This is a genomic window from uncultured Nisaea sp. (assembly GCF_963974195.1).
GTDB lineage: Bacteria > Pseudomonadota > Alphaproteobacteria > Thalassobaculales > Thalassobaculaceae > Nisaea.
Map to the genome: position 1 here is coordinate 1 of NZ_CAXBDC010000035.1, position 40409 is coordinate 40409.

Below are 40409 nucleotides of genomic sequence, written 5' to 3' on the forward strand. Positions count from 1 at the left end.
AGTTCATCACTTCCCAGTAGCGGTCGCTGTAGAAGATGTCGCGGAACCGTTCCTCAGTGATATTGCCGATGTGGAACTTCTTGTAGCGCTCGTTGAACAGCATGCCGCAGGGCGCGACCAGGCCGGAGCCGGACATCTGCAGCATGAAGGGCGCGCCGTAGCAGCGCTGATAGCTGCGCGTTCCCTCGGTATCGATTTTCGACCACTTGACCGTCACCTGGTAGGTGTCGTCGGACAGCGCCTCGGCCGCGTGCAGGGTCTCATACAGGTCGGCATAGCCGCTATAGTCGACGCCGAGGGAGCCGTCTTCGTCGTCGCTGCAATGCTTGATCACCAGATAGTCCGGCCGCAGCTCCTTGCCGAGTTGGGCCAGAGGCATGATCTGGTCGTGATATTCCGGCATCAGCACCATCTGCATGCCGATGGTCACACCGAGATTCTGCTCCCGCTTGATTTCGCCCATGGCCTTGATGTTTTCCGCGACCCGGTCGAACCAATGCTCCTTCACACCCATGATCTCGGCATAGCGCTTGCGCTCGCCGGCCGAGATATTAACGCGGAGATAGGTCAGGGACGGCAGCACTTCCTCCAGCTTACGCCGGTTCAGCACGAAGCCGTTTGTGCCGACGGCCATCGAGAGGCCGAGTTCGTGTCCGTATTTGCAGGCATCGACGAAGACAGGTGAGATCGTGCTCTCGCCGTCGGAAACCAGGCTGATGCCTTTGACACCGATCTCGGCACAATCCTCGAGGAATTCGAAGATGGCCTTCTTGTCGATCACCTTGCGCTCGTTCTCCTGCAACATGGCATAGCAGAAATGGCAGGCGAAATTGCAGGCGCGGGTCAGCGACATGTCGATGGTGATCGGCGCGATCCGCTCACCGCGCTCCCAGGCGTCGATACGGTCCTGATGCCAGGCGATCTTGGTGCCGTCCAGGATCAGTTCAACGTGATCTGTCATTCCGGTCATGGCTTCGTTCCTTGGACTGTTGGTCCCGGTTTCTAGAGGCGCCGGATACGGTTCGCGTCCTTCACCACCTCGGTGAAGAGTTCAATGCGTTCGCCGGTCTGCTCGCGCAGCCAGCGTTCCATCTTCATGAGCAGGACAGGTTTGTCCCAGACGGCTATCTCGTCGGTGAAAACGAGGAACAGACGATCATATTGGTCGATTTCCACCAATTCGAAGGCGCTGTCCGAAATTCCGTTATCGGCCTTGAAGCGTGCGATATGCGGCAGGAGCAGATCGCGCTTGCCTGCCTTGTCGAGTTTCTTCCAGGCATCGCTGTATGGCCGGTCGAAGAAATTCGTGTCCGCGTGGCGGCCAAACCGGGCCTCGGCCTCGCGCCGGACGGCGGCAACGAGACGCAGTGGAATGGCGAAGCAGGCTCCCGCATTGCGCGGCGTCACGATTCCGGCAACCGGTGCAGGGGCATCCGGATCGCGCAGCGCCTGAAGGGCGAATACCAGCCCATGCTCCACGACCTCGCGCACAGGGGCACCAAGCGCGTGAGCGCAAAGCAGATCCAGGACAGCGCTTTCAGGCGCTTCCGGCGGTGCACTGAAATGCGCTTGAGCAACGGTCTCCGAGGCATTTTCAAGCGTCAGCGTCAGGCTCATGCCATCCGCTTCCACAATGATGCTCGGTGCGTCCGATGCCGGCGCAGTTCCCGCATGGGCGAGGTGACCGAGCCGATCCGCGATCGGTCGGGCGAACGCCTCGGGAATGTCCGCGCGGCTGCTCACCGGCGCCTCACGCTGTAATGCTGCTGATATGGACAAGGCAATAATCCTCGTGGTCCTCGATCGAGACGTCGGAGATCGGGGTGAGCGCGTTCTTCAGGTCGTCAGTCCGGCCAGCCGGCAGGGTGTCGCGATTGACCCGGACGGTGAAACTCTGGACGCCGAATGCGCCGGCTGCTTCGGCCATGTTCAGGATGCTTGAGACCGTGTCCTCGTCCGGGACCCACATCTCCAGAAAATCCAGATCCACACCGTGGCTGCGCAACTGGTTCAGCAAGCGGTTCTCATAGGATTCGACAAGCTGTTCGTAGTTGATGGCTTGCTCGCTCATCTGTCTCTCTCCGGCATCACGCGGCCGCTGCAAGGAAGGCGTTGACCGCGTCCGCCACCCGGCGAATTTCGTCTTCGGTCAGGTTCTGATGGATCGGCAGGGTGATGATCCGTTCCGACTGCAATTCAGTGACCGGGAAATCTCCTGCCTTGTGACCCAGATAGGCCGCGGCCGGTTGCAGATGGATCGGCACCGGATAGTGGATTGCCGTTCCGATCCCGAGACTGGAAAGGTGCGCCTGCAAGGCATCCCGGTGGTCAACCTGAATGACGAAGGTGTGGAAACTGTTGAACTCGATGTCACGGCAGGGCGGTGAGAAAGCCAATGCGGGATTGAGTAGGGCCCGATAGAGCGCGGCATTGTTCCGCCGCCGCTCGATCAAATCGTCCATTTTGCCGAGCCGGTAATGCAGGATCGCCGCCTGGATCTGGTCCATGCGTGAGACCGACCCGAACCGCGCGACCGTGTTGCGGTCGACCAGCCCGTGATTGCGGTAGAGCCGGGCATATTCCGCAATATCGTCACGGTCGGTGGTCAGGAACCCGGCATCGCCACAGGCATTCAGGTTCTTCAGCGGGTGGGCGGAGAAGCACCCGGCGTCGCCAAGAGCGCCGCTTGGTTTGCCGTCATAGAGCGAGCCGATGGACTGCGCCGCATCTTCGATAACCGCAAGCCCGTGCCGCTCGGCAATGTCCCGGATCGGCCCCATATCGGCGACCCGTCCGGTCAGATGCACCGGCATGATCGCCTTGGTTTTAGACGTGATTTTTTTCTCGATTTCCGCCGGATCGATATTCTGATCGGGCAGCACATCGGCGAAGACCGGCGTGGCCCCGACATGGGCTATCACTGCCGTCGACGCAACGAATGAGTTGGGCGGCGTGATCACTTCATCGCCCGCACCGATACCGAGCGCGGCGAGAGAGAGGATGAGCGCATCCGTTCCGGAATTCAGAGCAACGGCGTGTTTCGTGCCGCAACGCTCTGCCAGAGCAGCTTCCAGCTTGTCGTTCCATGGCCCGCCGACATACATGCCACTGGCAAGAATTTCCTCGATGATCGGCATCAGATCGTCCCGTTCCTGGGCGAACTGGGTGCCTATATCGACATAGGGGATCGGAGATTGTGTCACGATCGTATCCGGCATCTTCTTCCTGTCCATGCCAACGTCACCTGCGGGTAAAATCAGTTCCGCAGGCGCGCTGTTACTTCAAAAGCGCGGTCAATGCCTTGACCACACTGATCTTGTCGACCGAGTCACGATGCCCGACGATGCCAACCTTGATGGCCCCGGCGATATTCCCGATCAGTCCGATATTAGCAATATCCGTTCCAACCTTGGCCAGCGGTGATGTAATGGAGAAAAAAGCATCGCCCGCACCCATCGTATCGACCACCCGACGGGTGAAGGCGGGAATCTGTGTTACAGGCCCTCCGGCGTCGTAGGCGACGCAGCCATGACGGCCATGGGTCAGGATCATGCGGCGGCAATCAATCTGCTTCGGCAGGATCTCCTGGGCGATTTTCCCGAGATCGCTGAACCGGTCACCGACCGCGAGCCGGGCTTCGGGCGAGTCGATACAGAGGTAATCCGCCCGCGGATATTTCGTGATCAGATTGTAGCCGCGGTTGGCACTGTTGGTCTGGGCGTTGACGGCCAGAAATGGCGCCTTCTCGCAAATCAGATCGACGGTTGGGCCGGAGATCAGCCCGTGTCCGAAATCGGCAGCCATGACCAGATCGTACCCCGGGGCGAGTTCGGCGATCTTGGCGTTCAGGTCGGCCATCTGCTCCGGAGGCAGCGGTGAATCCTCTATGAACTGAACCTCGAAGAGTTTCCGCACATAGCTGTTGTCGACGAACCGGACTTTCCGCGTGGTCGGGGCATTCGGCCGGTAGACGGGAATGATATTCACATTCTCGCGCGACTGCTTCTTGATGAAGTTTTCGCGCGGGTCGTCCTCGCCAAGACAGGTGATGATATCGACCTGTTTGCAGAAACTGGCGACATGATTTGCGGCCGCGATGGCACCGCCTGCGAAAATCTCGATGTCCTGATAGCGGGTGGACATGATGTTTTCCTTGGACGGCTGACCCGAGGGCGAGACGTACTGGTATTCGTCCAGGATCGTATCGCCGATAAGCAGGATCTTCATGTCCTTGATGCTGTCGACCATATCGAGCAATTGCTGCAGGCCGACACGGCTCCGGACCTGATCCAGATAGTTCCGGACTTCGGGTTCGAAGACATCGACATGCCTGTTGATCAACTCGCTGGAGCTGAAGGTGATGTCGCTTGTGAAGACGATCCGGCCGCCGTGGCTTTCAACGGCGTTGCGCTCATCGACAATCTTGCCGGTGACATCCTGCTCCGCATCGACATAGTCGGAGCCCTTGATATAGGCATCAGGCTTGATCGCGTGGATCACCTGCTCCGCCGATGCCTCGTGATTGACCCCGACCCAGCTGACATATTCGAGGGCCGCGAGCATCTCGGCCCGGAGCTGATCGGTGAAGACGGGACGGCCCGGTCCCTTGTGCACATGCTCGTCGGCAGTCACGGTCACGATCAGCACATCGCCTTCCCGGCGCGCCTGCTCCAGATGCCGGACATGCCCCATATGCAGCAGATCGAAGGTGCCGTGGGCATGAGCGATCTTTTTACCTGAAGATCGAATTTTTTCCGCTATCTCAGAGAGTTCCGAGATGGGTTTGATCTTATCTCTCGCTGATGCCTGCATCCGCTTGATTCAACTGTTTAAAGACGCGTAAAGCGTATCACAGTTCCATCGCGTGCCGGGAAAAACAAATTAAGCATTAAACGCGCACACTCTTTCGCGCGGGCCTTGGTGGGAGAGACTTGCTTCGGGCCTACGAGGCGGGGTGCTTTAGGGCGCCACTCAGCAGGAACAGATTGAGGCGGCGAACCTGATCCTGGCCGATTGGCACCTCCACGGGATCGAGCCGCTGGACCCCTCCGAACCGCTCCAGGATCGGGAACGGATTATCCCATTTTGCTACCAGCAACACCGTATCACCGGGCTTGGGAAGATAACGTTCCGTCAGTTCGTAATGATGGTCCGGGTGACCGTCATAATCCCACATCTTCGGCTGGCGCTTCAGGTCGCGCAGGGCGTAGAGCAGGGAGGCCATGGTCTTGCGGTCTTCGGTCAGCCAGACGGCGTCGGGATGGGCAGCGAGGACAGGGCGGAGCTGGTCGGCCACCTGGTCCCAGGCGCGGAGCCGGCGCAGCGGATCGTTTTTCAACGGAACATCAACGCCCGGCAGATCGAGGAAGAAGAAGCCGAGCACGGCGGCAGCGGTGAGGTTGATACCGATACCGGCAACGACCAGTTTCAGGCGGTCGCGCTGGAGCAGCCAGCACACAACGAGTATCGTTGCGGCGACATAGGCCGTGGCCGCCCAGTTTGCATTCGCCCGGCTGAGGAAGGCCTGGCCGGTGATGATCAGCAGCACCGGCAGGGAAAAGCACAGCAACAGTTTTTCGATTTGTGCCGCCGGATCCCGGCGCAGCACGGCAAGCCGCCAGATCAGGGCGGCGAAGAGCACCGGGCCGAAGACACCGGCCTGGCTGCCGATGAATTCCAGCATCTTGCCGACATGGAACAGGTCGCCCTTCAGGTTGGTGTTGTCCTTCACATGGGTGAAAGTCACCCAGCCGGACTCGAAATTCCAGAACAGGTTTGGAGCGAACACGGCAAGCATGACGACCAGCGCGATCAGCGGCTTCCGGCTAACCAGCCATGACCGGTATGCGGGGGTGATCAGGGTGAACAGCACCAGACCGAGGATAAAATAGGCCATGGCGTATTTCGCGAGGAACCCGGCGCCGAGAGCGAGACCAAGCAGCAGCGGCCATCCGGGCGCATCGCTTTTCAGGCTGCGGACGAAAGCCAGCATGGCCACTGCCCAGAGGAAGAGAAGCGGCACGTCGGTGGAAATCAGCAGGCTGGAGAGGGAGACCGCCGGAAGTGTCGCGAAACTCAGTCCGGACCAGAACCCGGCTTTCCTGCTTTCGGTCAGGGTCTCGGCAATGCCGTATATGACGAGCGCCGTTCCCGCATGCAGCAAGGGCGAGGGCGCGCGGATACAGGCGGTGCCATCGCCGCAGAGCGATTGCGCGCCGGCGATGATGAAGGCGATCAGGGGAGGCTTTGTGTAGTAGCCCCACTCCAGATCGCGGCTCCAGGACCAGTATTGTGCCTCGTCGCCATGCAGGCCGAGCCCGCTGCCTGCAAGCACCGCCAGCCGCAAGGCCGTTAATACGGCAACGGCGAGGAGGAGCCACAGGAAGTAAGGGCGGCTGTCATCTTTGGTCACGGTTGGCATGCGTCGATGCTTTCCTTACGTGCCGGGCTTGCGCACCGGAGATGCCCCGCCTTAGCCGAGGCGCGCCTCCGAAACAATCGGGAATCGGTGCGGTGCGGTAAATTGACCTCGATCAGGACCGGCCGAACCCGCAGCCGGAGTTTCTTGCCGAAGTCTTCGCAACCCAGTAGGACAAATGCGATAGCGTGACAAAGAGGCGACCATGGCGATGAAGACCCTGGATGAAAAAACCTTGATGACGCTCGTGGAGGAATTTCCCGAAACGTCTCGCGAAGCCTGGATGAGTGCCGTCGGCACGGTCCTGAAGGGCGCGTCCTTTGACAAGGTTTTGACCCGTCAGACCTATGAAGGCCTGACGCTGCAGCCGATCTATACCGGCGAGGATGTGCCGTCCGGCAGAATGGCGCCTGTTCCGGCCGGCGACCGGACCGAGACCGGTTGGGACGTGCGGCAGATGCAGGCGCATGGTGATCCGGCGGAAGTTGCCAAGACGACAAAGCAGGATCTGGAGCGCGGCGCGACCTCGGTTCTGCTCCGGGTCGACCGGCCTGGCGTGGATGGTATTGTCATCGCCTCGGCTGACGATCTGGACAGGGCGCTTGCCGGCATTCACCTGAATATGGCGCCGATTGCGCTCGACGCTGGCGCTTATGCGCCGGCTGTCTCCGCCATGCTCGAAGAGCTTTGGACCCGCCGCGGCTGCGATGCGGGCGAGGTCTCCGGCAGTTTCCGGATCGATCCGCTCGGCACGCTGGCCCGGGAAGGCTGGCTGCCGAAGAAAGCGGAAGAGGCTCTCGCGGAAATGGCGGATATAGCCAAGCGAACCGCCGCTCGTTACAGAAAGGTGCGATCCGTCGCGGTTGATACCGCGCCTTATTACGAGGCGGGTGCCAACGAAGTTCAGGATCTGGCCTTCGCGATGGCAACGGGCATTGCCTATCTGCGTGCGCTGACCGCTGCGGGGCTCGGTGTTGCGGAAGCGGCGAAGCAGGTGGAATTCACCTTTGCGCTCGGTGTCGATGTCTTTCAGGGCATCGCCAAATTGCGTGCGGCGCGGCGGCTTTGGGCGCGGGTGCTGGAAGCGTCCGGCGCCGATCCCGTGGAAGCACCGATGAGCCTGCATGTGGTGACGGCGGAGCGGGCGATTGCCGGGCGGGATGTCTGGATCAACATGCTGCGTGCCACTGTCTCGACCTTCGCTGCCGGTGTCGGCGGCGCGGACAGCCTGACGGTGCTGCCCTACGATCATGCGGTTGGTCTGCCGGATGGATTTGCCCGCCGCATTGCCCGCAACACCCAGATCATTCTGATGGAAGAGTCCGGCCTGCACCGGGTAACCGATCCGGCGGGCGGGTCCTGGTATGTGGAGCATCTGAGCGGCGAATATGCTGTCCGGGCCTGGGATATCCTGCAATCCATTGAGGCCGATGGCGGCATGGCGGCTGCGCTCTCCTCGGGGAGGGTCGCGTCCATGGTTGCCGATGGCTGGGCCGAGCGGGAACGGAACCTCGCCCGTCGCAAGGACGAGGTCACCGGCGTCAGCACCTTCCCGAACTTGAACGAGGAAACGGCAACAGGACTTGCCTGTGACCGGGACGCGCTGCGCGCGGCTCTTGAGCAAGGTGCTCTGCCGGATCATGCCAAGGCTGGTGTGGAGATGGCGCCGCTTGCCCGGCACAAACTCGGCGAAGGGTTCGAAGCATTGCGGGCTGCGAGCGATGCGGCGCTTGAGAAATCAGGTGCCCGGCCTCGGATCTTCCAGGTCAATCTCGGCACGCCGGCGGATTACACGGCGCGGGGAACCTTCGCGCAGAACTATTTCGCGGCGGGCGGTATCGAAAGCGTTCCGGCGGAAACTGGCGGCAATGATGTCGGAGCTGCATTCGAAAAGAGCGGCTGCCGTTTTGCGGTTCTCTGCTCCTCTGATAAAATCTATGGCGACGCTGCGGTGGAAACTGCGGCGGCTCTGAAAAAATCCGGCGCGGAACGCATTCTTCTGGCGGGCCGCCCTGGCGAGAATGAAGAAGCCTGGCGGGCTGCGGGGATCGACGGTTTCATCTATGTCGGAGACCAGACCCTCGCGACGCTTCGTGAGTTGGCAGCTGGATTGGGAGTGATCGAACAATGAGCGCGATACCCGATTTCTCAACAGTCTCACTTGGCGATCCTGCGGGCGGTAGCTCTGCTGCGGACGGTGCCGTCTGGGAGACCCCGGAACGGATCGAGGTCAAGCCGCTCTACACGGCAGAGGACATCGAAGGCCTCGATTTCCTGAAGACCTGGCCGGGCCTGCCGCCGTTCCTGCGCGGCCCCTATCCGACCATGTATGTGAACAAGCCCTGGACGGTCCGGCAATATGCCGGTTTCTCCACGGCGGAGCAGTCAAACGCCTTCTACCGGCGCAATCTCGCGGCGGGTCAAAAAGGGCTCTCGGTAGCTTTCGATCTGGCCACGCACCGGGGCTATGACAGCGATCATCCGCGCGTCGTCGGCGATGTCGGCATGGCCGGGGTCGCAATCGACAGCATTCTCGATATGCGCCAGCTGTTCGACGGCATCCCGCTCGACCAGATGAGTGTGTCGATGACCATGAACGGCGCCGTGCTGCCGGTCATGGCGCTCTATATCCTCGCAGCGGAAGAACAGGGCGTTTCGCCGGAGAAGCTCAGCGGCACCATTCAGAACGACATTCTGAAGGAGTTCATGGTCCGCAATACCTACATCTATCCGCCATCACCCTCGATGCGGATTATCTCCGATATCTTCGGCTATACCTCGACGAAGATGCCGCGTTTCAATTCGATCAGCATCTCCGGCTATCACATGCAGGAAGCTGGTGCGACGGCGGACCTGGAGCTGGCCTATACGCTGGCGGACGGGGTGCAATATGCCCGCGCGGGCATGGAAGCAGGGCTCGGTATCGATTCATTCGCGCCGCGTCTGTCCTTCTTCTGGGCCATCGGCATGAACTTCTTCATGGAAGTCGCCAAGATGCGGGCCGCGCGCCTGCTCTGGGCCCGGCTGATGAAGCAGTTCGACCCGAAGAGCCCGAAAAGCCTCAGCTTGCGGACGCATTGCCAGACTTCGGGCTGGTCGCTGACCGCGCAGGACGTGTTCAACAATTCGGTCCGGACCTGTGTCGAGGCGCTGGCCGCGACGCACGGCCATACCCAGTCCCTGCACACCAATGCACTGGATGAGGCGCTGGCCCTGCCGACGGATTTCTCCGCCCGCATCGCCCGCAACACCCAGCTGCTGATCCAGCAGGAAACCGGCACTTGCAACGTCATCGATCCATGGGGCGGCAGTTATTATGTCGAACGGCTGACACACGACCTGGCGCAGCGGGCCTGGACCCATATCGAGGAAGTCGAGAGCTTCGGCGGTATGGCTAAGGCGATCGAGGCCGGTATCCCGAAAATGCGGATCGAGGAAGCCGCCGCCCGCACCCAGGCGCGGATCGACAGCGGCCGGCAGACCATCGTCGGCGTCAACAAGTACCGCACGGACGAGCTGGATAATGTCGAGGTGCTGCGGGTCGATAACCAGTCGGTGCGCCGCCAGCAGCTCGAGAAGCTGGAGCGCCTGCGGGCCGAGCGCGACGAAAGCGAGACGCGGCGTCAACTGGACCGGCTGACGGAATCAGCCGGCTCCGGCGAAGGCAACCTGCTTGAGATCGCGGTCGACGCGGCCCGGGCCCGGGCGACCGTCGGGGAGATTTCCGATGCGCTGGAGAAAGTCTACGGGCGGCATGTCGCGGAGGTGAAGACCGTGTCAGGTGTATATGCGAGTGAAGTCGGCAAGGGTGCCGAGTCCGTCGAACGGGTGCTGAAGGCGGTCGATGGTTTCGAAACGGTTGAAGGCCGGCGCCCCCGTATCCTGATCGCCAAGATGGGCCAGGACGGCCATGACCGGGGCCAGAAGGTGATCGCCTCGGCTTTCGCCGATCTCGGGTTCGACGTCGATATCGGCCCTCTGTTCCAGACCCCTGAAGAAGCGGCGCGGCAGGCGGTGGAGAACGACGTGCATGTGATCGGCGCCAGCTCGCTTGCCGCCGGTCACCTGACGCTGGTTCCGGCGCTGAAGGCGGAGCTGGAAAAGCTGGGACGCGGGGATATCCTGATCGTGGTCGGTGGTGTGGTGCCGCCGCAGGATTACGACGCGCTCTATGCCGCTGGCGCCAAGGCGATTTTCCCGCCGGGCACGGTGATCAGTGACGCCGCGGTGGATTTGATTGCCAAGATCGGCGAAGTGCTCGGCCACTCAGTCGAGGCGGCGTGAGCCTTCACCCTGTTCGCGTGGAATAGATGACCTCTCAGCAAACCGGCGCTGTGGTAAAGCGGCGCCAGATGAGCGTTGATGATTACGTCTCCGGTGTCCGTGCGGGCGATCGCGCTATCCTGGCGCGTGCCATTACCCTGATCGAAAGCCGCAATCCGGTGCATCGAAGCCAGGCGCAGGAAGTTTTGCAGGCATTATTGCCTTTCTCGGGTGAAGCGCGCCGAGTTGGCATCACCGGCGTGCCGGGTGTGGGCAAAAGCACCTTCATCGAGGCGTTCGGCAAGATGCTCACCGGAGCCGGGCACAAGGTTGCGGTGCTGGCGGTGGATCCGTCGAGCAACCGGACCGGCGGCTCGATCCTTGGCGACAAGACGCGGATGCAGGAACTCGGGCGCGATCCTGATGCCTATATCCGGCCCAGCCCGTCCGCGGGCACGCTCGGCGGCGTAGCGCGGGCAACGCGGGAAACCATGGTGATCTGCGAGGCGGCCGGGTTCGACCATGTGCTGGTGGAGACGGTGGGCGTTGGTCAGTCGGAGACGGTTGTCGCCGAGATGGTGGATTTCTTTCTCGTCCTGATGCTGCCGGGCGCCGGGGATGAGTTGCAGGGTATCAAGAAAGGCGTGCTGGAGATCGCGGACATGATTGCGGTCAACAAGGCGGACGGAGACAACAAGTCCCGTGCCCGCCGGGCCGCCTCCGAATATCGCCGGGCGCTGGAGATCATGAAACCGGCCAGCCCGAACTGGCAGCCGCCGGTGACGACCTGCAGCGCACTTGGCGGGGAAGGGCTCGCCGATATTCTGGCCGAAATCGTCCGGCACCGCGAGACGCTCAGCGCCACTGGGGAGTTTCAGGCAAAACGCCAGAGCCAGCAGGTGCGCTGGATGTGGTCCATGGTCCGGGAACGGCTGATGGCACGCTTTGAGGAAGATGAGGCGGTGCGTGCACTCGTGGCCGGCCTTGAAGCTGATGTCGCGGGCAGTCGCCAAACCGCGAGTGCTGCCGCCGACCGGTTGTTGCAGACTTTCGGCCTGTCGCCGTCTCCTGAAGCCGGATGACGGATTTCGATTTCCTGAAGTGACCGCACCCCCTATTCTCGCGGGCTTCGTCAAAGAGGCACTTGTTCGATGACCACGCTCAACTCCATTTTGCTTTCCCCGGATGCGCTCGTCCGTGAAGCGTTGGTGCAAATCGATGTCGGGGCATCCCAGCTTGCCATCATCGTGGACGGTGATCGCCGCGTCATCGGTGTGGTGACGGACGGGGATGTTCGCCGGGGGCTGTTGGCCGGCGTGACACTCGACGATACGGTCGAGAAGATCATGAACCGGAATCCCAAACTCGTTCCGGTGGACGCGTCAGATGATGAAATTCAGGCTCTGATGCGCCGGGAAGTAATCCATCAGGTGCCGATCGTCGATAGCGAGGGGCGGATCGTCGCCTTACGCACTATCGATACCTTCGTTGCCGCCGAACGGCTGGAGAACAAGGTTGTGCTGATGGCGGGCGGCCTTGGTAAGCGGCTTCGTCCCCTGACGGAAACAGTGCCCAAGCCGATGTTGCCGGTTGGCGGGCGTCCGTTGCTGGAAACCCTGGTCCAGTCCTTTGTCGATCAGGGGTTCTATCGTTTTGAGTTTTCGGTGAACTATCGGGCTGAGGCCATCGAGGCGCATTTTGGTGACGGCTACAGGTTCGGCGCTGAGATCGGCTATCTGAGAGAGACGGATGCCCTTGGCACGGCGGGCTCTCTCTCTTTGATGAAGAATCGTCCAGACTCGCCGTTCTTTGTCATGAACGGGGACATCCTCACCTCCATAAATTTCCGGCATATGCTCGACTTTCACAGGGAAAGCGAGGCCTCCGCGACCATGGCGGTATTCGAAAAAGGGTTCGATATCCCCTACGGGGTCGTGGACCTGGATGGGGATCGTCTGGTTGCAATCAGAGAAAAGCCCACCCACAATTTCTTCATCAGCGCGGGGATTTATGTTCTCGAACCCAGTGTGCTGGACCGGATTGAAGCGGGTAAAATACTGGATATGCCGGATCTGTTTTCCCGTATGATCGAGGGCGGTGAAACCATCAGCGCTTTCCCGATCCGGGAATATTGGCGCGATATCGGCCAGCATCAGGATCTCGACCGGGCCGAAGAGGACTTCCCGCAGGTCTTCGCCGGTAAGTAGGGCTTTCTCAGGCCCTGACGTTGACAAGAGCCCGGTTCCAAGCCAAGTCAGAGCCAGATCGAGAATACAGGAAGAGACATGGTTGCTGAGACCGAGATGCAGGCTCCGGAGCGGACGATAGCGGAGGAGCAAGAAGAGCTGATTTCCGAGTTCGCTTTCTTCGACGACTGGATGGACCGCTATCAGTATCTGATCGATCTCGGGCGCAAGTTGCCGCCGCTGGATGAGGCGTTCCAGCGGGACGAGTTCAAGCTGAAAGGCTGTCAGAGCCAGGTCTGGCTTGTCGGCGAGCGGCATGGCGAGCGGCTGGTTTTCAAGGCCATCAGCGACGCGGCCATCGTCTCCGGTCTGATTGCCATCATCCTGCGGATTTACAGCAACAGGACGGCGGAGGAAATTCTGGCGACCGAGCCTGATTTCATCCGCGAGGTGGGTCTCGAGGAGCACCTGAGCCCGACCCGCAAGAACGGTCTCGGCGCCATGCTGAGCAAGATCAAGGCCGAGGCGCGCGCCGCCAGCGGCGGATAGGGGCGTCCCCGTGAGCGGTATCGACGCGATCTATCAGGACAAGATCCTGGCCTACGCGGCCGACATCCCGCGGCTCGGCAAGCTGCCGGACGCGACACACAAGGGTGAGGCGGTCAGCCGGGCCTGCGGCAGTGAAATCAGTGTCTACCTGAAACTCGAAGACGGGCTGATCACCGATTATGCGCAGAAAGTCGATGCCTGTGCGCTTGGTTCAGCCGCTGCATCCATCGTGGCGCGCTCGATTGTTGGCGCCACACCCGCAGAAGTCGAGCAGGCCCGAGATGAAATGCGCGCCATGCTGAAGCAGGATGGCCCTGTTCCCGGTGGAAATTTTGCGGAACTTGGCTTATTGCAGTCCGCGCGGTCTCTGACCAACCGGCACAGCTCCATGCTGCTGGCACTGGACGCTTCGGTCAGGGCTTTGAAGTCTAAATAATCAGCCGCGCAAACGCGGTGTTCTGGGATGAGATATGGCGATTGCACTCGTAACCGGATCGGCGGGCCTGATCGGCGCTGAAGCTGTTCGCTTTCTGGCTGGAAAAGGCCTTGATGTCGTCGGTATCGACAATGACATGCGGGCTTATTTCTTTGGCGCGGAAGCCAGCACGGACTGGAGCCGGGCGCAGCTCGAAACCGGTCTGAAGGGCCAGTACCGGCATTTCACGGCCGATATCCGCGCGCTGGACGCTCTGGAGCCGGTGTTCCGGGAATATGGCGCAGACATCGCCCTGGTATTGCACACGGCCGCGCAGCCGTCCCATGACTGGGCCGCGCGGGAGCCGATCACAGACTTCACCGTGAATGCCAACGGCACGCTGAACCTGCTGGAACTCACCCGCAGACATTGCCCCGAGGCCGCCTTCATCTTCACCAGCACGAACAAGGTTTATGGCGATACGCCGAACCGGCTGCCGCTGGTCGAGCTGGAGAGCCGTTGGGAGATTGACCCGTCCCATGCTTTTCATGCCGATGGCATCGACGAAAGCATGAGCATTGATGCCACCCTACATTCCCTGTTCGGCGCCTCGAAGGTGGCCGCTGACGTGCTGGTGCAGGAATATGGCCGCTATTTCGGGCTGAAGACCGGTGTGTTCCGGGGCGGCTGCCTGACCGGTCCGGGCCATTCAGGCGCGGAGCTGCACGGCTTCCTCGCCTATCTCGCCAAATGCGCTCTCACGGGGCGGGCCTATACGGTGTTCGGCTACAAGGGCAAGCAGGTCCGGGACAATATCCATTCCCACGATCTGGTGAATGCTTTCTGGCACTTCTTCCAGGCGCCGCGTACGGGCGAGGTCTACAATATCGGCGGCGGCAGGCATGCGAACTGCTCGATGCTGGAGGCCATCGCCATGGCGGAGGAGATCTCCGGAAAGGCCTTCAACTGGTCCTATTCGGAGGAGAATCGCGTCGGCGATCATATCTGGTGGATCGGCGATATCTCCAAGTTCAAGCAACATTACCCAGACTGGAGCCTGCAATACGATATGCGGGGGATCATGGAACAGGTGATCGACGGACAACGCGCGCGATTGGTAACTGCAGTATAATTCATTGAAATAAGACCATTTTAGGCCTCTATCGGGTTTTCAACTTCACAGATTGATTCTTAGAATCGTTCTAGTTTGTTGAAAGGAAAAAGATTTTCCTTGCGTTCCGGGGGCGGAATCATATCCTGCCGGTGTATTCGAACGGTGGTTTTTGGTGGAACAGATCATGAGTTCATGTGACGAAGAACTGGGCTGCGGGCCGACGGACACCTGCTACAGGGCCGTGAAGACCGCCTATAGCCAAATGAAAATGCTGGGGCAGAAGGAGCAGATTTGCTTCAATTCCGCCGTTGCCGTTTATCGCCACCATCACCCGGAAGTTCCGGTTGATCGCGCACCCTACGTGATCGCCGACTGGCTCGACTGAGCCGGGCGCCGCACGGGCCAAGCACACCAAGATTTGAAAAGGACGCTTTCGAGCGTCCTTTTTGCTTTCAGGCTCCGATTTCACCCCGTTTGAGTGACGCATGACGTGTCAGCAGCATCCGCCGCACGAATGCGATCACGAACAGCCCGCTCAGGATCAGGATGATGGTCGGGGCGGGAGCGCTGTCGATGAAGAAGCTGAGATAGGTGCCGAGCAGCATGGAGAGCATGCAGACGCCGATTGCGACCATCAGCATGGCGCCGAACCGGCGCACCAGGAGGAAAGCGATGGCGCCGGGGGAGATCAGCAGCCCGATGGCCAGGATCAGGCCCGCGGCGGACAGTGTGGCGACGATGGTGAGGGACAGCGCCGCGAGCAGGCCATAATGCAGCCAGGCAACCGGCAGGCCGATGGCCTGGGCCTGCGCCGGATCGAAGCTGTGCAGCAGCAGGTCTTTCCATTTCAGGGCGATGGCGCCGGAAACGGCGAGCGAGATCAGACCGGCTGTCCAGAGCTCATCCGTATCGACCCCGAGCATGTTGCCGAACAGGATATGGTCGAGATGCACGTTCGTCTTGATCGAGACATAGAGCACGATGCCGATCCCGAACATGCCGGAGAACACCACGCCCATCACCGTGTCCTGCTTCACCCGGCTGTTGTGCGAGAGGTAGCCGGAGGCAAGTGAGCAGGTCATTCCAGCAAGGAAAGCGCCGATAATCAGCGGCCAGCCGAGAATATAGGCGAGCACGATGCCCGGCAGTACCGCATGGCTGACCGCATCGCCCATCAGGGCCCAGCCCTTGAGCACGAGAAAGCAGGAGAGCAGCGCCGTCGACACAGCAACCAGCAGGGAGATGTAGAAGGCGTTCAGCATGAAGCCGAACTGGAACGGCATCAGCAGGGTGTCGAGGGAGAAATCCATCAGGCGCTGTCTCCCGCTGATCGGCCATGGCGGCTTTTCAATGCGGCGGCGGCTTTTCGTTTGGCGGCGAGCAGCCCGTGCTTGGGGGCGAGGACGAAGACCACCAGGAAGATCAGGGTCTGCAATGTGACGATGATGCCGCCCGTCGCACCGTCCAGAAAGTAGCTGGCATAGGCGCCAAAGAAGCTGGTCAGCGTACCGATGGCGACGGAGGTCATGATCAGCCGGGGAAACCGGTCGCAGAGCAGATAGGCGGTCGCGCCCGGCGTCACCACCATGGCAATCACCAGGAAGGCGCCAACCGTCTGCATCGCGGCGACCACGCAGGCGGACAGCAGCACGAAAAAGACGGCTTTCAGCAGGCCGGGGCGGAGGCCGATGGAGCGGGCATGGTTCTCATCGAAGAAGGTGACCATCAGGTCCTTCCATTTCGCCAGCAGGATGGCCAGCGAGATGAACCCGATCAGGGCGAGCTGTAGCGTGTCCTCCGGCGTGATGGCGAGGATATTGCCCATGGTGATGGTCTGGATACTGACCGCCATCGGATTGATCGAAACCATGAACAGGCCGAGGCCGAAGAAGGAGGTGAAGATCAGGCCGATAATGACGTCGATCTTCAGGCCCGACCGTTCGGAAAGGAACAGCATGGCTCCGGCAGCGAGCCCGCCCGCGATGAAGGCGCCGAGGGCGAAGGGCAGGCCGAGCATGTAGGCCCCGGCCACGCCGGGCACGACGGAATGGGACAGCGCATCGCCGATCAGCGACCAGCCCTTGAGCATGAGGTAGGAAGACAGAAAGGCGCAGACCCCGCCGACCAGGGCGGAGACCCACATGGCGTTGGTCATGTAGCTGTAGGAGAAGGGCTCGAGGAGATACGCGATCACGGCTTGTTTCCGCCACGCCCGGGTTCGTTCTCGGAGCCGCGCTCCGGCAGCTCGCCGAAATGAACGAAGGGGCGCTCGTCGTCGGTAAAGATGGTGACTTCGCGCGGATCGCCATCCTCGTGCATCACTTCGCCGCCGAGGGTGAAATGACGCAGCACGCCGCCGAAGGCCCGCTCCAGATTCTTCCGGGTGAAAGTCGTCTCGGTCGGCCCGTAAGCCAGCACGGTGCCTTTCACCAGTACGGTGCGGTCGCAGAATTCCGGAACCGATCCGAGATTGTGGGTCGAGACCAGCATGACCCGGCCCTCGTCCCGCAGCTCCCGCAGCAGCTCCACGATCTGATCCTCGGTCTTCACGTCGACGCCGGTGAAGGGCTCATCCAGCAGGATAACCTGGCCGTCCTGGGCCAGGGCGCGGGCGAGAAAGACGCGCTTGCGCTGACCGCCAGAAAGCTCGCCGATCTGGCGTTTCCGGTAATCCAGCATATTGACCCGGGACAGGGCCTGCTCGACCGCTTCATGGTCGGCGGCGGAAGGGCGGCGCAGGAAGCCCATATGGCCGTAGCGCCCCATCATCACCACATCCTCGACCAGCACCGGGAAGCCCCAGTCGACATCCTCGGATTGCGGCACATAGGCGACCAGGCTCTCGCGCATGGCTTCCCTGACGGTCCGGCCGAGCAGCCTGATCTCGCCCTTGGCCGTGGGCACGAAGCCCATGATGGCCTTGAACAGGGTGGATTTCCCGGCGCCATTGACTCCGACCAGCGCTGTGACCGTGCCGCGCGGGATCTCGAAGCTGGCGTCATGGAGAGCCGTCTGGCCGTTGCGGTAAGTCACGGTCACGTCATGGGCAAAGATGCCGCCGGCACTGTCGTGATCTCTGCCGGGTCTGTTTTGCTGATCTGGACGGGTGGGCATGATTTGAAAATCCGGGGTCAGTTCGCGGTGGCGGCGGTAAGGCCGTCCGCGACGGTCCTGGCGGTGACCGTCAGAAGATCGAGATAGGTCGGCACCGGCCCGTCCGACTCGCTCAGCGAGTCGACATAGAGAACGCCGCCATATTTCGCGCCTGTCTCCCGCGCGACCTGTTTGGCCGGTGCGGTGTTCACCGTGCTTTCGCAGAACACGACCGGGATCTTGTGCTCCCGCACGCCGTCGATGACTTTCCGCACCTGTTGCGGCGTGCCGACCTGATCAGCGTTCATCGGCCAGAGATAAAGCTCCTTCAGGCCGAAATCGCGGGCGAGATAGCTGAACGCGCCTTCGCATGTCACCAGCCATCGGGAGGCTTCGGGGATTGCGGCGATCCGGGCCCTGAGCGGCTCGATGGTGCTGCGCAGCTTGTCCTTGTAGGCAGCGGCGTTGGCGGCATAGGTCGCCGCGTTGGCCGGGTCCTGCGCCGAGAAGGTTTTGGCAATGTTGTCTATATAGATGAGAGCGTTGTTCAGCCCCATCCAGGCATGCGGGTTCGGTTTGCCCTCATAGGCGCCTGTTGCGATCGGGATCGGCACGATACCGTCGGTCAGGGTGGCGGATGGCTTGCCATCGAGATGGGAGAGGAACTGCTCGAACCAGAGTTCCAGATTCATCCCGTTCCAGAGCACCAGATCCGCGCCGCTGGCCCGCACGATATCGCGCGGTGTCGGCTCATAGCCGTGAATTTCCGCGCCCGGTTTGGTGATCGAAACAACCTCCGCCGCGTCACCGGCGACATTCGCCGCCATGTCGGCCAATACGGTGAAGGTGGTGACCACTTTCATCTTGGCCGAAGCCGGGGACGAGAATGCCAGTGCGGAAACCAGAACGGCACAGAGTACGGCCAGTGCCAGAAGGCGTTTGCCGGTGTTCATCCTTCGATAAGCTCCCAAGGGTAACCTGCAAGACGGAGCAGGTTATTAAGGCGGTCCGTGCTACGATGGGCACATGACAGATATGGCTCATTTTGTTAGTGGGTCAATAAAAAATTAGTCTATGCTAAGTTTCTAGACTGAACGTAATCGGGTGAAGGGTCGGCGCGTTGGGCAGAAGTCGGGACAGCAAGATGGCGGAAGACCGGGATACACCGGTCATCGACTTGCAGGATTCGGGCAAGCGCGCGGCGCTGTTCGAGCGGATCCGGCGCGACCATAGTGTCGAAATCGCCGAGGATTATGTCGAGCTGATCGCCGATCTGATCGAGACCAACGGCGAGGCCCGGCTGGTCGATTTGGCGACCTTGCTGGGCGTCAGCCGGCCAACCGTGAACAACACGATCCAGCGCTTGCAGAAGGACGGGTATGTCGAGAGCAAGCCCTACCGCGCGATCTTTCTGACGGATAAAGGCCGGGCGGTGGCCGAGCATGCGCGCCAGCGGCACTATATGGTTCTCGATTTCCTGCACACGATCGGCGTTCCGGCGGACATCGCGGAAGCGGATGCGGAGGGGTTGGAACATCACCTTTCAGCACAAACTCTTGATTGCCTCGCCCGGGCGACCGAAGCGCTGAAACGGACCTCCGGTTCCGGCGAGAGTTAAGCGGCAAATCCATCTGTACGGCCTGGAGAATTAGCCATAGGATCACGCGTCCTTTCCGGAGCGTGCCTGCTCCTGTTCCATTCGATTGATGTCCGGGAGCCATTCGATGGCTGAATATTCCGCCGATAATGCCGCCAATAGTTCCAGCGAGCCGACCATTCCGAAGCCCGCTCTGCGGGCTCTGCCCAACCCGGGGCGCCCGCCGGTGGAGGCGGATATCGCGCGGAACAATCCGGATCTGATCATCCGGCGGATGAACCTGAATGAATCGCCGATCCAGCCCTCTCCGAAAGCCATCGCGGCAATGCAGGAGGCCTGCACCCGGGTCAACCGCTACCCCGATCCGCAATGGCGTGCGCTGACCGCGGCGATTTCGGAAGAGACCGGCATCCCGCAGCATCGCATCGTCATGGGCAATGGCAGCGACGAGGCAATCGTCTCCGCTGGCCGTCTGTCCGTCTCGCCGGGCGATGAAGTGCTGGTCCCGAACCCGTCTTTCCCGAGCTATAACAACGCGGCTGCGGTGAATGGCGGCACGCTGATAACGGTGCCGCTGAAGGCGGATGGCAGCAACGATGTCGACGCCATGATCGCCGCTGCAACGGACCGGACCCGGCTCGTCTTCGCCGCCTCTCCGAACAACCCGACCGGCAACGTGCTGAGCTCCGAAGAGGTTGAGCGGCTTGCTCTCGGCATTCCGGATACGGCTCTGCTGGTGCTGGACGAGGCCTATTACGAATTCGGCATGCATGCCGGTGGCGAGGACCATCTGAAGGTGATGGCGAAGCGCACCGGTCCCTGGGCCGTGTTCCGCACTTTCTCGAAAGCCTACGGCCTCGCCGGCATTCGGGTCGGGTACATCCTGGCCGGATCTGACGAGATCGCCATCGCCTTCCAGAAAGTGCGCAGCGTGTTCAACGTCAACGCGGTGGCCCAGGCGGGCGCGCTGGCGGCGTGGGGCGACAAGGACCACCGTCACATGCTGCTGGAGAAAACCCGGATCGAGCGGGAACGTCTGGTCGCGGGGCTGACGGCGCTCGGGGCGGAGCCGTTCCCGACGGTGGCGAATTTCGTCACCGCGAAGATGGACCGGCCGGCGGAGGAGATCGTCGCGGCGCTTCTGGAAAAAGGCGTCATGATCGGACGCCTGATGCATCCGGGATACGAGAATTATATCCGGGTGACCGTCGGCAGCGATGAAGATACCGACGGCTTTCTGGCGGCCCTCAAGGAGGTTCTGGCCGATAAGTAATCCGGTCAGCTCCCGAAGGCGAAGCGTCCAAGACGGGTAAAGGGCGCCTTCCTGTTTTCCTGCTGGAAGACCGAGATGGCGTCCACGGCGACCGGCGTTGCCAGCGCTTCGGCGCCGTGCTTCAGGATCTCCTGCATCAGCGCATCGCGCTCGCTGTCGTCCTTGATCCGCTTCGACAGGGTCATGTGGAAGCGGAATTCCCCCATCACATAGGGATAGCCCCAGCGCTGCAGCATCTGCTCCTGCTGTGCCGAAAGCCCGGCAGCCCGCCGCTTTTCGAGTTCCGCTTCACCGGGGAGTGCCCGCATCGGATCGAAATGGCGGACGCAATCGGCGGCGAGTTCCCGCATCTCCGCCTTGCTTTCCTTCTGCATCAGCGCCAGGAAGCCGGAAAGGTCTCGGGCCACGAGCTGTACCTGGAACGGCGTGCGTGCGGCCGCGAAGGCCGCGGCCTCTTCCAGCAACTGGTCGGCCGTGTTGCCGTCTCTCAGATGAAACGGCGGCTTCAGCGTGGCGTGAAAGCCATAATTATTCGCCGTTGCAGTCAGCTCGGTCTGCCGTGCGGCATCAATTCCGTCGAGCCCGGGCTGATCCAGTGCCGCGCCGCTGACCGCATCGCGGCCAAGCCAGGTCGAGCCGAAACGGTGTAGCGGGGTATCGCTGTCCGGCGCGAAATAGATCGCATAACGCGAACCATCCGGGTTTACCGCCGGGGCGAATGCAGGGAACTGGGGCGAGTTGCTGGTCATGGTCAAATTGACTCCGAAAGGGTCATCTTACTGTCAGGCCGACCGTGTATAGTCGGGCTCTTATGGCATGGTGCTGGCTTTTGGAGAAGTGCGTTGGGGGCGTTGGTTCAGGGGGCTCGGGTTCTGGTTCCGGGCGAGGGACTTGTTGAGACGAATGTGCGGATCGAGGACGGGAATATCGCCGAAGTGGGCGGTGATGCGGGGCCGGGTGACCGGCTTGTCGATGCGCGCGGTTTGCTGCTTCTGCCGGGCATCGTCGATCTTCATGGCGATGCGTTCGAGCGTCAGATCATGCCCCGGCCGGGGGTGCATTTTCCGATGCAGGTGGCTTTCGCCGATACCGACCGGCAACTGATCTCGAACGGCATCACCACGGCCTATCATGCCGTGACCTTCTCGTGGGAGCCGGGCCTGCGCGGCCGGGATACCGTGATCGCGATCCTGGACGGGCTGGAGGAAGCCCGGCCCCGGCTGCTGGCGGATTCCCGCTTTCACCTGCGCTTTGAGCTGTACAATCTGGATGTCGCGGACGAGGTGGCGGACTGGATGCAGCGCGGCCGGGTCGATCTGCTGGCCTTTAACGAGCATATGGCGCCGATCCTGCGCAAGGCCGACCGGGGAGAGCCGCTGGGCACCTATACCGGCCGCACCGGTCTTTCAGAGGAGGATTTTCTCGCTCTGGTACGCAGCCTCGATGCCCGTACGGATGAGGTTGCGCCAACCGTGAAGCGGTTGGCCGAGCTCGCCAGGACGCACAATATTCCGATGGCATCCCATGATGACCGAACCCCGGACGAGCGCCAGCATTTCAACGCGCTTGGCTGCGGTATCGCCGAATTTCCGCTCACGCTGGAGGCGGCGGAGGAAAGCCGCAAGCTTGGCAATACTGCGATTTTCGGGGCGCCGAACGTGTTACGCGGTGGCAGCCATATGAAGGATGGCGGGATACGCGCGGCCGATGAAGTTCGGGCCGGACGGTGCAGCGCGCTGGTGTCTGACTATTATTATCCGGCCTTGCCGCAGGCGCCGTTCATCCTGGCCGAGGCCGGGGATGCCCCGCTGGAACAGGCCTGGGATCTTGTCTCGCGCAACCCGGCGAAGGCAGCCGGTCTTGATGATCGCGGAGAAATCCTCCCCGGCAAGCGCGCCGATTTCCTTCTGGTGGCACCACCGGATGGCGGAAGGGCGACGGTGAAGGCGACTTTCTGCGCGGGTAAACCGGTTCTGGTCTCGGACTGGATCTGACGGCGGCACTAAATCGCAATACTCTTGTGAATGCGGTCTTGGCCACCTATTGCATCGAGGCTATCTTGTTGGGTTAGGGAGAGACTTTATTTTTCAACCTATGTGGCTGAGTGGATAAACGTGACGTCGACAGAGAGACGAAAATCCAGCGCGGTGATTAACGGAGAAACCGTATTTGAACGCCCGGCCGTGGGGCGGCTGGTTTCTCACTGGAGGGAGGTTTGCGGGGATCGTATGGCTCCCCGGCGGGACGAAGTCGATCCGATAGATCTCTTCGAGTTTCTGCCGCATATCGCAATGATCAAACCGCTCGATGCCGGGGCGGATTTTCAGTTCAGTCTGATAGGTACGGGCCTCGTTAAACTCTATGGCCTGGTGACCCGGCAGAACGTGTCGCGCATCGAGTGCGGCCCGGAGATCCGGGAAGCGCTTCAGGAGAGTCTGCAGCTCTGCATGTCGGAGAAAGCGCCGGTGCACGATATTTGGCGGAACGTGCGGACGCTCTCGCAAGTCGATGTGACGATTGAGGTCGCGTTCGTGCCGATATCCGAGGACGGGATCGAAGTCAGCCGGATCCTCGGATACCACATCATTCTGAACTGACGCCTATTCGAGGCCGATGGCGCGCTTGTAAAGCTCGAGCAGGTGCTCCTGCTCCTGCAGGTCGTCCTTGTCCAGTTTCCGGAGCTTCAGGATCTGGCGCATTGTCTTGACGTCGAAGCCGTTGCCCTTGGCTTCGGCGAAGACATCCTTGATGTCTGCCGCGAGGGCCGCTTTTTCTTCTTCGAGCCGCTCGATCCGTTCAATGTAGGAAACAAGCTGTTCCGCAGCGATGCCGCCGACTTCAGTCATGGAATATCCCCGTCAATAGAAGAAAAATCGCCCGGACAATAGTTGCGGCGCTCGATCCCATCAAGCGCCGTCGCGGGCCTCAGTGATTTTGTTTCGCCATCTCGGCGTCGAATGCCTTCTTCTGGTCACCGCTGGCCTCTGACTGGTACTTCGCCTTCCACTCGTCATAGGGCATGCCATAGACGATTTCGCGAGCCGCGCCGTAATCGAGCTCCAGGTCCCGGGACTCGGCTTCCGCCAGATACCATTTCGACAGGCAGTTGCGGCAGAACCCGGCGAGGTTCATCAGGTCGATATTCTGCACGTCCTTGCGTTCGTCCAGATGCGACAGCAACCGGCGGAAGGCCGCTGCTTCCAGCTCCAGCCGTGTCTGGTCGTCGAATTTGTCTGCCGGATTACCCATGATGTCTTCTCCCTCGGTCCTGCGGTTCCGTTCTCTTCCCGAAGAGACGGAGAGTCATAGAGTAAGCGACGAAACCGCGATTTCCAGTGCATTCCCGAAAACCCGCGCCCATTTGTGCGCGCCTTCCCGGGTGGCGACAAGGTCCTGTCTGAACTCGACCCCGATATGGGGATGTCCGGCCGCTTCCGGATGCTCGTACAGGGAGTACCCGCCATCGCGTCCGGAATAGGGCTCGTTATCGCCGATGGTGAGCGCGGAATCGCCGCGCAAGGCCTCTATGACCGGGCGGGCGAGCCGTTCGTCCCGGTTCCAGATGATGCCGATCTCCCAGGGGCGCGGCGTGCCCTTGTCCTGCATCATCGGTGTGAAACTGTGCAGGGCGACGATGACCGGGCTGCGTCCGTCCTCTGCCATCGCGGTCATCCTTTTGCGGATGGCCCGGTGATAAGGCTCGAACAGCTTGATTCGCCGCTGCTCCCGGTCTTCCGGGGAAAGCCCGATGTTGCCGGGAACCCGTGTTCCGTCGGCAACCTCCGGCATTGAGCCTTCGGTGCCGGGCACCCGGTTGCAATCGATCACCAGCCGGGAAAAATTCGAATGGACGAGCGGCGCGTCGAACCGGTCGGAGAGATACTCCGCGATCCAGGAAATCCCGATATCGTAGCCGATATGCCGGGCGAGTTCGGCTTTCGGCAGGCCAAGATTGTTCAGGGAGACCGGGACACGGTTCCGGTGATGGTCCGAAATGAACAGGATCGGGGAGCGGCCATCGGGATTGCGTTCGCCGAACGCAACAGGGTCCCGGCCAGTCAGGATGGCGGTCATGATATTCCGGAAAGTCAGGTTTGTGTGCCGCTGCGATCTAGCCGCTTTGCCGCCCGGTGACAAGTGAATGCAGATGGCTTGTCCGGGGCAGGCCACAAGATTAGACTCCGGCCTCTTTTCGGGGGATTGGTCGGGGAATGGGTATGGCGTCGCAGGTCGTGTTCTTGAGGGAATTGTTTGATGCCGCCGTTGCCGCGGCGGACCCGGTCCGCTGCCTGCGGCCGTTCCTCGACCGGGTGTTCGAAGAGCCGGTGAAGGGCCGCATCGTCATCCTCGGCGCGGGCAAGGCAAGCGGGGCGATGGCGAGGGCGGTTGAGGATTATCTTGTCGAGACCCTGCCGGGGCGCACCTTCGAAGGGCTTGTCGTCACCCGTTACGATCATGCGGTGCCGTGCGAGAAGATCGAGATCGTCGAGGCCGCCCATCCGGTGCCGGACGAGCAGGGGCGTGCAGCGGCCGCCCGCATTCTGGAGATTGCCGGAACGCTCGGTGCCGATGATCTTGCCGTCTGCCTGATCTCGGGCGGCGGCTCCGCGCTGCTGACGGCGCCGGCGGAAGGTCTTTCCTTCGAGGAGAAGCAGGATCTGAACGGGGCGCTGCTGAAATCCGGCGCGACCATTCACGAGATGAACTGCGTCCGGAAGCATCTTTCCGCGATCAAGGGCGGCAGGCTGGCAGCGGCGGCTGCCCCGGCCCGGCTGGTGACGCTGGCGATATCCGATGTGCCCGGCGACGATCTGGATGTGATCGCCTCGGGCCCGACCGTGCCGGACCCGTCCACCCTGGCGGATGCCCGGGCGATCCTGGCGAAATACAGCATCGATCTGCCCGAGCATGTCGCGGCATTGCTGATGGATGCGGCCTCGGAGACACCGAAAGCCGGCGATCCCGCTTTCGAGCGCACGGAAACGCATCTGGTCGCGGCACCGCAACGCTCGCTGGAAGCGGCGGCGGAGCATGCGGCGGCGAAGGGGTATGGCGCACTTATTCTCGGCGATGCCATCGAGGGGGAAAGCCGGGAGGTGGCGAAAATGCACGCCGCCATCGCGGCCCAGGTCGCCCGGCATGGCCAGCCTGCGGGGGCGCCCCTGGTGCTGCTTTCCGGCGGCGAGACGACGGTGACCGTGCGCGGCTCCGGCCGGGGCGGGCGTAATGCCGAATTCCTGCTCTCGTTGCTTGTCACCCTGCAGGAGCGGATGCCCGATTGTCGCCACAGGATCTCCGCGATTGCCTGCGATACCGATGGTATTGACGGGACGGAAGACAATGCGGGCTGTATCATGAGCGGCGAGATTTTCGACCGTCTGGAGGATGGTCTCGACGATCCGAAACCCTATCTCGCCGATAATGACGGATACGGGTTTTTCGAGAAGGCCGGTGGCCTTGTGATGACGGGGCCGACTCTGACGAATGTGAACGATTTTCGCGCCATCCTGATCGAGTGACCGGAGCGACCGTCCGTCGATCCTCGTGAATGACGATTTGAATTGTAACCGTGGTCGCGTTTAACTGGCATCATGAGAAGATATAGAAAGACGAAGATCGTCGCGACCCTGGGGCCGGCGAGCTCAACCCCGAAGCGCATCGAAGAGCTCTTCCGGGCCGGGGTGGATGTTTTCCGCCTGAATTTCAGCCATGGCTCGCATCGCGATCATGCCGAGCGCCTGCGGGTGATCCGGGAGCTTGAGAAGGCGACCGGCCGGCCGATCGCGGTCATGGCGGATCTACAGGGCCCGAAGCTCCGTATCGGAAGCTTCGCGGACGGCAAGATCGAATTGAAGGCGGGCGCCAAGTTCCGCGTCGATCTGGACCGGGCCCCCGGTGACCAGAAGCGGGTCTGCCTGCCGCATACGGAAATTTTCGAGGCGCTGGAGAAAGGCACCGATCTGCTGCTGGATGACGGCAAGATCCGGCTCACCGTGACCAAATGCGGTGACGGGTTCGCCGAAACCAAGGTGATCACCGGCGGGCCGCTCTCCAACAACAAGGGCGTCAATGTTCCCAATGTCATGCTCGGGCTCTCGCCCCTGAGCGCCAAGGACCGGACGGATCTGTCCTTCGCTCTCAGTCTCGGCGTGGACTGGGTCGCGCTCTCCTTCGTGCAGCGCCCGGAAGACGTGGCGGAAGCGCGCAAGCTGATCGGCGACCAGGCCTCGATCATCGTCAAGCTGGAGAAGCCCCAGGCAATCGACCGACTGGAGGAAATCTGCGAGCTGACGGACAGCGTCATGGTCGCGCGCGGGGATCTCGGCGTGGAGATGCCGCCGGAAAAGGTGCCGATGCTGCAGAAGCGCATCATCAAGCTGTGCCGGACGCTCGGCAAGCCGGTGGTGGTGGCGACGCAGATGCTGGATTCCATGGTGAGCAGTCCGACCCCGACCCGGGCCGAGGCCTCGGACGTGGCGACGGCGGTCTACGATTCCGCCGATGCGGTCATGCTGTCGGCTGAATCGGCGGCGGGCGAGTATCCGGTCGAGGCGGTGGAGATGATGAACCGCATCATCCGTGAGGTCGAAGGCGACCGGGTTTACCAGCAGATCATCAATGCCAGCCATGATGAGCCGGAGCCGACGGTTTCCGACGCGATCACGCTGGCGGCACGGCAGGTGGCCGAGACGGTCAATGCGTCCTGCATCGTGACCTACACGACCTCCGGCTCGACCACGATCCGCGCTTCGCGGGAACGCCCGGCGGTGCCGATCCTCTGCGTGACCGCGAATGAGCGGACGGCACGGCGTCTGGCCATGGCCTGGGGCGTGCACGCGGTGCATGTCGAGCAGGAACAGCGCTTCTCGGCTGTGGTGAAGCGGGCGGTCGAGGTGGCGAAAGCGGCGGAATTCGGTGGTACGGGCGACAAGATCGTGATTACCGCCGGGGTCCCGATGGGCACGCCGGGCTCGACCAACGTGCTGCGGGTCGAACGCATTCCCTGAGCCACATTTTGTGGCATAGCCTCTGGACAGGGAGAAAGGGTTTGCCTTACAAGCTGGAAACTTCTCCGGAGATTTCCATGCAGCATTTTGGCGATGCCCTGATCGAACGCGTGCGCGCGCTCGGCAATCCGCTTTGTGTTGGCCTCGACCCTTACCTCGACCGTATTCCGCCCCTGTTCCGTGACGGCGACATGTCGCCCGGCAATCCGCTGACGGCACCGGCGGTGGAAGCCTTCCTGAAGGCCGTGCTGGACAGGGCGGCGGGCAAGGCAGCGGTGGTGAAGCCGCAGATCGCTTTCTTCGAGCGGATGGGCTGGCGCGGGATCCGGGCGCTGGAGGAGGTTTGCTCCCACGCCCGCAAGTGCGGCATGCTGGTGCTGCTCGATGCCAAGCGCGGCGATATCGGCAGCACGGCGGACGCTTATGCCGGGGCTTATCTCACGGATGACGCCCCGCTGCCGGCCGATGCCCTGACCCTCAACCCCTATCTCGGCATGGATACGTTGGAGCCGTTCTTCACGACGGCGAAGGCGCATGGGCGCGGCCTCTTCATCCTGGTGAAAACCAGCAATCCGGGATCGGGGGATTTTCAGGACCTCAAGATCGGCAATCGCAGTCTCGCCGAGACTGTCGCGGACAGGCTGAACAGCCAGGCGGAAGCGCTGACTGGCGGGGAGACCGGCTGGTCCTCCCTCGGCGTGGTCGTCGGCGCGACCTATCCCGGCGAAGCGGAACGCATCCGCCAGATCATGCCGCGCACGCTCTTCCTGGTGCCGGGCTATGGCGCGCAGGGCGGAGACGCGGCCGGGGCCGTGAACGGCTTTGTCAAAGGCCCGAACGGCCTCGAAGGCGGGATTGTCAGCTCCTCGCGCGGCATCCTGTTCCCGGCCAGCGGCGATACCGCCAGCGCGGCGGACTGGGAACGCGCCATCGACGCGGCCATCGGGCAGGCCGTCAGTGAGCTCGGCGAAGCTGTCTCGGCTTAAACTGCGGCGACAGGGTTTGATCCGGTTGAAAAACCGCTCAATTTGATTCCTGTAAGGGTAAATCGGATTGCGCTGCTATAGCCGGAGGCCAATGTCCGTTTAACCTCCAGCCGTGGTGAATCAGCCCGCAAGGCGGCTGGCCGTTTTCGACCCAAAGCGGGCAGTGGTGCTGCGCGATAGGGATCGTTTCGGCATGGGCGGAGACCCGCTTGCGGGGCTCCGTGGAGCGACCGAAGGACGCGGAATAGAGCCCGGACCCAACGGGGATCGCCAAACAAGCCCGGATAAGATCGAAACTTATAACGTCATAACGCATTGATAGTATTATTAATTTTTTAAAAACTTCTCATAATTTAAGCAAGCAGCCCACAGTTAAGGCATGTTCTTACAGCTGCCACCAAAAACCATCGATCTAACTATCTAAAAAATTCCCATCATATCTCTTGACCCTCCACCAACTGGAAGGACCAGAGTCAATTATCATCAAACTAAATAGATCTGGAAGCGAGCAGACTATGGTCAATTTGTCGTCAGAAACGCGGAGTTCCGGGAAGACGATTGTTACCCGGGATCCGGTGTGCGGCATGATTGTCGAGCATAGAAAAGATGATCTGACACTCAATCATGCGGGTCACCTGTATCACTTTTGCAATCCAAAATGCCTGACCAAGTTCCAGTCCGACCCCGAGAGTTATCTGAGGAGCGAGGACCCGGTCTGCGGCATGTCGGTTGACCACTCCAGTGCCGCGCATATGCAAAAACATGGCGGGGAGAAATTTTATTTCTGCTCGTCCTTGTGCGAAGACAAATTCCTGGCAGCTCCCGATACATATATGACCGGCAGGCCAGCGCATGAGCCGATGCCGGAAGATACCCTCTTCACCTGTCCGATGGATCCAGAGATCATTCAAGAAGGCCCCGGAGACTGTCCGATCTGCGGCATGGCGCTTGAACCGTTGTTGCCCTCGGCCGACGCGGGCCCAAACCCTGAACTGATCGATTTCACCAAGCGATTCTGGGTTGGTGCGATCCTGACTCTACCCGTTCTGGTTTTGGCCATGGGGCCACACTTAGGCATACCGGTTCGCGAATGGCTCGGCGAACAGATGGCGAGTTGGGCTGAACTCGTTCTGGCAACGCCGGTCATACTCTGGTCCGGCTGGCCATTTTTCGTGCGTGGCTGGAAATCGTTCCTCTCCCGAAACCTGAACATGTTTTCCCTGATCGCACTCGGTGTCGGGGCGGCATATGGTTTCAGTTTGATTGCAACGATTCTGCCACAGACGTTCCCCGATGGCTTCAGAAACAGTGACGGGTCGGTCGGTGTCTATTACGAGGCCGGAGCGGTCATCGTGATTCTGGTTCTACTCGGTCAGATCATGGAACTGTCCGCTCGAGAAAAGACGTCGGGAGCAATCAAAGCCCTGCTGAGCCTTGCGGCAAAGACTGCGATCATTGTCCGGGACGATGGAACAGAGGAAGAGATTGATCTTGATCAAGTGGTCGTCGGCAACCGGTTACGCGTCCGACCGGGAGAAAAGGTTCCCGTCGATGGCGTCGTCCATGAAGGTCGCACATCGATTGACGAGTCGATGATCTCCGGCGAGTCTATTCCCACGGAGAAATCATCCGGAGACACCGTGACCGGCGCGACGATCAACCAGTCGGGTTCGATCATCATGGAAGCGCGTCGCGTCGGCAAGGACACCCTGCTCAGCCAAATCGTCGACATGGTGAGTCAGGCGCAACGCAGCAGAGCGCCGATTCAGCGGCTAGCTGACACCGTGGCCGGATGGTTTGTCCCTGCTGTCATCTTGATAGCGGCCACGGCTTTTGCTGCTTGGTCAATATGGGGCCCGCCACCGGCCATGGCCTATGCATTGGTTGTCGCCGTTTCGGTGCTGATCATTGCTTGCCCCTGTGCGCTCGGGCTCGCAACGCCGATGTCCATCATGACTGCGACGGGCCGAGGCGCAGAAGCTGGCGTGCTTATCAAGAACGCCGAGGCTCTCGAACGGTTTTCCGCTGTCTCTATACTGGTTGTGGACAAGACGGGCACTCTGACCGAGGGGCGCCCAAAGCTGGTTGCTGTGGAAACTGCGGAAGGATTTGACGAAACTGAGCTTCTGACGCTCGCGGCAAGCCTGGAGCGCGGCTCGGAACACCCCCTTGCCGAAGCCATCGTGAAGGGCGCAAAGGAAAGAGGTCTTACTCTACGCTCTGTCGGTGAGTTTGAAGCAATCACGGGTATGGGGGTGGTCGGCAGTATCGACGGAACTGAGGTCGCTCTCGGCAACGAAAGACTTCTTTCAAAACGAAACATTGAAACCGGAGAACTGGGCGAGGCGATCAAGGCCCGTCAAAATGACGGCGAGACAGTGATGTTCGTCGTAATTGACAAAAAGGCGGCCGGTCTTATCGCAGTGGCAGACCCGATAAAGGAAACTACACCGGCAGCACTCAAGGCGCTGCGGGATGCCGGGCTACGGATTCTTATGGCGACTGGCGACAACGCCAGGACCGCGAAAGCGGTCGCCGATCGCCTTGGAATTGCGGAGTTTCGCGCTGATGTCTTGCCGGAAGACAAGGTCAACATCGTCCGGGAGCACCAAGGGCAGGGCCAAAAGGTTGCAATGGCTGGCGACGGTGTGAACGACGCGCCGGCGCTGGCACAGGCGGATGTCGGCATTGCAATGGGTACCGGAGCCGATGTTGCAATCGAGAGCGCTGGATTCACGCTGGTAAAGGGCGATCTACAGGGCATCGTACGAGCGCGTCACCTGTCGACGGCGACGATGCGAAATATCCGTCAAAACCTGTTCTTTGCCTTTATCTACAACGCAGCCGGCGTGCCGATCGCTGCGGGTGTGCTCTATCCTGTTTTTGGGATTCTGTTGTCACCAATCCTTGCGGCGGCGGCCATGAGCCTTTCGTCGCTTTCCGTGGTCGGCAACGCGCTGCGTCTCAAACGAGTCCGGCTAAAGTAAGGCTACGTGGCACCTTACTGGGCCGCACACACCGGCGCTTACAGCTCGTGAGGAAAAAATGAGCATTCTCAAGAATATAGGTCAAGCATCAAGGGCGTCGAACCTGCCGGTCAAGACAATCCGCTACTATGAGGATATCGGTTTGGTTGTGGCTCCACGCTCCGAGAACGGTTACCGGCAGTATGGAGACATCGAGATCCACAAATTGCGCTTTGTTCAAAGAGCCCGGAGTCTTGGTTTCTGCGTCGATGATTGTCGAACGCTTCTGTCGCTTTATGAGGACTCGGGGAGGAGCAGTGCCGACGTGAAGAGACTTGCCCAGAAAAACCTGGATGAGATCGAGGTGAAGATCGTCGAATTGAGAAATCTCCGTGAGGTTCTTGTTCACCTTCTCGATCATTGCGCTGGGGACGATCGCCCTGAATGTCCGATTATCAACGATCTTTCCGGCGACGGTAGCTCCGGGAACCTTATACGTCACTAGGCTCACGCACACGGGAGGACAAAACATGCTAATCCGACAAGGTATCTGCAGCCTAACTGCTTTAGCTGGATCAGCGGCCCTCGCGCGCACCGCGACAGCAGCTCCAGGCGACGGTTTCTACGGCGAACACATGATATACGGCGGCTGGTTCATGGGGCCATTCATGATGCTGGTCGCGCTTGGACTGATCATTGTCGCAATTGTTGTCGTCAGCCGCTTGTTCGGGTCTGGAAGCAGTGCCGGCTCCGCCTTGCGCATCCTTGAAGAGCGTTTCGCACGAGGGGAAATCGACAGAGAAGAGTTCGAGGATCGAAAGAAGGCTCTTTCGCGGTGAAAGCCCGAAACATCGTACTCGGGGCCGCTGCGATCGTCGCGATTATCGGAACCGGCTTGGCCGCTTTTTATTGGCAGGGACAGAACAATACGTCGGCCCCCGCGTTGGATACCAACAATCCGGAACTCGTGACCGCCGGGAAAATCATCTACGCCGAACATTGCGCAGTTTGCCACGGACAGAATCTGGAGGGGCAGCCGTCCTGGAGACAAAGAAGAGCGGACGGGCGGCTACCCGCACCGCCTCACGATAAGAGCGGCCATACGTGGCATCACCCGGATCGCATCATCTTCGAACTGACAAAATTCGGTCCGACCGTTTTGGTGGGTAACGGATACGAGAGCGACATGCCCGGCTTTGACGAGATCCTCGACGATCGAAGCATCGTCGCCGTGCTGTCTTTCATCAAGAGTACCTGGCCACGGGAAATTCAGCAAAGGCAACAGAAAGTCACGCGTTCGGACAAGGGAGAATAATATGCGAGTCCTTACATCGACTGCGATTGCGTTAGTGGTTCTGTCCACTTCCGCATGGAGTCAGGAGGTCAGACAACCAGACCTGAAAGGTGCGGCAGTATTTGGGAAAATCGCTTACGACAAATTCTGCGCAGCATGCCATGGAATAAATGGCGTGGGGACCGACAAGGGTCCTCCATTCCTGCATCGTGTATATGCGGCGGGCCACCATAGCGACGAATCCTTCTATCTCGCAGCCCTACGCGGCGCACGAGCCCATCATTGGCGGTTCGGAGATATGAAGCCCGTTAATGGCGTGACCGAGAAGCAAGTCGAGATGATCGTTAAGTACGTTCGCGCTCTGCAACTTGCAAACGGGATCCGGTGAGAGAATGGGGGGTAGCGAAAGTGTTTCTGTACGCTTTCTTCTTGATCTGGATCAAGGCACCAAACGCTGAGATTGTCCAAGGTACTCGAAAATAGGAAGATAGAGAATGCTTGGCATTTTTGGCAGACAGAGAGCTTATTGGGCGGCACCACTTTTCGTCGCAATGGCCTTTCTGTCTCTAATTGCCAACAAAGCTGTCGTGATCGATCCGTGGGAATCCCAAGCGCATCATACCGAGTTGACCGTGCAGGATTTTGACGAACAGGACACTGATTCAGAAAACACTTCTCCCTCCGATCCGGAGGTGCGTTGTCATCTCACATTCGCTTGTCTGACTTTTATTGTCGCGAATGATGTTTTGCGGCTTTTCCATTTTATTTCGAGACATTTCCATTCCCAGTCGAATTTCCTTGGTGACGGATTGGCTGTGACTGGCTTGCTCAGGCCGCCATCGTTGAGCAAATCGGTCTAATGGCTTTTCCGAAGGCTTGGCCAATTGGCGAGCCGTTTGATGGGGCTAAGGCGTGCCTCCGTAATTCCGGGCCGCCTGGTCTCTGCCAAACAATCTGAAAAATATACAAGGACCTGATCTCTCAGGGGGGGTGAACTCTGAGGGTCACGACCAGAATCCATGGAGTGAACGATGTCGTCGAGATTTTCTCAGCGATCCCGGTGCTGTCTCGTGACAGCGAGTTCCTTTGCTAGCGCTTTGTCATCTCACCTGAAATCCACATTCTCTAAGCCATTTGGGGCGATCATTACTACCGCTATGCTAAGCGTCACCTCCAGTTTGGTTTATGCCCAGACGATTTATGTCCCGGAAGGGAGTGCCGATTCGGTTCTCGTAGTCGATGGTGCAAACGGATCTACGATCCGCCGAATTGACGGATTGGAAGCGGTCCACGGTCTGTCCGGGACGGCGAATTCCGGCGTTCTCGTCGCCGGAAGTTTCATAGAAACGGACAAACCCGTGGAGGCTCCAGCTTCCGTAACTGCTGGCGAGCATACTGCCCATCATGGGGCCTCTGGAAAATCGATCGGGCCAGCCATTGCAGGTATCAGCATCCTCTCCATCATCGACCGAGCTTCAGGAACTATCATTCGTCGATTAGAAGTTCCCGGTGCAGTACATCACACGGCGATGTCCCCAGATGGCCGCTATGCAGTTGCCACCCATCCGGGGGCCGACGGCATCTCTATAATCGATTTGAGCAACTATGAGGTCACCGGATGGGTTCCAACCGGCCCGATGCCTAATTACTCAATCATTGACCAGTCATCCCAAACGGCCTTTGTGACGAACACCGGGAACGGGACTGTAAGCGAAGTCGATCTTGCGCGCGCATTTGTTAGGCGCAATTTTCTCGCAGGAGAAGCGCCTGAGCATATGGCGTACGGACTGGGTGCCGGAACTCTTTACATCGCAGATTCCGGCACAGGCCGCGTCATCGAGCTGGATGTCAACACCGGTAAAGTTCTCCGAGACATTGCCATCGATAGTGAAGTTCACGGTCTCGATCTGTCAGATGACGGAAAACGTCTGTTTGTCGCAGTTACAGGAAGCGATGCCGTTGCGTCCATAAACCTAAAATCAGGCTCAATTACGACCTACCCCCTAGGTTCCGAGCCATATCACGTGACCACGATTCCGAATTCTGGTCAGGCTCTAGTCTCATCCAGAGCTAACCCAGAAGCTTGGGTGGTCGACATCTCGAGCGGCGCAGTGGTCAAGAGGTTCCAACTCTCCGGAGTGGGGCATCAAATGGTCGTAGTCAGATGAATGGTGGATTCGATACCGGATCTACCCTTCCTCAGTTACTCGAAGCACATTGAACGACAGCCTCGGAGCTGTCGGTTGGATGGTATAAATGAACTCCTTGTTTAATCGCAGGTCTATTGCTTACGCAGGATTTATTCTAATCGCCGGATACTTCCTCTGGACAGAGCACTCGGCCCACATTCAGTTAGCCGTACCCTACCTCCCCTATCTCCTACTTCTTGCATGTCCGTTGCTTCATGTTTTCATGCATGGAGGACACGGGCACGGCAACGAAGCTCCGGCCGATTCCGATCACAGCCCCGGATCGAAAAAAGGAAACGAAACACCGAGATCATTCGGCGAACAAGCCGGGGAGCGGAATAATGACTGAGCCGCAGGCTGACTACGGATTGTGGTCATTGGTGATCATCAATTCGGCCGTGTTTATCATTTTCGCTTTCAGCTTCTTCAAACCGCAGACGAAACGCGACTGGAGGTCTTTTGGTGCCTTCAGCGCCTTTTTGATCGCTCTATTCACGGAGATGTACGGGTTTCCTCTGACCATCTACCTGCTGTCAGGCTGGCTGCAGAGCGCCTATCCGAATATCAATTGGCTCGCTCATGATTCGGGGCATCTCCCGGAAATGATATTCGGCTGGGAAAACAATCCCCATTTTGGGCCGTTCCACCTTCTAAGTTTTCTCTTGCTCGGCATCGGCTTCCTTCTCCTATCAGCAGCATGGCCCGCCCTCCATCAGGCGCAAAAGGAGGGAAGGCTCGCCGTAGCCGGTCTCTATGCGCGTATCCGGCATCCTCAGTATGTCGGTTTCGTCGCAATCCTGACCGGGTTTCTCGTCCAATGGCCGACGCTACTCACCATCGCGATGTATCCCGTTCTGCTGTTCATGTATTGGCGCCTGTCACTGTCGGAAGAAAAGGCCGCCGAAGCCGCCTTCGGCGAAGAATATCGCCGCTATGCCGAACGGACACCCCGTTTCATCCCACGCTTCGGAGATCCGCTTCCATCGAGTGGAGGCCCTCAAAATTGACCTTCGGCTATCGCTTCACATTGCCGGTCAAACACATAGCTGCAACGGTCACGGTCATATCCATGGCCGGACTACTCTATGCGCTCGCCTCAGCGGTGCCTTGGTGGTCCGCCGACCAAATCGTGGTCAAGATCGCGGATACCGGTCAATGGGGTCCAGTGATTCTCATGCTCATCATGGCAGCCGCTGTCGTGTTCAGCCCCATACCAAGCGCCCCGATCACATTGGCGGCGGGAGCGGTCTACGGGCATCTATGGGGCACTATATACGCACTTGCTGGTGCCGAGATCGGCGCACTAATCGCATTCGAACTCGCCAGACGGTTCGGGCGAGAACGGATTGGCCGCTGGATCGGGACGATCTCGCTTCCGCGAACGGTGAACTCCCAAGTCGGCCTCACCACGGTCGTATTTATCGCCCGCTTGCTGCCGGCTGTGTCCTTCGACGTGATCAGCTATGCCGCAGGCCTCACTCGCTTGGATCGGTCGTGGTTTGCCCTCGCGACCGCCGCCGGGATGATACCGGCGACGTTCCTGCTATCGCATACCGGCGCCGGTCTCAGGGCGATAGAAGATGACGGTATGGACATCCTTTTCAGTCTCACGGGGCTCGGACTCTTGTCGGGTATAGGCATCATTTTCGGTCTTTGGAGAACCAGGGCCGGAAGCCCAGAAACCTACGCGCAAACACTTGAGGAGAACTCGATCAAATGAACAGCGCCAAAAACGAAAAACGCGAAGCAAGCTATCAAGCCGACTCATTGTCACTCGGTGGCGCCGTCGCCATGGGAACCGGAGTCATGATCGGCGCCGGGATCTTCGCCTTGACGGGACAAATAGCAGAACTGGCAGGGCCTTTGTTTCCTCTGGCTTTCATCGTTGGGGCCATAATCACCGGGTTCAGCGCCTACAGTTACATCAGCATGTCGAACGCTTGGCCCTCTTCCGGCGGGATCGCAATGATCCTGCAAAAATGCTACGGACCGGGGGCAGTCGCCGCCGGCGCCGCGCTCCTAATGGCGCTGAGTATGGTTATCGCCGAGAGTCTCGTTGCGAGAACTTTCGCGACTTATGTGCTGCGCCCCTTCGATATCGCGGACGGACCGTTGGTGCCGATACTCGCGGTTGGGGTCATCGTGTTCGCATTTCTGATTAACATTGCCGGAAACCGGTCCGTGGGGTTGTTCTCGATCTTGATGGCCGCTGTCAAGATCGGCGGTATTGCCCTGTTCGGGATCGCCGCACTCTGGTCAAGCGGCTTCAGCTTTGCAGCCTCTTCCTCCAATCCCGGAAGCTCGTTCGGCCCGATAGGTTTCGTCGCATCTGTAGCCTTGGCAATCCTAGCCTTTAAAGGATTCACGACCATCACCAATAGCGGTGCCGAAATCACGAACCCGCATCGCAATGTGGGCCGCGCTATCATGATCTCGATCGCGATTTGCGTGCTAACCTATCTTTTGGTCGCTTTCGGGGTCGGCTCGAGCTTAAGCCTCGACGAAATCATTGCTGCAAAGGACTATTCCCTAGCCGAAGCAGCCGAGCCGGCTTTTGGCAATACCGGCTTTTATATGACCGTGCTCCTCGCAGCCGTCGCCACTGTTTCAGGCGTCCTCGCAAGTGTCTTCGCCGTATCCCGCATGCTTGCCATGCTGACGGACATGAAGATGATCCCCCACAGCCATTTCGGCATGTCCGGGACAATCCAGCGACACACGCTGGTCTACACCGTGGTGATCGCGTCGATCCTCGCTGTTTTCTTTGACCTGAGCCGGATTGCGTCACTCGGTGCATTCTTCTACCTCGTGATGGATATGGTGGTGCATTGGGGTGTGTTCCGCTTCCGGCGCCACGAGACCGGAGCGTCGGCGCCGGTGTTGCTGCTGGCGCTCGGATTTGACGGCACCGTGCTTGCTGCATTCACTCTGATGAAGCTGGATACCGATCCAATGATCGTGTTTTACGCGGCCGGGGCGATTATCTCGGTCTTTGTCTTCGAGCGGTTCTATCTGGCTCGTTGGCTGGCTCCGCAAACCGAACACAGCCATTGAGGATGAGGCTTCGTGACAGGGCGACCCGCTAGGCCGAACGCTCCGCCTCCAAAGCCATCGACACCCGTTGAGCGTTACGGATGGGCGTGGGCGACGACGGGAATGCTGAAGCTGCGGAAGTGAAGGGTCAGATGAACCGTGTCGCCATGACTGATCGGTTCCCGGACATCAAGCAGCACCGCTTCGACATGCGAGGTTCCGAGGTCCAGGCGTTCGCGATCCAGAATCGCCAGCTCGGGGACAGGGCTCATTCCGGTGATTGGAAAGCGCAGCCGCAAGGCACCGGACGACGCTGTGCCGGAACTCACCCCGGTGAGCGTGAGCGGCTGCCCGCTCTCATTCTCAATGGCGAACTTGACACGCGCCGAAGCCCCTTGCGTGGCAGGTTCGACGGAGAGCTGCTCAATGGAGATGGCATCGAAGACATCTTTGGAGATGTCCGCATTCGCTTGTCCGAAGCCCTCTGAAAACATCAGGGAGGCAAATATGGCGAGCCCGGCGCGGAGAGCCGGTTTTCCCTTGATGACATCCAGTCTCATGCTGTCCTCCGCTCCATGTTGCCAAGATCCACAAGTTCTTCGTCACCGCTCTGGTGGCGGGTTTCGTGAATGAAGTCCTGAAGTGCTGCGTAGCGAATCTTCACATCTTCAAGGATTTGATAATGTTGAAAAAGCTCCCTCAGAGGTGCTGAGATGTCCTTGTAGGCGGCAAGCGCGGCGACAAGCGCGCCAATCGTCAGGCGACCCTCGAGGACAAGGTACCCTCCGATGGAGTAGAAGAAAAACGGGGTGAGCGAGGTCAGGAAGTTGTTCAGCGCTTTCTGGAAGAATTTCCAGCGGTAGATCTTTTCACGCACCTCCTCGAGAAACCGGATCCTCTTGCGTATGGAGAACCGGATACCGGACGAACGCGGGGCGCCACTGTCCTGCAAAACAGCTCCAAGCTCTCGGCCGAAGGCCCGGGTTCCGGAAACTCTCGTTCGTGTCAGCGCGTTCACACGCCGCTGGATTTTAGGGATCAGTGCAAGCTGAACCGGCAGCAGGGTCAGGGCGGCTGCGCCGAGTACGGGGTCCTGGAGGAACATGAAAAACAAGATTGTCGCCAGAGTCCCGCCCTGGAAAACGGGAACAGCGAACGCATCGGCAGCAAATCCGCCTATCGGCTCAATTTCCTGTGTGATCAGTGGGATGACTTCGGTATCTCGCTCTCCGTGAGCCCTGCGCTGCCAATGCCGGAATATGGTCAGGCGAAGGCGACGGAGAAGGCGCTCACCGACACGTCCTTTTCGAACATTGAGCCAGTACTTGGCGAGGCCGTTTGCGGCAATGGCGAGGAGATACAATCCGCTGAGCACGAATAGTAGGGTCGTTTCCGAGAAGCCGAACCGGTCGATCACTGATTCCGGTCTAGCCTCCGATAGTGCGTTATTGATGATCAGTTTCGGCAGTTCGAGCGTGGCATACAGGATGGGAAGCGAGAGGAGGCCGGCTGCGATCAGCATTGCCTGTTTCCGTGCCGAGTAACTGAGCACGAACGCATATATCCCCGCTTCACCCTGCGCATAGGTTCGCTTGGACGGGAGTGATTTTGCCCTTGCGCGCGCATTGTTCCAAAGCGCCTTGACCAGGAAATATAAACCCACGGCAACCAGGGCGAGCGGCGCCCAGACCAATACGACATGCATTACCGGGTGCAGCCACATAGGGACCGATGGTCCTATCTTGTGGCCCAGTGCATGAATGATTTCGTCCAGGAACGGATGCCGGGGATCGATCATCTTCAGGGTTCTCGCAGTATATCGGTATTTTGGGTTTCAACTACTCCGGCGAAGTGGACCGCCGGAGTAGTCGATGAGATATACAGGTCAGAGCATGACCCGGAACCCGACGACGAAGGAAACCACGTCGTCATCCTCTCCCTCGTCCCGGACCAGCCGCCCGCTTTCGCCGAGAGTCCGCTCCCAGTGAACGCCGACATATGGGGCGATGGCCCGATCAAGCAGGTC

Annotated in this window: 41 protein-coding genes; 25 read left to right on the plus strand and 16 right to left on the minus strand. The window is 60.1% G+C overall.

Annotation, left to right across the window (positions count from 1 at the left end; translation table 11 throughout):
* The 6 genes from AAC126_RS09650 to AAC126_RS09675 form a co-directional block, all read right to left on the minus strand.
* Positions 1-970 (minus strand): radical SAM protein (locus AAC126_RS09650; protein ID WP_339852693.1); only part of this gene is annotated, 970 nt, incomplete at its 3' end.
* Between the two features lie 32 nt (positions 971-1002).
* Complete coding sequence (locus AAC126_RS09655) at positions 1003-1743, minus strand: hypothetical protein (RefSeq protein ID WP_339852695.1); 741 nt, start codon at positions 1741-1743, stop codon at positions 1003-1005.
* Between the two features lie 7 nt (positions 1744-1750).
* Positions 1751-2071 (minus strand): hypothetical protein, encoded by a 321-nt coding sequence (locus AAC126_RS09660; RefSeq protein ID WP_339852697.1) that lies wholly within the window; start codon positions 2069-2071, stop codon positions 1751-1753.
* Between the two features lie 16 nt (positions 2072-2087).
* Positions 2088-3233, minus strand: a complete 1146-nt coding sequence (locus AAC126_RS09665; protein WP_339852699.1) for a DegT/DnrJ/EryC1/StrS family aminotransferase — start codon at positions 3231-3233, stop codon at positions 2088-2090.
* A 43-nt stretch (positions 3234-3276) separates the two neighbouring features.
* Positions 3277-4812 (minus strand): PfkB family carbohydrate kinase, encoded by a 1536-nt coding sequence (locus AAC126_RS09670; protein ID WP_339852701.1) that lies wholly within the window; start codon positions 4810-4812, stop codon positions 3277-3279.
* 130 nt (positions 4813-4942) lie between these two features.
* Positions 4943-6421 carry a glycosyltransferase family 39 protein gene (locus AAC126_RS09675; protein ID WP_339852703.1) on the minus strand — a complete coding sequence of 493 codons (1479 nt, stop codon included), beginning with the start codon at positions 6419-6421 and terminating at the stop codon, positions 4943-4945.
* A gap of 202 nt (positions 6422-6623) precedes the next feature.
* Here AAC126_RS09675 and AAC126_RS09680 point away from each other — a divergent pair, with 202 nt between their 5' ends.
* From AAC126_RS09680 to AAC126_RS09715, 8 genes are all read left to right on the plus strand, one after another.
* A complete protein-coding gene (locus AAC126_RS09680) occupies positions 6624-8549 on the plus strand; it encodes a methylmalonyl-CoA mutase subunit beta (RefSeq protein WP_339852706.1) in 1926 nt (641 codons plus the stop codon).
* The gene (gene scpA, locus AAC126_RS09685) at positions 8546-10702 is read left to right on the plus strand and encodes a methylmalonyl-CoA mutase (protein WP_339852708.1); all 2157 of its coding nucleotides are present in this window, start codon (positions 8546-8548) and stop codon (positions 10700-10702) included. The genes AAC126_RS09680 and scpA overlap by 4 nt, the downstream gene beginning before the upstream one ends.
* A 26-nt stretch (positions 10703-10728) precedes the next feature.
* Positions 10729-11763, plus strand: a complete 1035-nt coding sequence (gene meaB / locus AAC126_RS09690; protein ID WP_339852711.1) for a methylmalonyl Co-A mutase-associated GTPase MeaB — start codon at positions 10729-10731, stop codon at positions 11761-11763.
* A 69-nt stretch (positions 11764-11832) separates the two neighbouring features.
* Positions 11833-12888: a nucleotidyltransferase family protein gene (locus tag AAC126_RS09695; RefSeq protein WP_339852713.1), complete on the plus strand. Its 1056-nt coding sequence runs from the start codon at positions 11833-11835 to the stop codon at positions 12886-12888.
* 78 nt (positions 12889-12966) lie between these two features.
* The gene (locus AAC126_RS09700; protein ID WP_339852715.1) at positions 12967-13416 is read left to right on the plus strand and encodes a SufE family protein; all 450 of its coding nucleotides are present in this window, start codon (positions 12967-12969) and stop codon (positions 13414-13416) included.
* A 10-nt stretch (positions 13417-13426) separates the two neighbouring features.
* Positions 13427-13852, plus strand: coding sequence for an iron-sulfur cluster assembly scaffold protein (locus AAC126_RS09705; RefSeq protein WP_339852718.1), 426 nt, complete (start codon positions 13427-13429; stop codon positions 13850-13852).
* 34 nt (positions 13853-13886) lie between these two features.
* Positions 13887-14963, plus strand: a complete 1077-nt coding sequence (locus AAC126_RS09710; protein WP_339852720.1) for an NAD-dependent epimerase/dehydratase family protein — start codon at positions 13887-13889, stop codon at positions 14961-14963.
* Between the two features lie 166 nt (positions 14964-15129).
* Entirely contained in the window at positions 15130-15330 is a 201-nt protein-coding gene (locus tag AAC126_RS09715; RefSeq protein ID WP_339852722.1) for a hypothetical protein, read from the plus strand.
* Between the two features lie 67 nt (positions 15331-15397).
* On the opposite strand, the gene AAC126_RS09720 is transcribed toward AAC126_RS09715, so the two are convergent.
* Genes AAC126_RS09720 through AAC126_RS09735 form a run of 4 tightly spaced genes read right to left on the minus strand, consistent with a single transcriptional unit; the run spans position 15398 to position 18991 of the window.
* Positions 15398-16255, minus strand: coding sequence for a metal ABC transporter permease (locus AAC126_RS09720; protein WP_339852724.1), 858 nt, complete (start codon positions 16253-16255; stop codon positions 15398-15400).
* Entirely contained in the window at positions 16255-17139 is an 885-nt protein-coding gene (locus tag AAC126_RS09725) for a metal ABC transporter permease (protein ID WP_339852727.1), read from the minus strand. The genes AAC126_RS09720 and AAC126_RS09725 overlap by 1 nt, the downstream gene beginning before the upstream one ends.
* The gene (locus AAC126_RS09730; RefSeq protein WP_339852730.1) at positions 17136-18059 is read right to left on the minus strand and encodes a manganese/iron ABC transporter ATP-binding protein; all 924 of its coding nucleotides are present in this window, start codon (positions 18057-18059) and stop codon (positions 17136-17138) included. The genes AAC126_RS09725 and AAC126_RS09730 overlap by 4 nt, the downstream gene beginning before the upstream one ends.
* Before the next feature lie 17 nt (positions 18060-18076).
* The gene (locus AAC126_RS09735) at positions 18077-18991 is read right to left on the minus strand and encodes a metal ABC transporter substrate-binding protein (RefSeq protein ID WP_339852733.1); all 915 of its coding nucleotides are present in this window, start codon (positions 18989-18991) and stop codon (positions 18077-18079) included.
* A gap of 191 nt (positions 18992-19182) precedes the next feature.
* Here AAC126_RS09735 and mntR point away from each other — a divergent pair, with 191 nt between their 5' ends.
* Complete coding sequence (mntR, locus tag AAC126_RS09740) at positions 19183-19656, plus strand: manganese-binding transcriptional regulator MntR (RefSeq protein WP_339852735.1); 474 nt, start codon at positions 19183-19185, stop codon at positions 19654-19656.
* A gap of 106 nt (positions 19657-19762) precedes the next feature.
* Positions 19763-20908 carry a histidinol-phosphate transaminase gene (gene hisC, locus AAC126_RS09745; protein WP_339852738.1) on the plus strand — a complete coding sequence of 382 codons (1146 nt, stop codon included), beginning with the start codon at positions 19763-19765 and terminating at the stop codon, positions 20906-20908.
* A gap of 5 nt (positions 20909-20913) precedes the next feature.
* Here hisC and AAC126_RS09750 read toward each other — a convergent pair whose 3' ends face one another.
* Positions 20914-21657 (minus strand): DUF1045 domain-containing protein, encoded by a 744-nt coding sequence (locus AAC126_RS09750; RefSeq protein ID WP_339852740.1) that lies wholly within the window; start codon positions 21655-21657, stop codon positions 20914-20916.
* A 93-nt stretch (positions 21658-21750) separates the two neighbouring features.
* Here AAC126_RS09750 and AAC126_RS09755 point away from each other — a divergent pair, with 93 nt between their 5' ends.
* Both AAC126_RS09755 and AAC126_RS09760 read left to right on the plus strand, forming a co-directional pair.
* Positions 21751-22902, plus strand: coding sequence for an alpha-D-ribose 1-methylphosphonate 5-triphosphate diphosphatase (locus tag AAC126_RS09755; protein ID WP_339852743.1), 1152 nt, complete (start codon positions 21751-21753; stop codon positions 22900-22902).
* Positions 22903-22932: 30 nt separating this feature from the next.
* Positions 22933-23505, plus strand: a complete 573-nt coding sequence (locus tag AAC126_RS09760; protein ID WP_339852746.1) for a PAS domain-containing protein — start codon at positions 22933-22935, stop codon at positions 23503-23505.
* A 3-nt stretch (positions 23506-23508) separates the two neighbouring features.
* On the opposite strand, the gene AAC126_RS09765 is transcribed toward AAC126_RS09760, so the two are convergent.
* The 3 genes from AAC126_RS09765 to AAC126_RS09775 form a co-directional block, all read right to left on the minus strand.
* Positions 23509-23754 carry a DUF2312 domain-containing protein gene (locus tag AAC126_RS09765; RefSeq protein WP_323798042.1) on the minus strand — a complete coding sequence of 82 codons (246 nt, stop codon included), beginning with the start codon at positions 23752-23754 and terminating at the stop codon, positions 23509-23511.
* 79 nt (positions 23755-23833) lie between these two features.
* A complete protein-coding gene (locus AAC126_RS09770; protein WP_339852749.1) occupies positions 23834-24157 on the minus strand; it encodes a DUF1244 domain-containing protein in 324 nt (107 codons plus the stop codon).
* Positions 24158-24211: 54 nt separating this feature from the next.
* Entirely contained in the window at positions 24212-24982 is a 771-nt protein-coding gene (locus AAC126_RS09775; RefSeq protein ID WP_339852751.1) for an N-formylglutamate amidohydrolase, read from the minus strand.
* 143 nt (positions 24983-25125) lie between these two features.
* Between AAC126_RS09775 and AAC126_RS09780 the strand changes: the two genes are divergently transcribed.
* The 13 genes from AAC126_RS09780 to AAC126_RS09840 all read left to right on the plus strand — a co-directional run bounded on the left by AAC126_RS09780 (position 25126) and on the right by AAC126_RS09840 (position 38404).
* On the plus strand, positions 25126-26427 hold the full coding sequence (locus AAC126_RS09780) for a glycerate kinase (RefSeq protein WP_339852754.1): 1302 nt from the start codon (positions 25126-25128) through the stop codon (positions 26425-26427).
* A 72-nt stretch (positions 26428-26499) separates the two neighbouring features.
* Positions 26500-27915: a pyruvate kinase gene (gene pyk, locus AAC126_RS09785; protein ID WP_339852757.1), complete on the plus strand. Its 1416-nt coding sequence runs from the start codon at positions 26500-26502 to the stop codon at positions 27913-27915.
* Positions 27916-27956: 41 nt separating this feature from the next.
* Complete coding sequence (gene pyrF / locus AAC126_RS09790; RefSeq protein WP_339852759.1) at positions 27957-28901, plus strand: orotidine-5'-phosphate decarboxylase; 945 nt, start codon at positions 27957-27959, stop codon at positions 28899-28901.
* A 515-nt stretch (positions 28902-29416) separates the two neighbouring features.
* Entirely contained in the window at positions 29417-31888 is a 2472-nt protein-coding gene (locus tag AAC126_RS09795) for a heavy metal translocating P-type ATPase (RefSeq protein WP_028464257.1), read from the plus strand.
* Between the two features lie 58 nt (positions 31889-31946).
* The gene (gene cueR, locus AAC126_RS09800; protein WP_036552900.1) at positions 31947-32372 is read left to right on the plus strand and encodes a Cu(I)-responsive transcriptional regulator; all 426 of its coding nucleotides are present in this window, start codon (positions 31947-31949) and stop codon (positions 32370-32372) included.
* A gap of 130 nt (positions 32373-32502) precedes the next feature.
* The gene (locus AAC126_RS09805; RefSeq protein ID WP_193174018.1) at positions 32503-32706 is read left to right on the plus strand and encodes an SHOCT domain-containing protein; all 204 of its coding nucleotides are present in this window, start codon (positions 32503-32505) and stop codon (positions 32704-32706) included.
* The gene (locus AAC126_RS09810) at positions 32703-33182 is read left to right on the plus strand and encodes a cytochrome c (RefSeq protein ID WP_339852762.1); all 480 of its coding nucleotides are present in this window, start codon (positions 32703-32705) and stop codon (positions 33180-33182) included. The genes AAC126_RS09805 and AAC126_RS09810 overlap by 4 nt, the downstream gene beginning before the upstream one ends.
* A 473-nt stretch (positions 33183-33655) precedes the next feature.
* Entirely contained in the window at positions 33656-34021 is a 366-nt protein-coding gene (locus AAC126_RS09815) for a hypothetical protein (RefSeq protein ID WP_339852764.1), read from the plus strand.
* A 210-nt stretch (positions 34022-34231) separates the two neighbouring features.
* Complete coding sequence (locus AAC126_RS09820) at positions 34232-35329, plus strand: YncE family protein (protein WP_193174002.1); 1098 nt, start codon at positions 34232-34234, stop codon at positions 35327-35329.
* An 88-nt stretch (positions 35330-35417) separates the two neighbouring features.
* Positions 35418-35699, plus strand: coding sequence for a DUF2933 domain-containing protein (locus tag AAC126_RS09825; RefSeq protein ID WP_339852769.1), 282 nt, complete (start codon positions 35418-35420; stop codon positions 35697-35699).
* Positions 35692-36357 (plus strand): isoprenylcysteine carboxylmethyltransferase family protein, encoded by a 666-nt coding sequence (locus AAC126_RS09830; protein WP_193174003.1) that lies wholly within the window; start codon positions 35692-35694, stop codon positions 36355-36357. Before AAC126_RS09825 ends, AAC126_RS09830 begins: the two co-directional genes overlap by 8 nt.
* The gene (locus AAC126_RS09835; RefSeq protein ID WP_084608016.1) at positions 36354-37070 is read left to right on the plus strand and encodes a TVP38/TMEM64 family protein; all 717 of its coding nucleotides are present in this window, start codon (positions 36354-36356) and stop codon (positions 37068-37070) included. The genes AAC126_RS09830 and AAC126_RS09835 overlap by 4 nt, the downstream gene beginning before the upstream one ends.
* Positions 37067-38404: an APC family permease gene (locus tag AAC126_RS09840; protein WP_193174004.1), complete on the plus strand. Its 1338-nt coding sequence runs from the start codon at positions 37067-37069 to the stop codon at positions 38402-38404. Before AAC126_RS09835 ends, AAC126_RS09840 begins: the two co-directional genes overlap by 4 nt.
* A gap of 74 nt (positions 38405-38478) precedes the next feature.
* On the opposite strand, the gene AAC126_RS09845 is transcribed toward AAC126_RS09840, so the two are convergent.
* Together AAC126_RS09845 and AAC126_RS09850 are read right to left on the minus strand one after the other, a co-directional pair.
* Positions 38479-38943: a copper chaperone PCu(A)C gene (locus AAC126_RS09845; protein WP_339852776.1), complete on the minus strand. Its 465-nt coding sequence runs from the start codon at positions 38941-38943 to the stop codon at positions 38479-38481.
* Positions 38940-40181: a hypothetical protein gene (locus AAC126_RS09850; protein WP_226887017.1), complete on the minus strand. Its 1242-nt coding sequence runs from the start codon at positions 40179-40181 to the stop codon at positions 38940-38942. Before AAC126_RS09850 ends, AAC126_RS09845 begins: the two co-directional genes overlap by 4 nt.
* Positions 40182-40409 lie beyond the last annotated feature (228 nt).

What these genes read in the sequence shown, in the direction of transcription:
- AAC126_RS09660 (WP_339852697.1), bottom strand. Translation starts at nt 2,071, where the DNA reads ATGAGCGAGCAAGCCATCAACTACGAACAGCTTGTCGAATCCTATGAG.
- AAC126_RS09665 (WP_339852699.1), bottom strand. Translation starts at nt 3,233, where the DNA reads ATGGACAGGAAGAAGATGCCGGATACGATCGTGACACAATCTCCGATC.
- AAC126_RS09670 (WP_339852701.1), bottom strand. Translation starts at nt 4,812, where the DNA reads ATGCAGGCATCAGCGAGAGATAAGATCAAACCCATCTCGGAACTCTCT.
- AAC126_RS09675 (WP_339852703.1), bottom strand. Translation starts at nt 6,421, where the DNA reads ATGCCAACCGTGACCAAAGATGACAGCCGCCCTTACTTCCTGTGGCTC.
- AAC126_RS09680 (WP_339852706.1), top strand. Translation starts at nt 6,624, where the DNA reads ATGGCGATGAAGACCCTGGATGAAAAAACCTTGATGACGCTCGTGGAG.
- scpA (WP_339852708.1), top strand. Translation starts at nt 8,546, where the DNA reads ATGAGCGCGATACCCGATTTCTCAACAGTCTCACTTGGCGATCCTGCG.
- meaB (WP_339852711.1), top strand. Translation starts at nt 10,729, where the DNA reads ATGACCTCTCAGCAAACCGGCGCTGTGGTAAAGCGGCGCCAGATGAGC.
- AAC126_RS09695 (WP_339852713.1), top strand. Translation starts at nt 11,833, where the DNA reads ATGACCACGCTCAACTCCATTTTGCTTTCCCCGGATGCGCTCGTCCGT.
- AAC126_RS09700 (WP_339852715.1), top strand. Translation starts at nt 12,967, where the DNA reads ATGGTTGCTGAGACCGAGATGCAGGCTCCGGAGCGGACGATAGCGGAG.
- AAC126_RS09710 (WP_339852720.1), top strand. Translation starts at nt 13,887, where the DNA reads ATGGCGATTGCACTCGTAACCGGATCGGCGGGCCTGATCGGCGCTGAA.
- AAC126_RS09715 (WP_339852722.1), top strand. Translation starts at nt 15,130, where the DNA reads ATGAGTTCATGTGACGAAGAACTGGGCTGCGGGCCGACGGACACCTGC.
- AAC126_RS09720 (WP_339852724.1), bottom strand. Translation starts at nt 16,255, where the DNA reads ATGGATTTCTCCCTCGACACCCTGCTGATGCCGTTCCAGTTCGGCTTC.
- AAC126_RS09730 (WP_339852730.1), bottom strand. Translation starts at nt 18,059, where the DNA reads ATGCCCACCCGTCCAGATCAGCAAAACAGACCCGGCAGAGATCACGAC.
- AAC126_RS09735 (WP_339852733.1), bottom strand. Translation starts at nt 18,991, where the DNA reads ATGAACACCGGCAAACGCCTTCTGGCACTGGCCGTACTCTGTGCCGTT.
- mntR (WP_339852735.1), top strand. Translation starts at nt 19,183, where the DNA reads ATGGCGGAAGACCGGGATACACCGGTCATCGACTTGCAGGATTCGGGC.
- hisC (WP_339852738.1), top strand. Translation starts at nt 19,763, where the DNA reads ATGGCTGAATATTCCGCCGATAATGCCGCCAATAGTTCCAGCGAGCCG.
- AAC126_RS09750 (WP_339852740.1), bottom strand. Translation starts at nt 21,657, where the DNA reads ATGACCAGCAACTCGCCCCAGTTCCCTGCATTCGCCCCGGCGGTAAAC.
- AAC126_RS09760 (WP_339852746.1), top strand. Translation starts at nt 22,933, where the DNA reads ATGCGGTCTTGGCCACCTATTGCATCGAGGCTATCTTGTTGGGTTAGG.
- AAC126_RS09765 (WP_323798042.1), bottom strand. Translation starts at nt 23,754, where the DNA reads ATGACTGAAGTCGGCGGCATCGCTGCGGAACAGCTTGTTTCCTACATT.
- AAC126_RS09770 (WP_339852749.1), bottom strand. Translation starts at nt 24,157, where the DNA reads ATGGGTAATCCGGCAGACAAATTCGACGACCAGACACGGCTGGAGCTG.
- AAC126_RS09775 (WP_339852751.1), bottom strand. Translation starts at nt 24,982, where the DNA reads ATGACCGCCATCCTGACTGGCCGGGACCCTGTTGCGTTCGGCGAACGC.
- AAC126_RS09780 (WP_339852754.1), top strand. Translation starts at nt 25,126, where the DNA reads ATGGCGTCGCAGGTCGTGTTCTTGAGGGAATTGTTTGATGCCGCCGTT.
- pyk (WP_339852757.1), top strand. Translation starts at nt 26,500, where the DNA reads ATGAGAAGATATAGAAAGACGAAGATCGTCGCGACCCTGGGGCCGGCG.
- AAC126_RS09795 (WP_028464257.1), top strand. Translation starts at nt 29,417, where the DNA reads ATGGTCAATTTGTCGTCAGAAACGCGGAGTTCCGGGAAGACGATTGTT.
- cueR (WP_036552900.1), top strand. Translation starts at nt 31,947, where the DNA reads ATGAGCATTCTCAAGAATATAGGTCAAGCATCAAGGGCGTCGAACCTG.
- AAC126_RS09805 (WP_193174018.1), top strand. Translation starts at nt 32,503, where the DNA reads ATGATATACGGCGGCTGGTTCATGGGGCCATTCATGATGCTGGTCGCG.
- AAC126_RS09815 (WP_339852764.1), top strand. Translation starts at nt 33,656, where the DNA reads ATGCTTGGCATTTTTGGCAGACAGAGAGCTTATTGGGCGGCACCACTT.
- AAC126_RS09825 (WP_339852769.1), top strand. Translation starts at nt 35,418, where the DNA reads ATGAACTCCTTGTTTAATCGCAGGTCTATTGCTTACGCAGGATTTATT.
- AAC126_RS09830 (WP_193174003.1), top strand. Translation starts at nt 35,692, where the DNA reads ATGACTGAGCCGCAGGCTGACTACGGATTGTGGTCATTGGTGATCATC.
- AAC126_RS09840 (WP_193174004.1), top strand. Translation starts at nt 37,067, where the DNA reads ATGAACAGCGCCAAAAACGAAAAACGCGAAGCAAGCTATCAAGCCGAC.
- AAC126_RS09845 (WP_339852776.1), bottom strand. Translation starts at nt 38,943, where the DNA reads ATGAGACTGGATGTCATCAAGGGAAAACCGGCTCTCCGCGCCGGGCTC.
- AAC126_RS09850 (WP_226887017.1), bottom strand. Translation starts at nt 40,181, where the DNA reads ATGATCGATCCCCGGCATCCGTTCCTGGACGAAATCATTCATGCACTG.